The sequence below is a fragment of the Corynebacterium sp. BD556 genome (assembly GCF_038452275.1).
GTDB lineage: Bacteria > Actinomycetota > Actinomycetes > Mycobacteriales > Mycobacteriaceae > Corynebacterium > Corynebacterium mayonis.
The window spans coordinates 630,048-687,116 of record NZ_CP141643.1 but is presented as its reverse complement, the minus strand read 5'-3'; the positions used below and the strand labels follow the sequence as shown (position 1 = coordinate 687,116).

Here is a 57,069-nt window from a genome sequence, read left to right as displayed (position 1 = left end):
AAACGGGTTAACCTCGCGACATGCCGCTGACTCGCAGGCTCATTCTTCAAAAGGCACGCCATCACACACAAGAAGTGCTCTGACGGATTGTAAGCGCACGGTTTCAGGAACTATTTCACTCCCCTCCCGGGGTACTTTTCACCATTCCCTCACGGTACTACATCCACTATCGGTCACACTGAGTATTTAGGCTTACCGGGTGGTCCCGGCAGATTCACAGCAGATTCCACGAGCCCGCTGCTACTCGGGGCAACATGTCAACACAACAGCACAACGCCTTCACGTACAGGGGCTCTCACCCACTACGGCGCACCATCCCAGGCAACTTCCGCTAACGCACACTGCCATGCGCAGGCCTGACAGAACCCACACAACACATCCCCACAACCCCACATGCGCAACCCCTGTCAGGTATCACACACACATGGTTTAGCCTCATCCACTTTCGCTCGCCACTACTCACGGAATCACAATTGTTTTCTTCTCCTACGGGTACTGAGATGTTTCACTTCCCCGCGTCAACCCCCACACAGACTATGAATTCATCTGCGGGTCACACCACATAACCGGTGCGGGGTTTCCCCATTCGGACATCCTCGGATCAACGCTCAATTGGCAACTCCCCGAGGCTTAACGCAGCCTTTCACGTCCTTCATCGGCCCAGCATACCAAGGCATCCACCGTACGCCCTTACACACACAAAACACACACCCACACAAAGCAGGCATGCACACAAACAAAGAATAAAGATGCTCGCGTCCACTATACAGTTCTCACACACCACACCCACACCCACACACACAACCACAACGACCATGCACACAGACGAAGCCACAAGGAACAACACGCATGCCATCCCAGACACCCAACAGCGCACCAACCCAAACACAAAAGCCTGCATCCACAATCACGCCCACCTAGCTGCAACCACACCCACACACACCAACATGCAGGGAATGCGCATCCACCCGGACACACGCAACCATTTACACACAACGATGGCAGCACCACACACGGACACTCAACCACCAACACCCCACAACTGCGAGGCACAATAAAAAACTCCTTAGAAAGGAGGTGATCCAGCCGCACCTTCCGGTACGGCTACCTTGTTACGACTTCGTCCCAATCGCCGATCCCACCTTCGACAGCTCCCTAACAAGTTTAGGCCACTGGCTTCGGGTGTTACCAACTTTCATGACGTGACGGGCGGTGTGTACAAGGCCCGGGAACGTATTCACCGCAGCGTTGCTGATCTGCGATTACTAGCGACTCCGACTTCATGGGGTCGAGTTGCAGACCCCAATCCGAACTACGACCGGCTTTCAGCGATTAGCTCATCCTCACGAACTCGCGCACGCGCTGTACCGACCATTGTAGCATGTGTGAAGCCCTGGACATAAGGGGCATGATGATTTGACGTCGTCCCCACCTTCCTCCGAGTTAACCCCGGCAGTCTCTCATGAGTCCCCACCACAACATGCTGGCAACATAAGACAAGGGTTGCGCTCGTTGCGGGACTTAACCCAACATCTCACGACACGAGCTGACGACAACCATGCACCACCTGTACACCAGCCACAAAGGGAAAGACCATCTCTGGCCCGAACCGGTGTATGTCAAGCCCAGGTAAGGTTCTTCGCGTTGCATCGAATTAATCCACATGCTCCGCCGCTTGTGCGGGCCCCCGTCAATTCCTTTGAGTTTTAGCCTTGCGGCCGTACTCCCCAGGCGGGGCGCTTAATGCGTTAGCTACGGCACGAACCCCGTGGAAGGGACTCACACCTAGCGCCCACCGTTTACGGCATGGACTACCAGGGTATCTAATCCTGTTCGCTACCCATGCTTTCGCTCCTCAGCGTCAGTTACTGCCCAGAGACCTGCCTTCGCCATCGGTGTTCCTCCTGATATCTGCGCATTTCACCGCTACACCAGGAATTCCAGTCTCCCCTACAGCACTCAAGTTATGCCCGTATCGCCTGCAGTCCCACAGTTAAGCCATGGACTTACACAAACGACGCGACAAACCACCTACGAGCTCTTTACGCCCAGTAATTCCGGACAACGCTCGCACCCTACGTATTACCGCGGCTGCTGGCACGTAGTTAGCCGGTGCTTCTTATCCAGGTACCGTCACTTACAAAAGCTTCGTCCCTGACGAAAGGAGTTTACAACCCGAAGGCCTTCATCCCCCACGCGGCGTCGCTGCATCAGGCTTGCGCCCATTGTGCAATATTCCCCACTGCTGCCTCCCGTAGGAGTCTGGGCCGTATCTCAGTCCCAATGTGGCCGTACACCCTCTCAGGCCGGCTACCCGTCGACGCCTTGGTAGGCCATTACCCCACCAACAAGCTGATAGGCCGCGAGCTCATCCCATACCGCAAAAGCTTTCCACCAACACACCTACATGCCGGTCCTATCCAGTATTAGACCCAGTTTCCCAGGCTTATCCCGAAGTACAGGGCAGATCACCCACGTGTTACTCACCCGTTCGCCACTCGAGTACCAGCGCAAGCACTGGCCTTTCCGTTCGACTTGCATGTGTTAAGCACGCCGCCAGCGTTCATCCTGAGCCAGGATCAAACTCTCCACAAAAAAGTTTCAACACAAAAGCGAAACAGGCCGTGAAAAGCCCAAAACCCAACAAAAAACAAACCAACCACCACACACAACATGCGATGAACTGGCAATCCAAAAATTACTGCAACCAACCCCCACACCCGACGGGGCACAACAGGAGATTGGCAAAAAATAGTTCACAGCGAAACATTCATCCACCATGCACCACGCAAAAACGTCACGTGAAGCAGCATCCAATCATTGGTTCAGACACCACCCACCGGCACGCACCCCCACCACCCACAAAGAGCAGCCAGGCACACACGGCACACAACCAAACAAACACAACCATGAACACAAACAAAAAATGCTTGAATTGGCACACTATCGAGTTCTCAAACAACACACGCACACCCCCACAAAACCCCAGCTACACACCAGAGCCGCAGAAGCAGCGAATAACGAAGTTACACAAACAGTAAACAAAAGTCAAAATCCAGCCAAACCAGACCAAACTCCCGCACCACTATGAACTTCACACCACCACAACAACGCCGCAGCGGCGAAACAACACATTAACCACCCCCACACAACAAAGCAAACACGCAGGTTGATAAACAAAACCGGCTGCCGCGACAGAGCGTGGCAGCCTGTGAGAAAACCTCGAACGCTAACGCAGCTTAGCGCCAGCGAAGTTCTTCTTCCCTTTGCGCAAAACAAGCCATGTGCCGTGCAGAAGATCCGATTCTTCCGGCTCCCAGCCCTCGTTTTGGATGCGCACGTTATTGACGTAGGCACCGCCTTCCTTAATTGTCCGCCGGGCCGCGCCCTTGGAGTCGGCCAGGCCGGCTGCTACGAGAAGGTCCACGATGGTGCGAGCCTGACCGGTTGCGATCTGTGCAACGGTTGTTTCGGATAGGGCTCCTGCCAGTGTCGCTTCGTCGAGATCTCCAAGGTCGGCTTGGCCAAACAGTGCTTGTGCGGCAAGTTCGACGGCCACCCGTGCATCCCGGCCGTGGACCAAGTCAGTCATTTCTTGTGCCAGGCGTCGTTGGGCTTCCCGCTTGAAGGCGCGCTGTTCGACCTCAACTTCCAACGCGGCAATTTCTTCGCGGGAAAGGAACGTAAACCAGCGCAGGTAGTCGATGACAACGGAATCACCGGCGTTAAGGAAGTACTGGTACCAGGCGTAAGGGGAGGTCTTTTCCGCATCCAACCAGAGCTTGCCGCCGCCGGTGGACTTGCCAAACTTCTGCCCGCTAGCGTCGGTGACCAGGGGCACGGTCAACCCGTGCGTCTTGGTGCCGCTGATGCGGCGGTTGAGATCTACGCCGGAGACGATGTTGCCCCACTGGTCGCCGCCGCCGATCTGCAGCACACAATCGTATTTTTTGTTGAGCTGTACGAAGTCGTTGGCCTGCAGGAGCATGTAGGAAAACTCCGTGTAGGAGATGCCGTCGGATTCCAGGCGACGCTTGACCGTGTCGCGGTCGAGCATGGTGTTGAGTGAGAAGTTCTTCCCCACGTCGCGGAGAAAGTCAATGACCGACATTTGCATGGTCCAGTCCGCGTTGTTGACCATGATGGCGGGGTTTGCGCCGTCGAAGTCAACGAAGCGCCGCAACTGCGCTTTGATAGATTCCAGGTTCTTTTCGATCTCTCCTTGCGAAAGCATCGAGCGTTCCCCCACGTCGCGTGGATCGCCGATGAAGCCGGTTGCTCCGCCGGCCAAGGTCAGCGGGCGGTGCCCGGCGAGTTGGAAGCGACGCAGCATGATCATCGGCACGAGGTGCCCGGCGTGCAGGGAGTCCCCCGTCGGGTCGAAGCCACAGTAGAGGGTGATGGGGTTTTCAGTGGCTTCGCGCAGGGCAGCGAGGTCGGTGGACTGGTTGATCAATCCGCGCCACTCAAGCTCGTCGATGATGTTTGTGGCCTGGTTCGTGTTGGCAGACATGGAGACTTTCTAGTTTTCGCTTGGGTAGGGCTGAGCTTCGTCGATAAGCAAAACGGGGATGTCGTCGTCGATGCGGTAGGCGATGCCCAGCCGGGGGTTGACCAGGAGCTGTTCGTCCTCCTTGTAGGTCAACTCACCTTTGTCTTGTGGACAGGCGAGGACCTCAAGAAGTTGCGGATCAAGACTCATGGCCCCCATCCTACTGCGCGGATACGTCTTAGCAGCACAGGGCGCCTTATGTGTGTTGACGCACCGGCTTTTCGGCCCAGCTACGATAGTTCGCGCTCGCGGCGGCAACTCGCTGACGTTGCTCGTCGACACGAACCTTCGCGGTGCCGCCGCGGGTATCGCGCGAGGCGACGGCGCCGTCGATGGTGAGCACCTCGCGAACTTCCGGCGTTAATCGCTTATCGACGCCCGCCAGTTCCTCATCCGTCACATCCACTAGGTCCACCCCGCGGGCCTCCGCGATTTTCACGCACGCCCCGGACGCTTCGTGCGCTTCGCGGAAGGGCACACCTTGGCGAACCATCCACTCTGCCAGGTCGGTAGCCAAGGTAAAGCCGGCGGGAGCAAGCTCACGCATGCGCTCTTCGTGGAATTCAAGCGTGGAGATCAACCCAGTCATGGCAGGAAGGAGAAGACGGAGCTGGGTCACCGAGTCGATCACCGGCTCTTTGTCTTCCTGCAAGTCCCGGTTATAAGCCAAGGGCATAGCCTTGAGCGTGGCCATCAGGCCGGTGAGGTTGCCGATGAGCCTGCCTGTCTTACCGCGGGCAAGTTCGGCTACGTCGGGGTTTTTCTTCTGCGGCATGATGGACGATCCGGTCGACCAGGCGTCGTGAAGTGTAACGTAGCCGAACTCGGGCGTGGACCAGGCGATGAGCTCCTCCGACAGGCGCGAGAGATCCACCGCAATTTGGGCGAGCACGAAAGCGGTTTCGGCGGCGAAATCTCGCGCGGATGTGCCATCCAGGGAGTTGTCGGTGGCGGAGTCGAAACCTAGCTCTGCCGCGATCGCCTCCGGATCCAGGTGCAGGGAAGAACCCGCCAGCGCACCGGATCCGTACGGCGAAACGGCCAGGCGCTTGTCCACGTCCTGGATGCGCTCCAAGTCACGCAGCAGCGGATGGGTGTGCGCAAGAAGCGAGTGGGCGAGCAGGACGGGCTGCGCCGCCTGGAAATGCGTTTTGCCCGGCATGATGGCCTCCGGGTGCGCCTCGGCCTGCTGCACCAAAGCATCAATGAGGTCGACGACGTCAAGCGCCACACCGCGCAAAGCGTCGCGACACCACATGCGAAACATTGCGGCAACCTGGTCGTTGCGGGAGCGCCCGGCCCGCAGGCGCCCACCCACCTCAGCGCCGACCCGGTCGATGAGTCCACGTTCCATAGCGCCGTGGACGTCCTCATCAGTCGGAGCTGGAGTAAAGGTGCCGTCGGAAACGTCGCGGCCAAGCTGGTCGAGGCCGTCGAGCATGGTTGCCAGGTCGGCGTCGGAAAGCAGGCCCGCCTTGTTCAGCACCTTCGCGTGCGCCTTGGAGGCAAGTACGTCATAAGGCGCGAGAACCCAGTCAAAATGTGTAGAGACTGACAGGGCGAACATCGCCTCGGAAGGACCGCCAGTAAAGCGAGCGCCCCACAGGGCACCTTCGTTGGTGGCGTGTTTGTGCATTTACTTGCCGGCCTCGCGATCACGCTTGTTGGCAATCTGCGAGGACAGACCGTGCAGCCGCACGAAACCCTTGGCCAGAGTTTGGTCAAAGGTGTCGCCAGTGTCGTAGGTGGCCAAGTTGAAATCGTACAAAGAATGATTCGAGCGGCGCCCGTTGACCACAGCCTTGCCGGCATGCAACACCAGGCGAATGTCGCCGGTGACGTGCTGTTGGGTGGACTCGATGAAGGCATCCAGGGAGCGCTTCAGCGGGCCGAACCACAGGCCGTCGTAGACTTCCTCGGACCAGCGGGCGTCGATAAGCCGTTTATAGCGGGCAAGTTCACGCTCGACGGTGACGTCCTCCAGCGCCTTGTGGGCAGTAATAAGCGTAACTGCACCCGGCGCCTCGTAGACCTCACGCGACTTAATGCCCACCAAGCGGTCCTCCACCATGTCTAGGCGGCCGATACCCTGGGCGCCGGCGCGGCGGTTGAGCTCCTCGATCGCCTCAAGGACGCTAACTTGACGGCCGTCAATGGCCACCGGTTTGCCGGACTCGAAGGTGATGATGACCTCGTCAGGCGCGTTGCCCAAACCCGGATCCTCGGTGTAGGCATAAAGGTCTTTCGTCGGCGGGTTCCACAGGTCCTCCAAAAAACCCGTTTCCACCGCACGGCCCCACACATTTTGGTCGATGGAGAATGGGGATGCCGCGGACTGCTCAATCGGCAGATTCTTGCGCTCGGCGTATTCAATGGCCTTGTCGCGGGTCCAGGCGAAGTCGCGGGCCGGCGCAACGATCTCGAGAGTGGGATCCATGTTGAGAAAACCCACCTCAAAGCGCACCTGGTCGTTTCCTTTGCCGGTGCAGCCGTGCGCCACGTGTGTGCCGCCATGCTCCTGGGCGGCTTTGACCAAGTGCTTGACAATAAGGGGGCGCGAAATCGCCGAGACGAGCGGGTACTCCCCCATGTACATGCCGTTAGCCTTAATCGTGGGCAGGCAATACTCTTCCGCGAACTCGTCCTTGGCGTCGATCACGATGGATTCCACAGCCCCGCAATCAAGGGCGCGCTGACGCACAGACTCCATGTCTTCCCCACCCTGGCCGAGGTCGAGGGCCACGGCGACGACGTCACCCTCGATCATCTCGCCCAGGTACGGAATGGCCACGGAGGTGTCAAGACCTCCGGAGTAGGCGAGAACTACGCGATGAGACATGCTTTTCTCCTTCATTGTTCAACACATGTATTCACAAAAAAATATCTAGCGGTCACAATACCGGGGCCGCTAAACGGGCTGTTCTTTCCCGTCTGTATTGCTCGCGCCATTGGCATTGGCAACAACCTTGCCCCCGACCAAAAGCTCGCACAGTTCGCGGCCGTTGAGCGGGTCGCAGGCAAGCACGAAGATGGTGTCGTCGCCGGCAATACAGCCCGCGACTTGGTCAAGCCCGACGCGATCGACATAGCTGGCTAGGTACTGTGCGGCGCCGGGCGGGGTACGCAACACCGCGATGGAACCGGAGTAGTTGGTAGAGACAACCAACTCATCGAGCATCCGGCGCAGCTTCTCCCGCGGCGCGGACTGAGCCTTTTCGAAGGCGGCATCACTTTTGACGGTGTAAAAGGCCCGGCCACCGTCTGCGGGGCGAACCTTTCTCGCGCCCAGCTCGTCGAGGTCGCGCGACAAAGTCGCCTGGGTGATTTCGATTCCCTCGGCGTGCAAAAGCTTCGAAAGCTGAACCTGGGAGGACACCCGTGTTGACTCCAAGACCTCAAGGATTCGGGCTTGGCGCGCCGTGCGTGAGAGGGGCTGGGTCATGACTGGTGCTCCAAAAGCCACACAAGCAGAGCTTTTTGCGCGTGCAAACGGTTTTCCGCCTCGTCGAAAACGCGGGAGGCGGGCCCGTCAATGACCTCCGCGGTGACCTCGCTGCCGCGGTAGGCAGGCAGGCAGTGCAAAAAAATCGCGTCGCGCGCTGCCCGGCGCATCACGTCTTGGTTGACCTGGTAAGGCAAAAACGGGGTACGGCGATCCTTTCCGTCGTCTTCCATTCCCATCGACACCCACGTATCGGTTATCACCACGTCCGCCCCTTCAACTTCCGCGATATCAGAGGTGACGTTAACGGTGGCGCCGGTTTCTGCGGCTCGCTTGCGGGCGCGTGTGACGAACTCATCTGTGGGCAGGAAATCTTCAGGGCCGATAATCGAGATATCCATGCCGGCGGTGGCAAAGCCGATCATGTAGGAATTGGCCATGTTGTTATTGCCATCGCCCAGGTAGACAACTTTTTTGCCACTCAAGCCCTGTGGGCCTTGAGCTGGGCAAAGGTTTTCCACGCAGGTTTGCAAATCGGCAAGGATCTGACAGGGGTGCAGGTCGTCGGAAAGCGCATTGATAATGGGCACCGTGGAACCCTTTGCCATATCGAGGAAGTTTCGGTGGGCGTAGGTGCGCCACACAATTGCCTCGACGTAGCGAGACAGTACCGCGCCGGTGTCGTGGTACGTCTCGCCTTTGCCCATTTGGGAATTGCCAGTTTCGGTGACAATGGCGTGCCCACCAAGCTGCGCGATGCCTGCGTCGAAGGAAAAGCGGGTCCGAGTAGAGGTTTTGTCGAACAACACCGCCACGCTCAAGGGGCCCTCCAAGGGGCGCCGCGACAGCGGGGACTTTTTCAGCTCGGCGGCAAGCTGCAGTACCTCGGCCTGTTCGGCGGGGGTTAAGTCGTCATCGGCGAGAAAGTGCCGTGGTGTGCGTGTCATGGTCGTTTTCCCTTCGTGTCGTCAGTGGTCAAACCTTCCTTCAGCGCGGCGGCGATTCTTGCGGCGGCGAGGTCAATATCTTCGTCGGTGATCACCAGTGGCGGAGTCAGGCGGATGACGTTCGGGGCGGGCGCGTTGAGGATCACCCCTGTGCGGTAGCCTGCTGCAACAGTTTCTTTGGCCACGGGCTTGTCAAGGACCACGCCCAGCATCAGACCGCGCCCGCGCACCGTTTTCACACCCGGCAGTGGGCGCAGCGCGGCCGCGAGTTTCTCGCCCTTGCGGCGGACCTCGGCAAGCATGTGCTTATCGACGACACCCAACACCGCGTTCGCCGCAGCGCACGCGACGGGGTTGCCGCCGAAAGTAGTGCCGTGGGAGCCGGGGCGGAAAAGTTCAGCAGCCCGGCCGGTGGCGATGACTGCACCGATTGGCATTCCGCCGCCGAGACCTTTGGCCATGGTGATCACGTCGGGTAAGACACCGTCGTGCTCGTAGGCGAAAAAGTTTCCTGTGCGACCGACGCCAGTTTGCACTTCATCGGTGATCATGAGGATGCTGTGTGCGTCGCAAAGCTGGCGCACGTCACGCAGAAAACCTTCGGGGGCCGGGATGACCCCAGTTTCACCTTGGATAGGTTCGAGGATGATCGCGGCGACGTCTTGCGCGTCGATCTCCACGAGTCGACGCAGGTAGTTGATGTCGCCGTAGGGGTAGAACTCCACGCCGCCAGGCAGCGGTGCGAAAGGTTTGCGCTTTTCCGGCTGGCCGGTCAGGGCCAAAGAACCCATCGTCCTGCCGTGGAAACCGTGTTCGGCGGCGAGCACCCTGCCCCGCCCAGTCAAGCGCGCAAGCTTGAAAGCTGCCTCGTTGGCTTCCGCACCGGAGTTGCAAAAAAACACCCGCGCCGAATCCTCGCCCACAATCGCTTTCAGGCGAGAAGCCGCCTCCACAACCGGAGTCGAGGCAAAGAGGTTGGAGACATGGCCCAACTTTGCCACCTGCCCGCTGACCGCTGCAACGATCGCCGGATGTGCATAACCCAACGAGTTGACGGCAATACCGGCAAGCATGTCGATGTATTCAGTGCCATCCGCCCCACTTACCCGGGCACCGCGGCCTGATACTAGCTCCAAGGCCGGGGTGGCGTAGGTGTTCATCAAGACCTCGCCCCAGGTACCCACAGCGTCTGTGGTGGTCATGCTTGATCGTCCTTTCTGAAGATGGTGCCGTCGGGATAATTCGCGGCATCGTAGCCGTCCGGCAGCACCATCGTTCCGATGCCGCCCATGGTCAACAGCTCCAGCAACACGGAGTGCGCAAGGCGCCCGTCGATGACGTGGGCGGCGTTAACTCCGCCGCGCACGGCGCGCAGACAAGACCCCATCTTCGGGATCATGCCGGTATCCAGGCTGGGCATAAGCCGCTCCAACTCCCCCACCTCGATCTTCGACAACAGGGAGTCCTTGTTAGGCCAATCTGTGTAGAGGCCCTCGACATTTGTCAGAATAACGAGACGGTCAGCCCCAATAGCGCTGGCCAACGCCCCCGCTGCCTCATCGGCATTGATGTTGTAGACATTGCCGTCGTCGCCGGGCGCGATACCGGAGACAACCGGGATTCGGCCCGCCTCGATGATGTCCATTACTGCCGAGGGATTGACATCAGTAATCGTGCCGACCAATCCAATATCGAGCGTGCCCTCCTGCGTTTCTACAAAACGCCGGGTGGCGCGAAACAGCCCCGCATCCTCCCCGGAGGTTCCAACCGCGTAGGGTCCGTGGGAGTTGATCTTGTTTAAAAGGTCGCGCCCAACCTGGCCGAAAAGCACCATCCGAACGACATCGAGGATCTCCGGAGTTGTCACGCGGAACCCGCCGACGAACTCGCCGCCGTCTAAACCAAGGCGTTTGAGCATCGCGGAGATCTGCGGGCCGCCGCCGTGGACCACGACCGGTTTGGCGCCGACGGTGCGCAAAAAGACCATGTCGGCGGCGAAGGCGGCCTTGAGTGATTCGTCCACCATGGCGTTGCCGCCGTATTTGACCACCACGATTTTGTCGCGGTAGTGCTGCAACCAGGGCAACGCCTCAGCAAGGACATTGGCCCGCAGTTCGTTGTTCATGTTGAGCATCATGTGGCCACTTCCTATGTGCTGTATGCGGAGTTGATTTCAACGTAGGCGTGCGACAGATCGGTTGTGCGCACCGTTGCGCGACCCGGCCCGCCGGTGCCCAAATCCACCACAACCTCAATGTCTGCGCCGCTGAGATCCACCTCTCGTGCACCGGGCACACCTGTCGAGTCAATGCAGACCGCGTGGCCGTTGAAGCTAACGGAGATCTTCTCCGGGTCCATATCGGCCTGGGCCATGCCAACCGCAGCCAAAGTCCTGCCCCAGTTGGGGTCGGAGCCGAACATGGCGCACTTAAACAGGTTGTCTCGCCCGATCGTGCGGGCCGCATCGAGCGCCTGGCGGTCATTGGTGGTTCCGTGCACCGTAATCGACACCCGCTTAGTCACCCCTTCAGCATCTGCCTGCATCTGACGTGCGATGTCTTCGCACACCTCATAGATGGCCCTATTGAGCTCCTCTTGGCTCGGGGTGATGCCGCTGGCGCCGCTGGCCATCGCCACCACTGTGTCGTTGGTGGAGGTTGAGCCGTCGACGTCGAGGGTGTTGAAGGTGACCTCGCAAGCCGCGCGCAGCGCGGCGTCCAAAGCCGCAGAACTCACGGAGGCATCCGTGGTGATAGCCACGAGCATGGTTGCCAAAGAAGGCGCCATCATGCCGACACCTTTGCCCATTGCCGCGAGCGACCATCCTTCGCGCGTCACCAGCGCTTGCTTTTCTACCGTGTCGGTGGTCAAGATTGCCTCCGCCGCCTCAGCGCCGTAATCGCCCAAGTTGGCGGCGAGCACCGCGATGCCGGCGCGAAGTTTGTCCATCGGCAACACATCGCCGATCAAACCAGTGGAGCACACGGCAACATCCGAGGCGTCAATGCGCAGCGCTTGCGCTACGAGTCTCTGTTCCTCGGCGGCGTCCGCGTCGCCTTGGGCTCCATTGCAGGCGTTCGCATTGCCGGAGTTGAACACGACTGCGCGCAGGCGGCCGTCCGCTATCGCTTTGCGGGTAATTTTCACTGGCGAGGCCACCACGCGGTTGCGGGTAAACACCGCCGCGGCGGTGAACTCTGGACCGTTGTTGACCACGAGAGCCATGTCCGGCTTGCCGGAAGCCTTAATGCCCGCAGTGTGGGCGGCGGCTGTAAAGCCTGCGGGGGCGGTAATACCGTTCATTCTTTTCAGTCTTTCGTACTCGCGTTAGGGACTAACGCCCACAGTGGGCAGCCCGGCGGTTTCTTCCCAACCAAGCGCAATGTTCATGCACTGCACTGCCGCACCGGCGGTGCCCTTGGTCAGGTTGTCAATTGCGGAGGTGACAAGCAACGTTTCTGTGTCCTCGTTGACCTCCACCTGGATGTGGCACATATTGGAGCCGAGCACGTGCTGCGTTTCCGGTTGCTGGCCGGCAGGCAACACAACCACGAAAGGCTCGTGGGCGTAGAAGGCTTCGTAGACTTCCCGGGCGCGCTCGGCCGTCCATTTCTGGGTCAGGGGTGCGGTGACCGTGGTGAGGATGCCGCGCGGAAGCGGCGCGAGCACCGGGGTGAAGTTCACACTAACGGCGACTTTCGCGGCCTCGTGAAGATTTTGGGCTATCTCAGGGGTGTGGCGATGTCGCCCGCCTGTGTTGTACGCACGAAGCGAGCCCATCGTTTCGGCACCGAGCAGGCCGACGTTGGCCTTCTTGCCGGCGCCGGAGACGCCGGTGACAGACACGATATTGAGCTGTGGCTGCACGAGAGAGGCCGCTAACGCTGGGTAGGCGGCGAGTGTGGCACCAGTGGGAAAGCACCCGGGCACAGCGACGCGGCGCGCGAGGCGGATTTCCTCGCGGTGGCCGGGCATCTCGGGGATCCCATAAGGCCAGTGCCCGAAGTATTGACCCCCGTAGTATCTCGCCCAGTCGTGCTGGCTGCGCAGACGGAAATCGGCGGCGCAGTCGAGCACGAGCGTCTCCGGCGGCAACTGCATGCCAATCTCGGCGGAATGTCCGTGCGGCAGGGCGAGAAAGACGATGTCATGGCCGGCGAGGGTTGCCGGGCTCGTTTCTTCGATGACCCGCTCTGCTAAAGCTGGGAGGTGCGCCATGAGCGCCGCGACTGACTGGCCTGCGTTGCTGTTGCCGGTCAACGCGCCGATTTCCATCTGCCCGTTGAGCAGCTGGGGGTGGCCGAGCAGAAGCCGGAGGATCTCTCCCCCGGCATAGCCTGTGGCACCGGCGACGGCTACGCGAAGTGTCATGCGCCCCACGGTAGCATTTTATGCACTTAGATGCAATTAATGCATACTGTTGTGCTTGTGCTTGTGCTGTGCCCCCTAAGCACGCATCTGCGCATCATGCTCACGTTTGGCCGCCTCTGCTGCGGCCAAACGAGCCTGCGAAGCCTCATCCTCCGTCAACGTGCGATCCCCTGCCCTAAAGACCAAACCAAAGGCAAGAGACTTTTTGCCCGCACCGAGATGCTCGGAACGGTAGACGTCGAAAAGCGTGACACTTTCCACAAGCTCACCGGCACCCTCCTCCACTGTGCGACGCACAGCCTCAGCGGGCACCGACTCATCCACAACCAACGCAATGTCCTGGTTGACCGCCGGGAAAGAAGACAGCACCGGGGCAGGAAGCTCAGCATCGAAAGGCAACGCGGACAGGTCAATCTCCATGGCACAGGTCCGCTCCGGCAAATCAAGAGCCTCTAGAATCTGCGGGTGCAACTCGCCGGCATAGCCGACGGTGCGCCCCGCCACGCGAAGCGCCCCGCAGCGACCAGGGTGCCACGGCAGCTCAGCGGCGGCCTCCACCTCGAGCGCAACCCCGGCGGCACGGGCTACCACACGGGCAGATTCAATCGCATCCGCCCAACCATAACTGCGCCCCGCCCCCCACGGACCGTCAAGTTCCTTGCCGCCGACAGCAACCGTCGCCGCATGTAAATCCTGCTGCGGCAGGGACTCCAACAGCTCGCTTAGCGTCGCCTCATCGGGACGCGCCAGCACACTCGGCATCGGGGATCGCTCAGCGCGCTTGAAAGCCACCTGCGCCACAGAAAACAAACCCACATCATGTCTGCCGCGAGCAATGTTGCGCCCGACGGCTTCCAGCATCGCCGGCAAAAGAGTCGTAGCGAGGATGCCATAGTCGTTGTCCAACGGGTTTTGCACCACCACCGCGTTGCGGCGAGGATCATCGGCTGCAAGTCCCCACGTGTCGAATACCGTGTTGGAAGTAAAGGGCGTAGGAATGATCTCCACGTAACCGGAATACGCCAGCGCGTGAGTCACCGCGCGGCGGCGCCGCTGCTGCGGCGACAAACCACGCCCGCCACGCGGAGTGGGCAGCACGGAAGGAACCTCGTCCACGCCTTCAAGACGCACGATCTCCTCAATCAACTCAACAGGGACAGTCAAGTCGTTGCGCCACGTCGGTGGCGTCACACGCAGCACCCCACCCTCATCGGCGACAACGCAACCGACTTCCTCAAGACGAGCGACCACGCTTTCGCGCGAGTAGTCCACCCCAATCAGCTCAGCCAGGTGCCCAACACGCATCTGGATTTCTTCACGCCCGGCGACGCCACCAACAATCGTGCGCTGCGGGGCAATCCTGCCGCCGGCGCACTGAACAAGCAGGGCGCAGGCGATGTCCAGGCACACCTCGACGAGTGCGGGGTCGACGCCGCGCTCGAAACGTCGAGAAGCTTCCGAGCTCAACTTATGGTGCCGCGCGGTGCGCGCGACCGTCAGCTCGTCCCACGTCGCCGCCTCAAAGTAGACATTGGTGGTGCCCTCCGAAATCTCAGAGATGGTACCCCCCATCACACCCGCGAGCGACAAAATACCGTTGTCATCAGCGATAACCACATCAGCAGGCGTGAGAATACGCTTAGTGTGATCAAGCGTTTCAAAAGTCTCTCCCCCAGCAGCCATATAAACGCGCAGACCACCTACAATTTTGTCGGCGTCGAAGGCGTGCATCGGCTGACCAGTCAGCAACATCACGAAATTGGTGATGTCCGTTGCAGCATTGACGCTGCGGATGCCGGAGAGCATAAGGATGCGCTGCAACCAAAACGGCGCAGGCGCAGTCGGGTCAATGCCTTCAACCTTACGCAGCCCGAAGCGCTTCGCCTTGGTCGCAGCATCGACGGTGAGACCCACAAGCTCACCCGCAGGAGCCGGAACAGCACTGATGTCAATGCCAGCGATCGACGGGTCATCAGCCACGTCGCGGTAGTTAAGGTCAAAAGCCGAAGAAAGCTCACGGGTTAAACCCCGCGCCGACAGGGCGTAACCCCGGTCCGGGGTGACGTTGACGTCGAAAACCGTGTCCCCCAACCCGAGGATGCTGCGGGCGTCTTCCCCAGGCACAGCAGCACCTGGCGGCAAGGTGATAATGCCCTCAGAGCGCGCCGTCATACCAAGTTCCGCGGCCGAGGCCATCATGCCGTTAGAAATGCGGCCGTAGGTCTCGCGCGCGGAAATCTCGAACCCGCCCGGCAATACAGCACCAGGCAGGGAAACAACCACCAAGTCGCCCTCGTTGAAATTGCGGGCGCCGCAGATAATGCCCTGCAACTCACCGGTGCCGTTAGCCTGGCCTACGTCCACCTGGCAGTAACGAATCGGCTTTTTGAACTCGGTCAGCTCCTCGATCTTTGATACCTGGCCAATGACCAGCGGACCTGTGGTTTCCGGCAGCGGCTCAAAGCCTTCGGTTTCGAAACCGACGCGGACGAAGCCGGCGTCGAGTTCTTCATCGGTGACTTTCCAGCCTTCGTTGCCAGCTCCTTGCAGCAGGAGGGTGATCCAATTGTGTGAAATCAGCATTGTGTGATGTCTCCTCCTACGCCTGAACGCCGAACGGGATGGTGAAACGGACGTCGCCTTCGACCATGTCACGCATGTCAGTGAGCCCATTGCGGAACTGCAAGGTGCGCTCTAAGCCCATGCCGAAGGCGAAACCGGTGTACTCCTCGGGATCAACGCCGACGGCACGCAGCACATTGGGGTTGACCATGCCGCACCCGCCCCACTCGATCCAGCCGGCGCCACCCTTCTTATTCGCAAACCACACGTCGACTTCGGCGGACGGTTCCGTAAACGGGAAGTAATTGGTGCGCATACGCGTTTTCGTCTCCGGGCCAAACAAAACCTTGGCCAAGTGCTCAAGGGTGCCACGCAAATGGGCCATGCTCAAGCCCTTGTCCACAGCAAGGCCCTCGATCTGGTGAAAGACTGGGGTGTGCGTCGCATCGAGCTCGTCGGTGCGAAACACCCGTCCCGGACACGCAATGTAGATCGGCACGTCACGTTCAAGCATCGTCCGAACTTGCACAGGTGAAGTATGGGTACGCAGCACCTGCCGAGAATCCTCGGCGTTGACGTAGAAGGTGTCCTGCAAGGTGCGTGCCGGGTGATCCGGAATGAAGTTCAAAGCATCGAAGTTGAAGTACTCCGCTTCAATTTCCGGGCCTTCTGCGATCTCCCACCCCATCCCGAGGAAGATGTCGGCGACTTTTTCGCTCAGCGCGGTAATTGGGTGCATCGCACCGACTTGGGAACGGGTGGTGGGCAAGGTGACGTCGACAGTTTCTTCTTGCAGTTGCTGCGCGCGGTATTGCGCCTCTCGCACTTCACGTATCTGCGCGTAACGCTTCTCGACGCGCCCCCGCGCCATGTTCACCATCTGGCCGGCGTCCTTGCGCTGGTTCTTCGGCAGGCTGCCCAGGGCACGGCGGGCCTGTGGGATGAAACCGGCGTCTCCCAGGTGCTCGCGGTGCGCTTGTTCCAACGCCGGTAAATCCACTGCGCTTTCAAAGGCCGTGATGGCAGCGGTGGTTGCGTCGTCAAGCGCCTGCTGTGTGAGTTCAATGTCTGGGGTATCGGACACGCTCGTCCCTTCTACGGTCTACGTTGGAAAACGTTTCCGATCATACCTGCCGCAGTTCTACAGCCTCACCCGTGGAGTGCCTTGGACGTCTCCCACATGCACATCGCGGCGGCGGTGGCCAGATTAAGCGACTCGGCGCTGCCGTGAATTGGGATAAATACCCGCGCATCCGCCGCAGCTACGAGAGGTGCAGGAAGTCCGTGCGCTTCGTTGCCGAAGATCCAGGCAATGGGTTTTTCGGTCAAAGCTCCGGCGTTTTCCAAGGAAATCTCGCCGTCCATGGTGGTGGCGACCGTTTGGATCCCCGCCGCTTTGAGCTGCCCCATCACGCCTGAAACATCACGTTCGCGCACAACAGGAATGTGAAATAGCGATCCGGCGGAGGCGCGCACCGCCTTGTTGGATTCCGGGTCGACGCTGTCCCCGGCGAAGATCACGGCGTCAGCGCCACACACGTCCGCAATGCGGATCAAAGTACCCGCATTGCCGGGGTCGTTTGTCTCCACGCCCACCACGACGAACCGGGGTTTGCCTTTCAATGCTGCGCCCAAAGTCCACAAAACGGGCCGGCACACGGCGAAGATCCCAGTGGGCGTGACCGTGTCAGCGAGGGAGCGTGCCGCCTGCTCAGTAATGGGGTGAGTATAGACATTCATGTGTGCGGCGGCGAGGAGGATCTCGGCGAACTCCTCCGCGGCAGCTTCAGTGACAAAAAGGTCGGTCGCTGCGCCCGTGGCCACGGCGGCTTCCACTGAGTTAGCCCCCTCAACGATGAAGCAGCCTGCTTTTCTGCGCCCCGCCGCCCTATTTAACTTCGCTGCGTTGACGATCCGGGGGGTGCGTTCAGTAAAACTTGCGGAGAAATCGAGGGCCATAGACACCACTTTAATGCTGGCACAATCGGGCATAAAGAAACGCCTCGCCTGGCTCACCAGGACGAGGCGCAAACTCTTTCGCCAGACTTATGCGGCGTTGACCGGAGCGTTGACGTCCTCCGGCAGAGCTTTCTTCGCAATTTCGCAGATGGCGGAGAAAGCCGCGAAATCGTTGACGGCAAGCTCAGCGAGAATCTTGCGGTCGACCTCGACCTCAGCCAGGCGCAAGCCGTGGATAAGGCGGCTGTAGGTCAGATCGTTCATGCGGGCCGCGGCGTTGATGCGCTGGATCCACAACTTGCGGAAGTCGTTCTTGCGCTGGCGGCGATCGCGGTATGCGTAGGTCTGGGAGTGGAGCCACTGCTCCTTGGCCTTGCGGTAGAGGCGGGAGCGCTGGCCGCGGTAGCCCTTAGCGGACTTCAAAATCGCGCGGCGCTTCTTCTTGGCATTGACTGAACGCTTAACACGTGCCATGAGTCATACTTCCTTTTCTTGAAATCTTCGGTTGTTTAACTTAGGGCAGTGCTTAGGACATGCCGAGGAGGCGCTTGGTGCGCTTGACGTCAGCCTTGGCAACGTCGGTGGTACCCGACAGCTTGCGGCGACGCTTGGAGGTCATCTTCTCGTTCAGGTGGCGCTTGCCAGCCTGCTCGCGGCGCAGCTTCCCCTTGCCGGTGACCTTGATGCGCTTCGCGGTGCCCTTGTGGGTCTTCTGCTTCATGTTGAAAGCCCTTCAGAGTTGATTGTGAGAGTGAAAGCGTTTCCTTGACGATAAGGAAGACGCGTCTTACTTCTTGCCCTTGCGGGCCGGACCAAAGACCATGGTCATGTTGCGGCCGTCCTGCTTCGGACGGGACTCGACCACACCAACTTCCTGGATGTCTTCGGCGAGACGCTCCAGCAGGCGGTAGCCCAGCTCCGGACGCGACTGCTCGCGACCGCGGAACATGATGGTGACTTTGACCTTGTTACCCTTTTCCAGGAAGCGCTCGACGTTTGACTTCTTCGTCTGGTAGTCGTGCTCATCAATTTTGGGACGGAACTTCTGTTCCTTCACCACAGTTTGCTGTTGGTTTTTGCGCGCCTCACGGGCCTTCTGGTCCTGCTCGTACTTGTACTTTCCGTAGTCCATAATTTTGGCCACGGGAGGTTTTGCGGTCGGCGCCACCTCAACTAGGTCGAGATCGGCCTCATAGGCAAGTTTGCGAGCGTCGTCCGTGCGGACAATGCCAACCTGTTCGCCGGATGGTCCGACGAGACGAACTTCGGGAACGCGGATGCGTTCGTTGATCCGAGCTTCAGCGCTGATGAGAACTCCTAAAGACTAGAGAATGTCAAACATGTGTCGGTCGCTACCGAACCACTCTTGTCAAGTCGATCCCACGCAAAAACCCGCGAAACATGATCGGTTTCGCGGGAGTTCTTCCAGGCACTTCAGTCCCCGAACGGCGCCGGGCGATGTACCTTTGACCCGTATCCATCCTGTTTCCAGGCGGCTTGGGGTGGGAGTGACTCCACTTGTGTCCTGGGCACGGTAGTGCTCAGGCGGTAGTAAGCCAAAGCCTAGCAGCACTCAAGGCACAACCACAAATCGACGCCCACTTCCCCTTCTAGCCCACGATGGCACTGAGGAATTGCCCCGTGAAGGAACCCGCCACTTTCGCGACATCTTCCGGGGTTCCCTGCGCGACAACTGTGCCGCCGCCGGAGCCTCCCTCCGGACCCATGTCGATGATCCAGTCAGCGCACTTGATCACGTCGAGGTTGTGCTCGATGACCAGCACCGTGTTGCCCTTCTCCACCAAACCGTTAAGCACCAGCATGAGTTTGCGGATGTCCTCGAAGTGCAGGCCAGTTGTCGGCTCGTCAAGGATGTAGATGGTGCGCCCGTTCGAGCGCTTTTGCAGCTCCGCCGCGAGTTTGACTCGCTGCGCTTCACCGCCGGACAGAGTCGTTGCGGCCTGACCGAGTCGAACGTAGCCAAGTCCCACCTCCACCAAGGTGTTGAGGTAGCGGTGGATGGAACTAATCGGCGCGAAGAACTCTGCGGCCTCAGAGATAGGCATGTTGAGAACTTCGGCGATGTTTTTGCCCTTGTAACGCACCTCAAGCGTTTCCCGGTTGTAGCGCGCTCCCCCGCAGACTTCGCAGGGCACATACACATCGGGAAGGAAATTCATCTCAATTTTGATGGTGCCGTCACCGCGGCAGGCTTCGCAGCGGCCACCTTTGACATTGAAAGAAAACCGTCCCGCCTTGTAGCCGCGGACCTTTGCCTCCTGAGTTTCGGCAAAGAGGTTGCGCACCTTATCAAAAACGCCCGTGTACGTCGCCGGGTTAGAGCGCGGGGTGCGCCCGATCGGAGACTGATCCACCTGGACCAGTTTGTCCAAATTGTCCAGCCCATCGACCTTTTTCACCCTTCCCGGCACCTGCCGGGCTCCGTTGAGCTGGTTTTGCAAAGTTTTCGCCAAAATCTCGTTGACGAGCGTAGATTTACCGGAACCAGACACGCCGGTGACAGCAGTGAGCACGCCGAGAGGAACGTCCACCGAGACGTTATTTAGGTTGTTTTCCCGGGCTCCGTGAATGTGGATTGTCCGCCCCGGGTCCACCGGTCGGCGGGTCTGCGGAACAGCGATCTCCTTGCGCCCAGCCAGATAGTCGCCAGTCAGGGAGTTTTTCGCCTTAAGGATTCCCTTCGGCTCACCCTGATAGACGATCTCGCCGCCGTACTCGCCGGCAAAAGGCCCGACGTCGACCATGAAATCGGCGGCGTGGATGGTGTCCTCGTCGTGCTCCACGACCACCAAGGTGTTGCCCAAGTCGCGCAGCTTCTGCAAAGTCTTAATCAGCCGCTGGTTATCACGCTGGTGCAGTCCAATGGAGGGCTCGTCCAACACGTAGAGAACACCCGCTAAACCGGAGCCGATCTGGGTGGCCAGGCGGATGCGCTGCGCCTCGCCGCCAGAGAGGGTGCCCGCTGAGCGAGCCAAGGTGAGGTAATTCAGCCCGACGTCGAGAAGAAAACGCAGTCGAGCCTGAATTTCGCGCAACACGGCTCCGGCGATCATTTCCTCCCTGTAGCCTAAAACGAGGTTATCTAAGTACTCGGAAGCATCTTCGATGGAAAGCTCGGTCAGCCCGGCGATGGATTTCTCCCCGTGGGAGGTGGAGTTGAGCCGCACGGCGAGGATCTCCGGTTTGAGGCGTGTCCCTTGGCAGGTCGGGCACGGAATCTCACGAGTGTAGGCGAGGAGCCTTTCCTTTTGCGCGTCGGATTCAGCCTGCTCAAGTTTGCGTTCGAGATAGCCGATGACACCCTCGTAGGCGGCGCTGAAATTGCGCTGCCGGCCGTAGCGGTTTTTATAGCGCACTGAGACTTTGGTTTTCGATCCGGACACGAGGTGTTTTTGCTGCGTTTTTGTCAACGACGAAAAAGGTTGATTGGCGTCGAAACCTTCCTCTTTCCCCAGCGCCTCGATGAGCTTCGCAAAATATGCTTTGTTCGGGCTGGAGTTCCACGGCTGGAAAGCATCGACAGCGGGCGCGTCGGGGTCCGGGATGACCAGTTCAATGTCGATCTCCTTGCGCACACCTAAACCGTCGCAGGCCGGACAAGCACCGAAAGGAGAGTTGAAGGAAAACGCGCGCGGCTCGTACTCCTCCACGTCGAGGGTGTGGCCGTTGGGACAGGCCATTTTCTCGGAGAAGATGCGGTAGCGGGCTGGATCGTCGGTTTCCAGTTCGACGAACTCGAAGGCCACGAGGCCGTCGGCAAGCTTGAGTGCGGTCTCCACCGAATCCGTCAACCGCTGTTTTTGGCTCTCCTTGACTTGCAGGCGGTCAACGACGACATCGATGGTGTGTTTGATTTGCTTTTCCAGCTTCGGCGGTTCTGACAACTGGTACATTTCGCCGTCGACGCTCACGCGGGAGAAACCTTGGGCGGCGAGATCTGCGAAAAGGTCTGCAAATTCGCCTTTGCGCTTGCGCACCACCGGGGCGAGCACCTGGAATTTGGTGCGCTCCTTGTGTTCCATGATCTGGTCGACAATTTGCTGCGGGGTCTGCCGGTCAATGGGTGCGTCGCAGATTGGACAGTGCGCAGTTCCCGCACGGGAGAATAGAAGGCGCAGGTAGTCGTAGATTTCGGTGATGGTGCCCACGGTCGAACGCGGGTTGCGGTTGGTAGATTTTTGGTCGATCGACACTGCGGGTGACAGGCCGTCGATGTAGTCGACATCGGGTTTGTCCATCTGCCCGAGGAACATGCGGGCGTAGGAGGACAAAGACTCGACGTAGCGGCGCTGACCTTCCGCGAAGATCGTGTCGAATGCTAAGGAGGACTTCCCGGAGCCGGACAGGCCGGTGAACACAACGAGCTTGTCGCGGGGCAGCTCCACGTCGACGCCTTTGAGGTTGTGTTCGCGCGCGCCGCGCACAGTGAGCCGATCTGCCACGTCTGTCGTCCTTCGCTAAGTATTTCAGGTGGTGCGGTTTGTCCGTACCATGTCGAACCGGGTCGAGCTATATCGAATCTAGCAGCGAATCCCAACACCAAAACATTTCAGTCTCGCTACGCTGACCAACATGACGGAATTAACGCTCCACCACATCTCCGTGTCCGACATGGACAACAACTGCTACCTCATCGCCGCCGCGGGCAACGGCCTGCTGATCGACGCAGCCGACGATGCGCCGGCTTTGCTTTCCATGGCCGAAAAGGCAGGTGTGGTCATTACCGATGTGTTGACCACCCACCGCCACCATGACCATGTTCGTGCTTTGGTGGAGATTATCGAGGCCACGGGGGCGACGCACTGGGCTCCCTACCTCGATGCCCCGGCGCTGCCCGCGCAGGTGGACCGCGAGCTCAAAGATGGGGACGTGCTTGAGTTTGCGGGACACAGCTTTCCCGTCCACATATTGCGGGGCCACACTCCGGGAGGGGCGTGTCTTGTTGCCGAACTTGACGGCACCGTTCACCTTTTCGTCGGTGATTCGCTGTTTCCCGGAGGGTTGGGCAACACCGTCGGCGAGGGTGATTTTGTGCGCCTTTACCGCGATGTGACGGAGAAGCTTTTCGACGTCTACCCCGACGACACCGTCGTCCACCCCGGCCATGGCAAAAGCACCACTCTTGGTGAGCAGCGCCCTCACCTTGATCAGTGGTGGAAACGCCGTTGGTAGCACGTACCTCACCACTCGGCCTGAGTGTGAGTCCGGCCTACTGCCAACACATGTCCGCAGAAGATGGCACCACTGACGTTTCGGTGTCTACACTGGAAAGCGCAACCTTTCACAATGGTTTAGAAGAAAAGGAAACATACCTATGATCCGCAAGCTCGCACGCCCGTTGCTGGCGTCCGTTTACATCGCCGATGGTGTGGAGACGGTGCTCAACCCTGCCGCGCGCCGCGACAACGCCGAGAAAGTGCTGAAGAAGGTCCGCTCTGCCGTGCCAGCGCAGTACAAGGGTTTCCTGCCGTCCTCCCCTGAAGCGGCCGCCTTGGCCGTCGGTGGTGTCAAGGTCAGCGCGGGCAGCCTTTTTGCCTTGGGCAAGATGCCGCGCACCGCCGCCACCCTTCTTGTTGCTACTTCCCTGCCGTCGCTGCTGGGCCGCAACGCTTTCTGGGAGGCCACCGATGAGCAGGAGAAAGCCCGTCGCCGCACCGGCGCACTGACCGATTTGTCGCTGCTCGGTGGCGTTTTACTTGCCACCGTGGACACCAACGGAAAGCCGGGCCTGAGCTGGCGCGTCCAGAAAGCTCTACCGACCCAGTCTGAGGCCGAAAAGGCCATGGGCAAGGCCAGCAACTGGCTGCAGGACGCGACTGAGAAGGTCACCGAGTACGTCGACGACAACAAAGACGACTGGAAAAAGACCGCCTCGAGCGTTGCCGGCAATGCGCAAAGCTTCCTGTCAGAGGCGGCCGAACAGGCCCAGGAGACCTATCAGGAGTTGAAGCCGTCGAAGGTGCAGCAGTTCAAGGCGAAGCGCAAGGTCAATAACTTCGTCAGCGACCTGCAGGGCTCCCTGGACGACCTGCAGCCCTCCACCCTGGATAAGTTGAAAGCCAAGCGCAAGATCAACAAGACGGCTGCGAAGGTGCAAAGCCGCGCCCAAGATGCGGTTGACTCTCTCCAAAAAGCCTTCGATAACCTCGATGCTGCCCCTTCCAAGCGCCAGCGGCGCAAGTGGAAGCGCAAGGCCAACAAGGCCCAGAAGCGCGCCAACAAAGCAGTGGACAAGGCCGTGAAGAAGTACACCAAGTAAGTTTCTTTGCCCTTTTTGCAACCCCGTCTGCCCCACGTTTGGGAGGCGGGGTTTCGCTGTACCCGGCCTTGTTAGAATATGTTGCTCGGTAAAACGCTCGGTAAAACGCTCGGCGGCATCTTGCCTTTTCGGCTAAGGAGGAACACGTTTGGACCCTTCTGAGTCTTCCTCGGCGGCTGCGCACGGATCGAGCCCTGGCGCCAACTCGGAGCTGTCCGCCGAGCAGGAGTACGTGGACATGCTCTTTTCCCACCTAGATAATGAGGTACGCGCGGCGCGGGAACAACTCGCTGCGGTGCAGGCGGACGTGGATCCGGACAACCCGGATTCGGACGCGCTGGTGCGCCGCGAAACGCAGTACCACGGGCTCAACGCTCGATTGGACGCGCTAGGCATCGCTGAGGTGGGGTTGGTTTTTGGCCGCATTGATATCGCCGATGACGATCCAGAAAACCCGGTTCCGGGTGCTGCCGGATTGGACCGGCGCTATATCGGCCGGTTGGGACTGGATGAGCGTTCGGACCATTACCGCACTTTGTTACTCGACTGGCGGGCGCCCCTGGCCCGGCCTTATTACTTGGCCACCACTGCGCATCCTGAGGGTGTTCATCTGCGCCGCAACCTTCGCATGCGCGGGCGTCGGGTCACCGGCGTCGACGACGAAGTTCTCTCCGGTGACGACTCTGCGAACTTGACTTCTCATGTGGGCAATGAGGCTGCCTTGCTTCACGCCATGAACCGGGCGCGCAGCGGCCACATGCGTTCGATTGTGGAGACGATTCAGCGTGAACAAGACGAGATCATTCGCGATTCCACGCGCGGGGTGTTGGTGGTGCAGGGAGGCCCGGGGACGGGAAAGACGGCGGTCGCGTTGCACCGCGTGGCTTATTTGCTTTATACGTGGCGTGAGCAGCTTTCGCGCACCGGCGTTTTGATTGTGGGTCCGAACGCTGTTTTCTTGGACTATATCTCGCGCGTGTTGCCGGAGCTTGGTGAGACTGGTGTGGTTCTCAGTACCGTCGAAAAGCTTGTTTATGGTTTCGTCCCCTCCGATGTTCCCGAATCCGTGGCGGCCCGGGAAGTCAAAGGTTCTGCGGAGATGGTGACGGTGCTCAAACGCACGGTGCAGCATTACCAGACGGTTCCTGCCGCAGCGGTGCCCCTGTTGATTGGGTCGGTGCGCATCGAGGCGACGCCGGCGATGGTTAAGGCTGCTCGCACCCGTGCCCGTCGTTCCCGCAAAGCGCACAACGAGGCGCGCGAGGTTTTTGCCGAGCATCTCCTTGCTTCGCTCGCCCAGTCGTTGGCTGTGCGCATCGGCGAGGATCCGCTGCACGGGCAGAACCTGTTGAGTGCGGCGGACGTCGATCAGCTCCACGATGACCTCGCCGAGGAAACGCAGGTGCGCGAGCTTATCGACGCCCACTTTCCCACCCTTGAGCCCACCGCGGTACTGGAGGATTTGCTGACGGATAGAGAGTTCATCAACGCGGTCGCTGGTGACTACGACGAGTACACACAAATCGCGTTGTACCGCAAACCCGGTTCGCCTTTTACTCACGCCGACACGGCGCTTGTCGACGAACTCGCCGAACTGATCGGGCGCACTGATGCGGAGCAAAAGCGGCGCACAGAGCAGCAGCAGTGGCGCGCCCAAGTTGCCGAGGCTGAAGATGCGTTGGATATTTTGTCGTCTTCGGAATCGACGGACAATGATGACGACCAGTTTGAAGCAGAGATCCTCTCCGCGCACGACATCATCGACGCTGAAACCCTGGCGCAGCGGCAACGTGCGACCGATGTGCGCAGCACCGCACAGCGCGCTCGTGAGGATGCGACGTGGGCCTACGGCCATGTTGTGATCGACGAAGCTCAGGAGCTGTCCCCCATGCAATGGCGGATGATTTTTCGCCGCTGCCCGTCGCGGTGGATGACACTGGTGGGAGATACCGCCCAAACGTCTTCCCCGGCGGGCGCGGACGATTGGGCGACGGTCTTACAACCTTTCGTCGGCAGCCGTTTCCGCGCCCATGAACTGACAGTGAACTACCGCACTCCAGCAGAGATCATGGAGGTAGCTAACGCGGTGCTTGCAAGAATTGATCCGGAAGCCGAAGCCGCCGAATCGATCCGCTCGACCGGCCTACCCGTGCGCTTTTTGCCCTCCGGCACCGACCCGCAGGCCGTTTTGCCGCCCGAGGGTGGGCGCACCCACGCTGTCATCACCGCCGCAAACGTGGCGCAATGCAAAGGACTCGAGTTCGACCACGTCGTGTTGGTAGAACCTGAGTCCATTGTGCGGGCCTCACCGCAGGGCCTCCAGGACCTCTACGTGGCCGTAACACGGGCGACTCAGACGTTGACAATTATCGGCAACGCGGAGGCACTGCGTTGAGTTAGTTCACTGAGTTAGTTCACGGTGTGAACGATCATGACGTCACAGTCGGATTGGCGCGCCACATCAGCCGGCACGGATCCGAGCAGGCGTCCGGTCAGCGAGTTGATGCCGCGGTTGCCCACGATCAACAAATCGGCGTTGTTGTCGTTGACAATGGCCATGAGTGCCTCAACCGGGGTGCCAGGACGGGTTGCAGTCTGCACATCGGTGGCGCCTGCTGCCCGCGCGTGCTCGGCGGCAGCTTCCAAGTTGTTGCGCGCCTGCTCATCACCGAGGATCGTGACCGAGTCCTGGCGGAGAGTCTTAGACGCCTCTTCTTCCGAGGTGTAGTAGGCAGTGCCGATGACTAGGGTCGAGCCGAACGCGGCGGCAATTTTTGCTGCGCGCTCAATGGCCAGATAGGAAGACTTCGATCCGTCGCTGCCGACGACAATGGTGTTATAAGGGCTGGCCATGGGAGCTATACCGACCTTTCGTAGGGAAGCATGTGTTCGCGCACAGTTTACTCTTTTAACTCTTAGTCGTGTCCTTGTGCCCTCGTATCAACGAGCATGACGTCGACAGGCGCCTTCTTGGCCACGTTTCCGGGCACGTTGCCGAAGATGCGGCCGGCCATAGAGCGCATGCCCTTATTGCCAACCACCAGCAAGTCAACCTTGTACTCGTTGACGGCCTGAAGCAAAACATTCGCCGGTGAACCAGGCAGGGTCACCAGGTTGACGCGGGGCGCTTCTTCTTCCTTGGTGATCGCCTCCGCTGCGGCGAGGATACGTTCTGCATCACTGTCGCTGACGATCTCAATTTTGGACAGTTCAGCGTTGGTAGCGTTGAGCATGGAACCGCTGGCCGAGTAGTGGGCGCAGATGACAGTCAGATCAGCGTCAAAGGCACGAGCAAGGCTGGCTGCGGCACGCACAGCCATGTGGGAGGTGGCGGAGCCGTCGGTGCCGACCGCGATCGACTTATATGAGTGCATGGAGAAAACGCTCCTTCCTAATTTCCTGTTTCTTTCATACCACGCAGCTCCTTGCGCAAGTCCGCAATTTCGTCGCGTAGCCTGCCAGCCAGCTCGAACTTCAGCTCCCGTGCAGCGGCACCCATCTGGGCGGTGAGCTCGTTGATGAGCTTATCCACCTCCTCCGAGGCCATCGCGGAGACGTCGGGTTTGTCTACTACGGCTGCGTCCGCTGCCACCCCGGCCTCGAGCGACTCGGCGTTTTCATAGACCTGGTCGAGGATATCGGCGATCTTCTTGCGCAGCGGCTGCGGGTCAATGCCGTGTTCTTTGTTGTATGCAAGCTGCTTTTCCCGGCGCCGCTCCGTTTCCTCAATGGCTGCCTCCATAGACTCGGTGACCCTGTCGGCGTACATGATCACTTCGCCGGAGACGTTGCGCGCGGCACGCCCGATGGTTTGGATCAAGGACTTCGTCGAGCGCAAGAAGCCTTCCTTGTCGGCGTCCAAAATGGCCACGAGTGAGACTTCCGGCAAGTCGAGGCCCTCGCGCAGCAGGTTGATGCCTACAAGCACATCAAACTCACCCAGTCGTAGCTGGCGCAGCAGTTCAACGCGCTGCAACGTGTCAATGTCTGAATGCAGATAACGCACCTTAATGCCGTTGTCGACGAGGTAATCCGTCAAGTCCTCGGCCATACGTTTTGTCAACGTGGTGACCAAGACACGCTCGTTTTTCTCCACACGTCCGCGGATTTGCTCTATCAGGTCGTCGATCTGCCCCTTGGTAGGTTTGACGCTTACCTTCGGGTCCACCAGTCCAGTTGGGCGGATCACCTGCTCGACGAATTCGCCGCCGGAGGCCTCTAGTTCATAGTCACCGGGGGTGGCAGACATGTAGACCGTTTGCCCCACCCGTGCCTCAAACTCGTCGAAAGTTAGGGGGCGGTTGTCCACCGCGCTGGGAAGCCGGAAGCCAAACTCGACCAGGTTGCGTTTGCGCGACATGTCGCCTTCGAACATGCCACCAATCTGGGGCACGGTGACGTGGGACTCGTCGATAATGGTCAGGAAATCTTCCGGGAAGTAGTCAATTAACGTCGCCGGGGCAGAGCCCGCGGGCCGGCCGTCCATGTGGCGTGAGTAGTTTTCAATACCGGAGCAGAAACCAACTTGCTGGATCATCTCCAAGTCGTACTCAGTGCGCATACGCAAACGCTGCGCCTCTAAGAGTTTGCCGCGGTTTTCCAAGTCTTCCAGACGCTCAGCCAGCTCCTGCTTAATTGCTTCAATCGCCTTTTCCATCCGTTCTTCCGTAGCGACGTAGTGGGTTGCGGGAAAGATCCGCACTTGTTCCTCCTGGCTCAAAATGTCGCCGGTGAGAGGATGGATGTAGTAGAGCTCGTCTATTTCATCACCGAAGAACTCCACTCGCACCGCCACCTCCTCGTAGGCCGGGATGATGTCAACGGTGTCGCCTTTGACTCGGAAGGTGCCGCGTTTGAAATCTATGTCGTTGCGTTCGTATTGGACGTCGACAAGCAAACGCAAAAACTGGTCGCGGTCAACTTCCTCACCGACGCGCAAAACCACCGAGCGATCCAGGTAAGACTGCGGCGTGCCCAGGCCATAAATGCAGGACACTGAGGAGACCACGACCACGTCGCGGCGGCTCAAAAGGGCCGAGGTGGCGGAGTGGCGCAAGCGCTCAACATCGTCGTTGATGGAGGAATCCTTTTCAATGTAGGTGTCCGTCTGCGCGATATAAGCCTCGGGTTGGTAGTAGTCGTAGTAGGAAACGAAGTATTCGACGGCGTTGTTGGGCAGAAGCTGACGTAGCTCATTGGCCAACTGAGCCGCCAAGGTCTTATTCGGCGCCATCACTAACGTGGGGCGCTGCTGCTTTTCAATCAACCACGCGGCGGTGGCGGATTTTCCTGTCCCGGTCGCGCCCATAAGCACAACATCGCGCTCGCCGTTGTTGAGGCGCTCGTCGAGTTCTTTGATGGCGGTGGGCTGATCGCCGGAGGGCTCGAACTCGGAAATGACCTCGAAGGGCTTTTCACGACGCTCAACCTCCCCTACCGGACGAAACTCTGAATGCGCAAGGACGGGACGCTCCGCTGCAAAAGCCATGGCCCCATCCTATCGGCCGGCCTTAACGGGTGGCTCTATCCGTCTCCTCAAGCCATTTGTTGAGGTCCCCGCTGTCGTTCCACATTTGGTACAGCTCTGAGTTGTTTGGATCGAGCACTTCGCGCAGTTTCTGCTTCAGCCAATGCCTTTCCTGGAAGGTGAAGCGGTATTTAAGGGCAGCGGCGTCTTTCGGGCTCGGCACGTGCCCGTTGATGACTGCGTTGAGGGCGACAACTGCAGCTCCGTTATCCGAGTCGAGATGGCCGGCGCCGCAGTCAAAACGAAACTGATCCATGTTAAATGTGCCCTCGACTAGGTCGCTCACTGTGTCAAGTGCGCTGTCGTTGTCGAAAGGGCCACAGTTCCACGTACCCATGCGTGGCACATTAAACCCGCAATGTTAATGGGAGCTGACCAACAGTTAAACGCTGCCCGACATTTTATGGATCTGCTGAACTAGCTGCGAAATCTGCTCCTGCAGCTCCTTTTCGGAACCATTGTTGTCAATCACCACATCGGCGCGTGCGCGGCGTTGATCATCTGAAATCTGCCGAGCAATCCGGTTGCGCACATCCTCTTGTTCAAGACCTCGCTTGTCGACGAGCCTGCGCACCCGCACCTCCACATCAGTATGCACCACGACGTTGAAGTCCATCGCCTTATCCAAACCAAGTTCTACCAGAAGCGGCATGTCATACACCGCGGCCTTTGCCCCGGAAGCCTCTAAGGCTGCGAAGCGGCGCTCCGCCTCAGCCCGAATCGCCGGGTGGGTGATCTCGTTGAGGCGCGCGGTGGCTTCCTCGGTGGCGAAGGCACGCCGCGCCAACAAAGCCCGGTTAAGCGTGCCGTCCGGTTTAAGGACATCTTCACCGAACTGCTCTGCCACCTGCGCTAAAACCTCTCCACCAGGTTCCATGATGTCGCGGGCAACTTCGTCGGCGTCGACGACTGCCAAACCGTGCTTTTCCAAAGCGCGCGCCACGGTGGATTTTCCGCTGCCAATTCCTCCGGTGAGTCCGATTCGAAGCATGACCACATGCTAAACGAAAACCCACCGTTCCCGGTGCGGGAAGGTGGGTTCGTGCGAAGAACACTAAAGCTTCGCGGCTCAAGTTTTCGTCGACACCTAGCTGTCGACCAAATGTCGGCTAGTTGCCGGCGAGCTTGTCGCGCAGTGCGGCGAGCTGCTCATCGGAAGCAAGAGAGCCGATAGACTCCTCAGCCTGTTCCGCTGCCGGAGCTGCAGCGTCAGACGAGTAGTTAGAATCGGTGCTTTCCTCAGCAGCCTCAGCGGCAGCAGCACGGTGACGCTCGACCTGAGCGGAGTGAGCCTGGAAGCGGCGCTCCGCCTCAGCGTAGCGTCCCTCCCACTCCTGGCGGGCCTCGTCGTAGCCTTCCATCCACTCGTTGGTCTCCGCGTCGAAGCCCTCCGGGAAGATGTAGTTGCCCTGCTCGTCGTAGGAGTCGGCCATGCCGTAGCGAGACGGATCGAACTCCTCGCTGAAGTCCTCATCAGCCTGCTTGAGCGACAACGAGATGCGGCGACGATCCAGATCGATGTCGATGACCTTGACCATGACGTCCTGGCCGACGGTGACAACCTGGTCCGGCACCTCCACGTGGCGCTGCGCCAACTCGGAAATGTGGACGAGGCCCTCGATGCCCTCCTCGACGCGGACGAAGGCGCCGAAGGGGACAAGCTTGGTGGCCTTGCCAGGCACAATCTGGCCCACGGCGTGGGTGCGGGCAAAGACACGCCACGGATCTTCCTGGGTCGCTTTCAGCGACAGGGAGACACGCTCGCGGTCAAGGTCAACGTCGAGAACCTCGACGGTGACCTCGTCGCCCACGGCAACAACCTCAGACGGGTGGTCAATGTGCTTCCAGGACAGCTCGGAGACGTGTACCAGGCCGTCAACTCCGCCGAGGTCGACGAAGGCGCCGAAGTTGACAATGGAGGAAACAGCGCCCTTGCGGACTTGACCTTTCTGCAACTGGTGCAGGAAGTCGGAGCGAACCGCAGACTGAGTCTCCTCCAGGTAGGCGCGGCGGGACAGAACAACATTGTTGCGGTGCTTGTCCAGCTCGATGATCTTTGCTTCGAGCTCCTGGCCGATGTAGGGGTCCAGGTCGCGGACGCGGCGCATCTCAACGAGGGAGGCGGGCAGGAAGCCACGCAGGCCGATGTCGAGAATGAGGCCACCCTTGACAACTTCGATGACCGTGCCGGTAACCGGCTGGTCGTTGTTTTGCAACTCCTCGATGGTGCCCCAGGCGCGCTCGTACTGTGCGCGCTTCTTGGACAGGATCAGGCGGCCTTCCTTGTCCTCTTTGGTCAGGACAAGTGCGTCGATCTCATCGCCGACCTCAACGACCTCGTCTGGGTCTACGTCGTGCTTGATGGACAGTTCGCGGGTCGGGATGACGCCCTCGGTTTTGTAGCCGATGTCGAGGAGAACCTCGTCGTGGTCGACCTTGACTACGGTGCCGGTGACGATGTCACCATCATTGAAATACTTGATGGTTGCATCGACTGCGGCGAGAAAGTCCTCAGCGCTGCCAATGTCGTTGATGGCAACCTGGGGTGCGTTGGAAGTGGGCATAAGTTTAAAGTGCTCCGATAGAGATAGGAGATCGAAATTGGACATGAGCGAGTCTCTCAAAAACCATCTGTGACCTGGGAACTTCCAGGGTACTGGGGAGGGTTTTGATCTCACCTTAAAGTCACTCCACGGCCCTCCTACATAGCCTGGAGCGCTTCTCGGCGCAGACACGCCCCTGGTACTTTAGTTCCTTAGCGCAGCTAGGGCAAATATTTCAATGCGAAGCGGGAAGGTGTGCAACGCCCATGATTTCGCCATCTTCGGCCAACCGCGCCTACTGGGATGCAGACGCCGAGCGCTACCACGCGGCCCACGCAGCCTATCTGGAAGGTTTCCACTGGTGCCCGGAAATGCTCGCGGAAAAAGACGTGCGTTTACTCGGTGACGTTTCTTGCGCCCGCGTTCTCGAAGTGGGCTGCGGCTCAGCTGCCTGCTCCTCGTGGCTCGCCGACAACGGCGCGGGGTTCGTAGCAGCCTTCGACATCTCCCGCGGCATGCTTGACAAAGCCCGCCGCAACATCGCTTTGGCCCAGGCGGATGTGCTTGCCCTTCCCTACCGTGCAGAAAGCTTCGACGTCGCCTTTTCCGCCTTCGGTGCCCTGCCTTTCGTCGCAGACCTTCAGGGCGCACTCGCGCAGGTGCGTCGGGTTTTAGTGCCGGGCGGGCGATTTGTTTTCTCCGTGACTCACCCCATGCGATGGGTTTTCCCTGACCATCCGCAAGCGTTCACGGCGGCGATTTCCTACTTCGAGCGATCCTACGAAGAACGCGACGATAAGGGCGAGCTCACGTACGTCGAATACCACCACACCTTCGGCGATTACATACGTGCACTGCGCACGGCAGGCTTCGAGCTTGTCGACGTCCTTGAACCCGAGTGGCCCGCCACCTTAACCGAAACTTGGGGGCAGTGGTCACCTGAGCGCGGTCGGCTCTTTCCGGGCACAGCGATCTTTATCTGCCGGGCCGCGCGAGGCGACACCTAGTGAGCCGCTTCGTCCCAGTTCGCTCCGATACCGGCGGAGACTTCTAGCGGCACCAACAGCTTGATCGCCCCGTCCATTTCTCTTTCCACAATGTCGCGGACCTCGTCGAGTTCGCCGGGGAAGACTTCAACAACAAGTTCGTCGTGAACCTGAAGAAGCACACGCGACTGGTAGCCCTCCAGTGCTCGGTCAACGCGGATCATAGCCACCTTGATAATGTCAGCAGCGGTTCCCTGAATCGGGGCGTTAAGGGCCGCACGCTCAGCGTTTTCCCGGGCGAGGCGGTTGTCGGAGGTCAGCTCCGGCAGGTAGCGGCGGCGCCCGAAGACAGTTTCCGTATAACCTACGCGGCGCGCCTGCTCGACCACTTCGTCGAGGTAGCGCTTCACGCCGCCGAAACGGTTGAAGTAGTTTTCCATGATCTGTTTGGCTTCGACGGGGGTGATATTGAGCTGCTGGGACAAACCGAACGCAGACAGGCCGTAGACCAGGCCGTAACTCATCGCCTTGACCCGGCGGCGCAACTCGGGTGTGACCTGGTCAATCGGGACGTCGAAAACGCGGGAGCCAACGAAATTGTGCAAGTCTTCACCCTCGCGGTAGGCCTTGATCAGGCCTGCGTCTTGCGATAGGTGCGCCATCACCCTCATCTCAATTTGGGAATAGTCGGCGGTGAGCAGGCACTCGTATCCTGTGCCCACGACAAAGGCGGAACGGATCACCCGACCGGCGTCTGTACGCACCGGGATATTCTGCAGGTTCGGCTCGGTCGAGGACAAACGCCCCGTCGAAGCCACCGTTTGGTTCAGCGTCGTGTGGATGCGGCCGTCGGCTTGGACCGTTTTGATCAGCCCCTCAATGGTGGACTTCATTTTTTGGTACTCACGGTGGGCCAAAAGTTTGTCCAAAAACGGGTGCGGGTTCTTTGCCGCCAGCGCCTCAATTTCCTTCGCTGCAGTGGAGTAGCCGGTCTTGGTTTTCTTCGTCTTAGGCAAACTGAGCTTGTCAAAAAGAATCACTGAAAGCTGTTTGGGGCTAGACAGGTTCAGGTTGGGCTCGTCGACAAGCGCGCGAGCTTCCTGTTCAACTTGGGCAACTTTGCCGCTAAAGCGTGCCAATTCTGCTTCAAGGACGGTGAGATCGACGGCGATGCCTGCATCTTCCATTTCGGCGAGGATGCTTACCAGGGCAAGCTCCAAGTCGGCGTAGAGCTCAAAAGATTTGATTTCACCAAGCTGCTTGCTGAGCTCCTCAGCAAGTTCGAGCACAGCGGCGGCTGAATCAATCAGGGCGGTGTCGTCAAGGAGGCTCAACTGATCGGAGCTTTCGGCGAGCTGGCGCTGCAGGTGGCGCTGGTAGACGTCGGTAAGACTGTAAGTACGCTGCCCGGGCCGCAGCAGGTAGGCCGCGATAGCGGTATCGTGAGCGATTCCGCGCAAGGTGATGCCGCGCCCGCGCAGCATGTGGAAGGCGGCCTTAGCCTCATGCAGGTACTTCGGATCCTCCGACTCCAACCACTCTTTCAGCGCCGCGTCTTCTGCGGGGCTTAAGTCCACCGCCTCACGTTGGATGCCGCGGCGTTGCTTGTCGACGATCGCCAGCGCCGACACATCACCACCGTGCGGCACCCCAACACCCGTCACATACAGTGCCAAACCTTGACCTTTGCGGTTGCGAAGCCACTCATCCAACGGCTCGTCCGCCACCTCCACCGCCGGCAGGTCCGGCACCGGCGCGGCTGCAACCCCGTCGGTCGGCACCGCCGCCAGCACCCGTTCACGCAGGTTCACCCCGAACTCCAACTCGTCGAAAGCTTTGGCTACCCTCGCCACCTCCGCGGGCTTGAGCTCCAAATCACCCGGAACCACCGGCAGTTCAACATCAGTGACCATGGTGGTCAACTCCCTGTTGAGCCGCACTTGGTCAATTCGCTCCCGGAAATTATCCGCCGCCACCCCCTTGAGCTCATCGGCGTGCTCAATGAGGCCCTCAAGACCGCCGTACTCCACAATCCACTTCGTGGCGGTCTTTTCCCCCACCTTCGGAACATTCGGCAAATTATCCGAAGGATCACCACGCAACGCAGCAAAATCGGGGTAGAGCGAAGGTGTCAGACCGTACTTCCTTTCCACTTCCTCCGGGGTAAAACGAGTGAGCTCGGATACGCCCCGGGTTGGGTAAAGCACGGTCGTGGTTGCGTCGACAAGCTGCAAATAATCCCGGTCCCCGGTGACAATAATAATTTCGTAGTCTCCCTCGGCGCGCGCTTGCGTCACCAAAGTGGCCACTATGTCATCCGCCTCGAAGTTCTCCTTCGACATGGTGACGATGCCTAAGTCGTTGAGGACATCGTTAAGCAGCGGAACCTGCCCCTTAAACTCGGGGGGTGCGGCCTCGCGCTGCGCTTTATACTCGGGGAACTTCTCCGTGCGAAACGTCTTGCGCCCGACGTCGAAAGCGACAGCGACGTGGGTAGGTTCTTCCTCGGAAAGGATGTTGGCGAACATCGACAAAAACCCGTAAATCGCGTTCGTGTGCTGGCCACCCGAGGTAGAAAACTTCTCCGCCGGCAAGGCATAAAAGGCGCGAAAGGCCATGGAATGTCCGTCAATGAGCAAAAGTCGCTTAGTCACGCTTACCCAGTCTAGACATGGCCGAACCCACGACTGCCGCAAAGCTTAAGCAGGGCACTTCAGGAGGTGGAGGCCACCTTAAAAAGTGCAAAAGAGCAAAAAAGAAACAAAGGGAGATCCACCCCCATGAGGTGGTGCAGCTTTCTTTGACCTTGATTGATTGACCAAGACTCGAAGCTTAAGGCAGAAAAGGCCATGGTTGCCTTGCGCTGAGATTCACCGCGGACTTTAGTTATTCAAACCTTGAAGGAAGTGGTGTCTGACAGGATGCTTTGGTGCCCCAGGTGAGACTCGAACTCACACTGGACGGGTTTTGAATCCGTTGCCTCTGCCAATTGGGCTACTGGGGCGCAAGCAACAAGTCTAGCGCAGAAAGCGCCAATCCTAGAAATCGCCACATTGGGCGCTTGGAACTGCAGCCGGTTAATATACGTCTATGCGTAAATCTATCGTTGCAGCCACCACAGCTTTGATGGTCGCGGCTGGCACTTTCGTCGCCCCCGCCCACGCCGCTGTGCAGCCCAGCCCCCAGGAGGTAGTTCAGGCCTACTTCAACGGTTCCTCTTTTCCTGACTCCCTCAACCCGGTCGACCTGTTTCAGCGTGAGGTCAAGGGGTGGGAAAAGATGTTTTCCGGAGATATCGAGATGAGTGCTGAGGGCTCTGCCGAAAGCTCGTCAACGTGGTTGCTCATCTTCGCTGTGACGACCCTGATCGGGCAGATCATCCAGTTCGCCAGCAAATACGTGAAGTTCTAGTGTGGTGAGGTTAATCGCAAGGCTGCGTCGCCGGTTTTTTGGAACGGTGGCTTCGGTGGCGTCGATAAGCATGCTTGCCGCGTGCGTGACAAACACCGAAGGCGGCAACCCGGAAGGCTGGCAGCCAATAATTCCGGATCAGGTGCCACAGATCGCCGCTATGGTACCCGAAAGTGTCGCTGCCGACGGCAAGTTGTCTGTTGGCACCAACCCGCCTTTTGCTCCCTTCGAGTTCAAAGACTCCCAGGGCAGGTTAATTGGGCTTGAGCTTGACTTAGGGCGGGCCGTGGCGGCTGTGTTAGGGCTCGAATTTGACCCGCAGGAAATGGATTTTTCTCTCATTTTGCCCGCGGTGCAGTCGGGCGCGCTCGACGCTGGCATGTCCGGACTGACCGATAACGAGGAGCGACGCGCAAACTTTGACTTCGCCGATTTTCTCTACGCAGGTATCCAATGGGCAGCGCAACCCGGCTCCAGAGTCGACCCGGCGAACCCGTGCGGGCTCACAATCGCGGTGCAACGCACCACGGTCTCCGAAACCGATGATGTGCGCCCAAAGAGTGAAAATTGCGTAGCCAGGGGTGAAGATCCCATAACGGTGCTCTCCTTCGACAGCTCCGACAACGCCGCGCTGGCCGCTCTTGTCGGCCGCGCAGATGCGGTCAGCGCCGACTCCCCCGTTACCGCGTGGGCTGTGGAGCGTTCCAATGGCGAACTTGAACTCATCGGCGAGATGTTCGATGCTGCCCCGTACGGCTTCGCGGTGCCGAAAGACTCCACACTTGCGCCGGCGTTGGCGGCCGCACTGCAGCACCTCATCGACACCGGCGATTACGAGCGAATACTCAAGCAATGGAACGTCGAAACCGGCTACCTTGATGAAGCGCTGATCAACGAAGAACCCGTGAAAGAAAGGCTGCAGGCCGCACAATGAGCTCCACTTCTAAACCCCGAACTTCTCGCCCGGAGCGTATCCAAGCCAAACCGCTTCGCCACCCAGGCCGCTGGGTTTTGGCTGCGGTGCTAAGCGCGCTGCTCGTCTGGTTTGTGATCGGCGCAGCGCGCAATCCTGCCTACGGCTGGTCGACGTATTTTGCGTACCTGTTAGACACCCGCATCGCCGTCGCCGCCCTGCACACCCTGGCTATTACCGCTTTGGCCATGCTCATTGGCGTCGTCGGTGGGGTGGTTCTTGCTGTGATGCGCTTGAGTTCCAACCCCGTCTTTGGCACCATTAGCTGGCTGTTTCTGTGGGTCTTTCGTGGTACCCCGGTGTATGTGCAACTGATGTTTTGGGGGTTGCTCGGCGCGATCTACGACTCGGTCAACGTCGGTTTTGCCAGTATCTCTCTTGAGCCTTTTACTTCCTCCGCCTTCATGCTTGCGGTGGTGGGCCTGGGTCTTAACGAGGCCGCCTACATGGCTGAGATTGTCCGCTCTGGTGTTTCCGCCGTGCCGGAGGGCCAAATTGAGGCGTCGAAGGCTCTCGGCATGAATTGGTCGCAGACAATGAAGCGCACGGTTTTGCCGCAGGCAATGCGCATTATTATCCCGCCGACCGGCAACGAGTTTATTTCTCTGTTAAAAACCTCCTCCCTTGTGGTGGCTATCCCCTACTCGCTGGAGCTCTATGGCCGTTCCATGGACATAGCGGCGGCCCTTTTCGAACCGGTTCCTCTCCTGTTGGTCGCCGCGACGTGGTACTTGGCGGTGACCTCGGTGCTCATGGTTGGCCAGCACTACTTGGAACGCTACTTCTCCCGCGGTTCGACCCGTCAACTCACCGCCAGCCAACTGGCTAGTTTCACCGACGCCGAAGGCACCATCCCGGCCAACATCGAACTTATCGACGCCCCCGAGCAGCAAAAAGGACGCTAAGACCATGCAGCCTATGATCAACGCTATCGACGTGTGGAAGTCCTACGGCAACCTTGACGTGCTCAAAGGAGTAAACCTTCAGGTCGCCCCAGGTGAAGTCACCTGTTTGATTGGGCCGTCCGGGTCCGGAAAATCGACTTTTTTGCGTTGCTGCAATCACCTGGAAAAGGTCAACGCCGGACGTCTCTACATCGACGGTGACTTAATTGGCTACCGCGAACGAGACGGCGTGTTGTATGAAATGAGCGAGAAGGATGCGGCTAAACAACGCCGCTCCATCGGCATGGTTTTCCAAAACTTTAACCTTTTTGGCCACCGCACGGTCCTTGAAAACATCATCGAGGCCCCGGTGCAGGTGAAAGGGGAACCTGTTGCCGCGGCGAAGAAGCGGGCCTTGGAGCTACTAGACATGGTGGGGCTGGCCGACAAAGCCGATGCCTTTCCTATCCAGCTCTCCGGAGGCCAGCAGCAGCGCGTCGCCATCGCACGCGCGGTGGCGATGGATCCAAAGCTCATGCTTTTCGACGAACCCACCTCCGCCCTCGACCCCGAACTCGTCGGGGAAGTTCTTGGCGTGATGAAGCGGTTGGCCACCGACGGGATGACCATGTTGGTGGTCACCCACGAGATGGCCTTTGCTCGGGAAGTCGCAGACAAGGTGGCCTTCATGGCGCAGGGCCGCATCATTGAGTACGGCACCCCGGACGAGGTGCTAGTTAACCCGCAGGAGCAACGCACGAAAGCGTTTTTGTCCACCTTGTTCTAGGTTTTCGGCGGGCTGTGGTCACGCCCTAGCCAACAAGACCGATAATGCCCCGCACCAGGGCGGTAACCCCGCCGAGGATGGCCAGCCCAAGAGCGAGCGCTCGCGCTTGGTTGCTCGGCACGTGCGGGGTGATACGGATGCCTAAAAATATCCCCAGCACCATTGCGAAACCTCCCGCGATCCACAGCTCGTTGCCCACCGCGGAGACGTTCGCCGCCCCTGTTAATTCCTTCATGGCAAAAGATACCGCCCCGCTGACCATGAAAATGGGTTGCAAGGTTGCGGCGTAGGTGCGCTGCTCCCACCGCGCCGCCTGAGCGTAGACAGTAATGGCGGGGCCTGCGATGCCGGCGAGGGTGTTCATAAACCCTCCCAACGCGCCCGAAATCGCGGCGGGCACGGGGCCTTCAAGCACCGGCACGTAGCGCTTGCCTAAAGTAACCACGCTCAACGCCAAAAGGAGCAACACACCGACCGCGATGAGAAGCACGTTAGGTGAGGTAGCGCCGACAAGCAACGCTGCCGGTAAGGCACCCAGCACCATAAAAGGTGCGATAGCGCCGAAGTTGCGCCAGCTAATGAACTCCCGCACCGTCAGGGTTGTCAAGGCCGCGTTGACCGTCGCCAGCACGTTGATCACCAAAATGCCCTCAACCGGGCCGATCAGCAGAGAAACCACCGGCGCGGCAATCAAACCGAGCCCCATCCCTGAGACTCGTTGGAGTGTGGAGCCGAGCAAGACCGCGATGAACAAGCCGACTGCGGCTGCCGTCACGAAAGCTTCTCCTTCATCGCAGCCACTACAACATCAGGGACAAGCCCAGTGACGTCGCCTCCGTATTTGACCACTTCTTTGCACAGGGAGGAGGAGGTGTAGCCATATTTCTCGTCGGTTAACAAAAAGTATGTATCTACGCCAGATAAACGCCGGTTCATTTGCGCCATGGGCAGCTCATATTCGTAGTCCAACGCCGAGCGCAGACCTTTGACCAAAGCCGTGACATTGTGCTCGGTGGTGTAATCCACCAACAAACCGCCCCAGAAGTCAACGCTGATATTAGAAACATCCGCGGTGACCTGGCGGATGAGTTGCACACGCTCCTTCACGCTAAACATTCCCGAGGTCTTGGTAGGGTTGCCCGTGACCAGCACAATCACCTCCTCGAAGTGGGCTGCGGCACGTTTGAAAATGTCCAAATGCCCGTTTGTGACGGGGTCGAAAGACCCTGGGCAGACTGCGATGGTCATGGCGTGTGTCCTTTCTCCGGTGCCGTGTAGACCGCCATGTCCATCCGGGCGATCCCGTAGAGGCGCTTCTTCAACTTCTGCGTTGTCGGGGTGTATGCAGGCGGCCAGGCCGTCTCGGGGCTTTCGCGGTGGCGCTCGATGACGACCACGGCGCCGTCGACAAGCGTCGGCTCTAGTGCGCTAAGCATCTCAACGACACTGTCATCAGCGAGTTCGTACGGCGGGTCGGCCAGCACCATAGAGAAGTGCCGTCGCGGCGCTCCCGCCAAGTAGGTCGATGCTTTGAGCTTCTCCACCTTCACATTCGGGTGCCCCACCACACCCGCGTTGAAGGTGATTACCTCCACCGCCTTCGGGTCGATGTCTACCAACACAACCTCCGCGGCGCCGCGCGAGGCTGCCTCCAAGCCCAAAGCGCCCGATCCGGCGAACAAATCCAACACCACGTGGTCGACTATGCCAAAGCGCGCCTGCAACGAGGAAAACAAGCCTTCGCGGGCACGGTCGGACGTGGGGCGGGTGCCCTCCGGAGGGACTTTGATTTTGCGGCCGCGGGCCTCGCCCGAAATGATGCGGTTCATACACCCACCTTAACTTTTGTCCAAGTAGTCGAAACGTCCCGGTTGCACATCCTGCACGGCGCGTCGGGCCAACTCCAAGTGTTCGCCAACGAAAGCCTCGGCATCGCCGTAGGCGCGCACCACGGTGTCGTAGTCGTCGATTAAGTTGATCAACTTGAGCTGGCGGTGCGCCCCCGATTGACTGACCCCCAGCACGTCACCTTCCTGACGGACGTAAAGGTCAAATTCGGCGAGCTGGAATCCGTCTGTGGTGAACGCCACCGTGGAAATGCGCGCCAGCGCCGGACTGTCCGGCGCCGCCAAAGTGTGAAAAAGGCACAGCGAGGCGTTGCCGCCACGGCCGATGCGACCCCGAAGCTGGTGCAACTGCGAGATCCCGAAATGCTCCGACTCACGCACCATCATCACCGTCGCATTCGGCACATCCACGCCAACCTCAATCACCGTCGTGGAGACTAAAACATCAATCCCGCCAGCGGCGAAATCCGCCATGATGGCGTCTTTTTCCTCGCCCTTCATCCGCCCATGCAAAACACCTACGGTTAAGTCTTTAAATTCAGAGGCCGACAGGCAGGCGGCAACGTCTACGACTCCCCCGTCGCCGTCGATGCGGGGACACACAATGTAGGCCTGGTGTCCGGCACAGACCTCCTCCCGAATCTTCTCCCACGCCCGCTCCACCCATTTCGGGCGAAACTCCGGCACCACCGAGGACTGGATGGGTTTGCGCCCGCCGGGCAGCTCCCGCAGCGTCGAGACTTTCAAGTCGCCAAAAACCGTGATTGCGATGGTGCGCGGAATCGGCGTGGCTGTCATCACCAACAGGTGTGGCGTGTTGTGGCCTGCCTTTTCCCGCAACGAGTCGCGCTGGTGAACACCGAAGCGGTGCTGCTCGTCGACCACCACCAAACCAAGGTTGAAAAACTCCACGTTGTCTTGGATTAAGGCGTGCGTGCCCACGACAATATCGGCCTCGCCGGTCATGATCTTAAGCAGTGCCTCCTGCTTGCGCGCCGCCGGCAACGAACCGGTCAAAGCCACGACCCGGGTGGGCAGATCAGCGCTTGACACAAGCTCGCTGAGTGATCGGGCGTGCTGCATGGCAAGCACCTCCGTCGGGGCGAGCAAAGCGCACTGAACACCGTTATCGACGGCCTGCAACATAGCCAGCAGCGAGACGATAGTTTTGCCCGAGCCAACCTCGCCCTGCAACAGTCGTGTCATCGGGTGGTTGGCGCTCATGTCCTGGGAAATTTCGCGGAGAACTTCACGCTGCCCTTGGGTTAGCGGGAAAGGAAGGTTGTTAAGCAGCCGGTTTTGCGCGCGGTCATTGACCCACGGCAGCGGCAGCGCAGACGCGCGCTGACTGTCGTAGCGCCGCACCGCCATCGTCAACGCGACGCCGAAGGCCTCGTCGTACTTCAGCCGCGCCAACGCCTGCTGTGGGCCTTCGGGGCGCGGCTCGTGAATCTCCCGGATCGCCTGGTCAAGCGAGCAGAACCCGGTCGGGGTGAAACCGTAGGGTTCTTCCACGGGCGGCAAGGAACGCAAAACGGCATAGACTGCGCCCATGATTGTCCAACTGCTTACCTTGCTTGTCGACGGGTACAGCGCCAGCCAATCCCTTCCCGCCAAAATCTCCTCAAGGTCCCCGAAGTTCTGCAGTTGGCGCAGGGAACCTGTGGCTTGGGTGGGGCCGTCGAGAAGCACGAAATCGGGGTGCTGCATCTGAGGCTGGCCGTTGAAGATGGACAGCTTGCCTGTCAGCATGACGCGACGGCCCCGCGTGAGCACACGCATCGCGTAGGTGGAACCAAAAAATGTGGCGTCGATAGTTTTGCTGCCGTCATCCACCTGAATTTTGTGAATCGGCCGCTTCTTCGTCGTGATTTGTCGCACGGCGGTGACTTCGCCGACAACGGTAACAGTATCGCCTACCTCAGCTCCTTCAAGCGAGCCGCCGGAACCGTAGTGCAAATAGCGGCGCGGGTAGTGCCGGAGCAACTCCCCGCACGTCGAGATACCGAGGTGTTTTTCCAGCGCACGTGCCTGTTTCAGGGGAATGACCAGGTTGAGCGGGCGAGTGTCATTAAACCCCAGCATCGGCTCACTCCACCCCAATCTCCGCGACTGCGTTTAATCCATCAGCAGGATAAGCCATCACCTCGACGCCCAACTGCGCCGACAACGCCTCCGTATCTACAGAGGTGATCTCCTCCGGGCGGTAAAGAATAGAAATTTGTTCGCCGCCTTGCTCCAGCAGGAGTCGGCTGGCAAAGATGAGGGCGTCGACCGGATCAGCCGGGGTGTTTGTTACCTGCCCGCGTGAGACCATAATGAGGTCTCCCTCGGACACCGCACCGCCTTGGACTAAACCGGGGGACTCCACGCGCTGTAGCGCCGCGGTGCGCATCTCGCCGGCGGCCTCCGCCATGCTAAAGGCGACCGTCTGCAGGGGTTGGTTGGCGTCGTGGACAGCCAGTGCGGCGATCCCGGAGACGAGCCGCACAGTTGGAAGCACGGTGACTGTCTGGTTGAAAGCGCGCGCCGATTTTTCGATTGAACCGATCTTCGCGCTGTTTAACAACCCGTTGGGAAGCAGAATTACCTCATGCGCCGGCGAGCGGCGGATCAAGGCAAGTGTCTTGGCAACTGCCGCCTCCCCGGGAGGCACCGTCACCGCGCCGGCTTGGGTGTAGAGGTCGGCTAAAGAACCTCCCGGGGTGAGAGCGACGATGAGACGCTGCGGGTGCTGCGTGACAGGACCGGCGGGCAACACCTCCACGCTTACATCGCTAATTGTGCCGCACGCCATGGCCGTCTCGATGACCTTGCCCGCATCAAGCGAATGAATGTGGACCTTGCCTGCGTTGTCATCGGCCCGGGAAATGACAAGACTGTTGCCCAGCGGGGACAGTTGCGCCTCTAACTGCGCAACGTCGCCTGTATAGAAAAACATCACCTCAAGCTCGGCTGAGGCAGAAGAAGTGGCGGGCGCATGTCTTTCTATCGCCGCCTCATCTACAGCCACAGCTTCATCCTTGGCACGTTGCGTTTGCGGGGTGCCCGCAATTTCGCCGACGAGTTGCTCCAACAAAACCACCAAACCGGTGCCGCCGGCGTCGACGACACCAGCTTGGCGCAGAACCTCAAGCTGGGAGGGGGTTCTCGCCAGCGCGGTCTGCGCGGCCTCAAGGGCGGCATTGGCGATGGCGTCGATTGAAAGGGTGCGTGTGCGCGTCTCGTCGGCAGCAACGGCCGCCGCGCCCAAAACAGTCACGACTGTGCCTTCGACAGGCTCCGAAATTGCCCTGTCGACGAAACGCACTGCGGCGTTGAGGGCATCGGCGATGACTGCCCCGCTTTCGACTCCCTCGCCGACGCTTTGCGCAACGGCGCGAATGACCTGGGAAAGAACAACACCGGAATTGCCGCGCGCGCCTCGCATACTGCCTTTGGCCAGCGCCTCAGCAACCTCTTTCATCGTGGACTCACCCGGCAGCTTCTCCGCCTCGGCGACAGCGGCGTGCATGGTGTGGGCCATGTTGGATCCCGTGTCGGCGTCGGGCACAGGGAAAACATTGAGCTCATTGATTTCCACGCGACGACGCTCAAGCTCAGCGACTGAGCGGCGCGCCCACGACAACAGGCGGGCTCCGTCAAATGGCGCAGGCTGAGCTTGAGTGGACATGGCTTAGGAGTCTACAACGACCAGTCGACGGGCTCGGCGCCTTGGTCAACCAATGCCTGGTTCGCCCGCGAGAAAGGCTTCGAGTGAAAGAAACCATGATGCGCCGACAACGGGGAGGGGTGCGGCGAGCAAATGCGTGGGGTTTGGCCGAGGAAAGGTGCAGCGCTTTGGGCATCTTTGCCCCACAAGATGGCCACCAGGGGCGTACCACGTCCAGCCAAGGCGCGGATCGCCTGCTCAGTTACAGCTTCCCACCCTTTGCCGCGGTGCGAGCCCGGCGCTCCCGGACGCACGGTAAGCACCCTGTTGAGAAGCAAGATCCCCTGCCGTGACCAGGCCGACAAGTCCCCGTCCTCGCGGCCAGCAACACCCACATCGGAGTTCAACTCGGTGTAAATGTTGACTAGGGAACGCGGCGGGGCCACCCCAGGCTGTGTGGAAAACGCCAGGCCCATCGGGTGCCCAGGCGTGGGGTAGGGATCTTGGCCGAGGATAAGTACACGAACGTCCTCAAAGGGCTGCGCAAAAGCGCGCAGGATGTCGTGTCCACGCGGCAGGTACTCGGGTTGTGCCCGCAAAAAGTCGCCCATGGCGTGGATTTGGTCTTCCACCGGCGCCAAAGGCTGCTTCCAGGATTCATGAACCGGCACGTTCATCTCAAAAGCTTTCCCATCCGCTCCCGCTTTGCGGCTTTCGGCCCCCGAGGGTTACGCCGGAGCCTTTGCACACGGTCCCGATGCGGCGAAAACCGGCGGGGGCGTCTGCGTCGATAGTGCCCAGCAGGGTATGGTCCTCTCCCCCACCTAACACCCAGCTCCACGGGTCGACACCGAGGAAGGCGCCCGCCGCAATCTGCAGGTCGTCGGGCTCTAAAGCCTCGCGGTCTAGGTCGATCTGCACGCCGGAGCGCTCGGCCATAGTGCTCACATCCGCAACCAGGCCGTCGGAGTTGTCGGTCATGGCGCTTGCCCCAGCCGCGCGCGCCACAACGCCGCGCCCTGGGGTCAGCCGGGGGGCTTGGTGGGCGTCGACCAGCTCAGCGAACTCAAGCGGAATCTTTCGCCCCGAGCGAAGAAGGTCGAGCCCTGCCGCCGAATAACCAATGCGGCCGTGCGCGACCAAACTTTGGCCGGCTCTGGCACGGTCGAGGCTCAAGGGCGCCCGGTTGCCGCCGAGCGAACCGATGGCGGTGACCGAAATAACCAGTTGCTCACCTTTGGTTACGTCGCCACCGACAAGCTCGGCGGCGTATTCCTCCGTGGTGGAGAAGATGCCTTCGGCGAGCTGCGCAACCACCGCAACCGGCAAAGATTCAGGCGCGGAGATACCTAGAAGTGCTGCGATAGGGCGCGCCCCCATCGCCTCAATGTCCGCGAAGTTTTGCACCACTGCTTTGCGCCCGAGTTGGCGCGGCGTGGTGTAGGAGGGCAGGAAATGCTGACCCCACACGAGCATGTCCGTTGCCGCAACCACCCGCGAGTTCGGCGCGGAGGGGCGAAAAACGGCTGCATCGTCGCCGTTGAGAGAGGACGGGGCGGCGGCCACAATGGCGCGGATGATCTCTGCTTCGCCCACCTCACCAAGTGTCGGGCCCTCGGTGGGGAAACCAGTGCGAATCACGAGGGTAGACGGCCTTTCAGTAGACTTTGACGGCATGACTGAGGATTTCAGGGACACCACCGACTCTAGGAATACTACAGCCGTGGCTTTCCAGCCACCCCCCTTTAACGGCACCTTCGTCTGGATCAGTCTCGCTTTGGCCCTCGCTCTTGTCAGCGGGGTTCTCGTTGGCGCGAAGCTCATTTTCACCCGAGTGGCGCAGCAGCCGGTGGCGCTGACGCAGCTTCCCTCCCCGCTAGCAGATTCGCCGGAGTGCGCATCGCTCATCAGCTCGCTTCCTGACAACCTCGCCGGCCACCGCCGCGCAAAGCTTGCCGAGCCCGCCCCGCAGGGCGCGGCGGCCTGGCAGACATCTTCAACTCAGCGGGTGACTTTGCGTTGCGGGGTGGATGCACCCGCCCAGTACAACGAGTACTCCATCACCGAAAACGCCGCGGGGGCGCAATGGATGCGCATCGACGACTCCACCCCCGGATCCACCCTGTCCACCTGGTTTAGCGTTGATCGTTTGCCTATTGTCGCCGTGACCGCCGACAAGGAAAGCTTGGGCTCAAACAACCCGCTCGACGAGCTTAATGTGGCGATGCTGCCGCAACAGCAGCTCCCGCTGGCGCCAGCGCCTTTAAGTCAGCTAGCTTCTGGCTCCGGCGAACACTGTGATGACTTCCTCGCCGCTTTGCCGCAGCATCTTGCGGAAGGCTTCGAGCGCACCACCGCCAACGACCCGCAGACCGTTGTCTGGGTGGCGGCGGGTCGTGAGCCGCTCGTAGTGCGCTGCGCGGTGGCCGACCCTGACAACTACGAGATGGGTATTCAGCTTTACCAAGTCAATGAGGTGACCTGGTTCGAGGACACCACCCTGGCCAACGGCACGACCTCCTCTACTTGGTTCGCCCTTGGCCGGGCGACCAACATTGCGGCGAGTCTGCCGCAGGCGGAGGGCAACGAGGCGGTGACTCGCCTTTCGGAGGTTATCGCGCAGACTGTCCCACTGCGGTAGTCACGAGGGCGTCGAGAAGCTGGCCGTAGGTCAGCCCGGAGGCGATCCACAACTGCGGGTACATCGAGATGGGGGTAAAACCCGGCATGGTGTTGATCTCGTTGAGCACCGGGCCGTCCTCGGTGAGGAAAAAGTCCACCCGCGCCAGACCCTTGCAGTCAAGCGCACGGTAGGTGCGCACCGCCAGTTCACGCAGACGCTCGATGATTTCTTCGTCGTAGGGCGCCGGGATCGTCGCGGTGACGCCGTCTTCGAGGTATTTTGTTTCGAAACCGTAGAAGCCTTCCTCGCTATCGCTGGTGCCTTCAAGTTTGCCGGGCACGGAGGCGACCACGCTTCCGTCTGGGTACTCGAGGACGCCGACTTCCACTTCCTCGCCGACAAGCTCAGCTTCGACGATGATCTTGTTGTCCGTTTCGGCCGCCCTTTCAACGGCGGCGTCGAGCTCCTCCCAGGTTTCAACCTTGGACACGCCTATCGACGAACCTCCGTTGGCGGGCTTGACAAAAACTGGCAGGCCCACATAGTCGCGCTCTGCCTCCGTGAGGGTTCGCCCGCCGCTAAGCACCACTTCGCGGGTGATTGCGATGTTGGCTAAGGTGGCGAGTTTTTTGGTGTATTCCTTGTCCATCGCGCACGCGGAGGCTAGAACACCCGGGCCGACATAAGGGATGCCGGAGAGCTCGAAGATTCCTTGGATCGTGCCGTCCTCGCCGTATTTGCCGTGCAGGACGGGAAAGATCACGTCGACGTTCGTGAGGGATTCGCCGGTGAAGGCGTCGACGAACTCCCCGCGGCGGGCGGGGTTTAAAGACAGCGTGATCTCACGGCCGTCGCGTACCTCTGGCAGTTTCTCCCCTTTGACGGGGTCGACGTCTCCTTCAACCCACGCGCCGTCGCGGGTGATGCCGACGGGGTAAATCTCGTAGCGCTCGGGGTCGAGATGCGCCATGACGGAGCCCGCGGAAATGCAGGAGATGGAGTGCTCAGTGGACCGGCCACCGTAGATGACAGCTATGCGAATCACGCGCTTGATCCTACCGCCGGCCCGTCTCACTCCGACTTCCGGGAGCGCCCCATCAGCGCCCGGATGCTCTCGTCGACGGATTGCCCCTCGTGGCACACGGCGCGCACGCACTCCGTAATCGGCATGTCAACGCCGTTGGCAAGCGCCAGGTCGTGGATGCTTTGGGAGGAAATTACCCCTTCCGCGACTTGCCCCTTGGTAGCCTTTTTGGCTTCCGCCACCGTGGCGCCCTTGCCCAAGGCCGCACCGAAGGTCCGGTTGCGCGACAGCGGGGAGGCGCAGGTGGCGACCAAATCGCCCATCCCGGCCAAGCCGGCAAAGGTCTTCGGGTCGGCTCCAAGCTCCGTTCCCAACCGGGTGATTTCTGCCAATCCGCGCGTGATAAGGGTGGCCAAGGTGTTTTCCCCCAGACCTTGCCCAGCCGCCATGCCGCAGGCTAGCGCGATCACGTTTTTGCAGGCCCCGCCGATTTCGCAGCCGATGACGTCCGTGTTGGTGTAGGGCCGCAGGTACCAGCTCGCACAGGCCGCCTGCACGAGTTTTGCCCGGTTAAGGTCGCGGCAGGCGATGACGGTGGCCGCGGGTTGCTCCTCGGCGATCTCGCGCGCCAGGTTTGGCCCTGAGAGCACCGCGATGCGCTCCGCTGGCGCCAGGGTGACCTCGGCGACGATTTCACTCATCCGCATGAAGGTCCCAGTCTCGATGCCTTTGGAGATGGACAGCAAGGTGGCCTCACTTGGCAAAAACCCTGCCCAGGCTGTGAGGTTTTCGCGCACGGTTTGGCTTGGAACACCGATGACTACGATATCGGCGCCGGTGCAGGCGGCTTCGGGGTCCGCGGTGGCGGTGATGGCTTGCGGCAAAGTGATGCCGGGCAAATAGTCGGTGTTTTCCCGCGTTTTTTGGATGGCTTGTGCAAGTTCGGGGCGTCGCGCCCACAGGGTTACGGTGTTGCCGCCGTCGGCAAAGACTTTCGCCAGGGTGGTTCCCCACGAACCGGCACCCATAACGGCCACTTTCACCATCGCTCAACTCCTCTCCCTGGGGCGGCTGTGTGCCTGGCAAGTTTAGAACAGTTAGCACGCTTGCTTGAAGTAGGTCACAATAGTTTCTATGGCATCTCAGGCACAACACCACGAAGATCCGGGCTTGCACGGCTCGGAGAAGAAGTCCACTCCGCACGAGCAGGACAAAGATGCCCACGGAGAAATGTTTCTCACCGGGCGCCACCAGGAGATCCCCCGGCACCCGGCGAAGGAGTTTGAACGAACGACGCTTGCTGCTGGCGCTGTGCTGTGGCGCGGCAGCATCGGGCCCGACGGGGATACGTCCGGCGTGGAGGTCGCCTGCATCCACCGCCCGCATTACGACGATTGGTCGCTGGCCAAGGGCAAGGTTGACCCAGGCGAGTCACTTCCGACGACGGCGGTGCGTGAGATCCTGGAGGAGACGGGCTACCGGGTGCGTTTGGGCAAGCTTTTGGGCAAGACGATTTACCCGGTGAAAAGGACAACTAAGGTTGTTTACTACTGGACAGGTGAGGTTATCGGCGGCGAGTTTGAAAAAAACGGGGAGGTTGATGAGATCCGCTGGCTTCCGATAGATGCTGCCTGTGATCTGTTGACTTACGATCTTGACCGCCAGGTGCTTCGCAAGGCCCAAAAGCGCTTCAGCATGCCCGCCGATGCACGTATCCTCTACGTGCGCCACGCCCGCGCCCATGACCGGGAGAAGTGGGCGGGCAACGACGATTTGCGCCCGCTGGATAAGAAGGGCCGGCGCCAGTCCGAGATGCTCGTGCCGATGCTTTCGCCTTTTGAGCCGACGCGGATCTACTCCGCGTTGCCGGATCGTTGCCAGGCCACGGTCGCCCCGCTTGCCGACGAACTCAGCTTGGACGTCACCGTGGATAAACGCTTCGGCGACGAGGGCTGGGCCGAAAGTCAGGTGGAGGCGAAGAAGGCCTTTATGGAGGTTGTTCAGCAGGGCGGAATCAGCGTGATCTGTGGGCAGGGCACGATTATGCCCCAGATGATTGGGTGGTTGTCTGCCGAGGGTCGCCTCCCCATCGACTCCGCTATCGAGGTGAAAAAGTCCGGCGTGTGGTCGTTGTCCTTCCACGGCGGCGAGCTCACCGGCGCGGATTACATGCCCTCTCCCTTGCCGGTCCAGTAGGCGGTTGCTTCCTCGAAAGGAGCCATTGTTTCCCATGGCTTTCACCCCAGTTACTCACCAACGCATTGAGGCGCTGCTTACTGAGGCTGGCCTTAGCCACTTCCGTGGCGACGCCGACGGCGAGATTCGCACCGCTTTTCCTGGTTTGGTGTGCTTCTTCCAACTCGACAGTGTCGGCTTTAAGGTCACGACCCGGTGGTTGGCCACCGCCCGAAAGCCGAAGGACGTGCTCAATTTGCGTATTGCCGCCAACGAGTTGAATCGCACAACGCCATTGGTGCGGGTGCATGCAGTGCCGCGCGACGACGGCTCCACGCTTGCCCTTTTTGAGGCTCCTTTTTTCACCTCCGGCGGGGTCAGCGACACGCAACTGCGTGGCATGCTGAGTTTTTATTTCACTGTCATCCGCGAGCTTGGCAAGGCCCTTGAGGCGAAGCTGCCGCACATCCTCGATGCCGCAGTAACGGAGGACACCAGCGATGACGACGCGAAGGAAAAGGAGTTCTAAGGCATGAGTGAGACCTCGCCTGTGACCTTGGATCGCGCCCGGGAGCTCTTTCGCGCCAACGGGTGGAAGTTCCAGGAGTCCGACAGCCCCCACACGTTCTACACGGGTTTTTACGGTGTCACCTTGGAGGTGCACTACGCCGCGCCGAACGTGAACATGGTAACTACGGTGGCTGTCGATGTAATTGGCGTTGATCGCTTTCCCGACGTCCTTAGCTGGGCGGAGGGCTTTAACGCCAGCCATACCTTCCCCAGCGTGTTCGCTTTGAAAGACCCCGCGCGGGATAAGGCGGCGCTGGGGGTGTCTTACGCGCTGCCCGGCTACTGGGAGTACAGCGACAAGCAGTTCGCCGACCACGTCTCCACCGGTATTCAAGGCATCATCACGGCGGTGACCGAGTTTTTGGCGGAGTTCGCCCCAGCCGTGCTCCAGCAACTCGATCTGCCGGGCGGGGCTGGGGATTAAACGCGCGGCTTGTAGGCGGGGCGGGTTTTTTCGAAGTTTTCGATGGAGGGCGCCTCACGAAGCGTGATGCCGATGTCGTCGAGACCTTCCATGAGGCGGTAGCGCACGTAGTCGTCCACGTCGAAGGTGAAGGTGTTTTCCCCGACGGTGACGGTGCGATCCACCAAAGAAACCGTGACTTCAAGGCCTGGGTTTTGTTCGAGTTGCTTCCACACCAACTCGATGTCGGCTTCGCTCATCACTCCGGCCAATAGGCCTGCTTTGCCGGAGTTGCCGCGGAAGATGTCTGCAAAACGCGGGCTGAAAACGGCGCGGAAACCGTAGTCGTTGAGTGCCCACACGGCGTGTTCGCGCGATGATCCGGTGCCGAAGTCCGGCCCGGTAAACAGCACGGATCCGCCGGCGAACTCTTTGCGGTTGAGCACAAAGTCCGGCTCGTTGTTGCGCCAGTTGGAAAACAGGGCGTCTTCGAAGCCGGTGCGGGAGACGGATTTGAGAAAGTGCGCGGGGATGATTTGGTCAGTGTCCACATTCGAGCGTTTCAGTGGCACGCCGATGCCGGTGTGGGTGATGAATTTCTCCATTGCTGTGCGCTCCTTAGTTCAAATCGGCTGGGCTGGCGAGGTGGCCGGCGACGGCTGTCGCGGCGGCAACTAGGGGCGAGACGAGGTGGGTGCGCCCGCCCGGGCCTTGGCGTCCCTCGAAATTGCGGTTGGAGGTTGATGCGCAGCGCTCGCCGGGGCGAAGCTGGTCAGGGTTCATGCCGAGGCACATCGAGCAGCCGGCGGTGCGCCACTCTGCACCGAATTCTTTGAAGATGGTGTGCAGGCCTTCTTCTTCGGCCTGGTTTTTCACCATGGTTGAAGATGGCACGACCATCATGCGCACCCCTTTGGCGATGCGGCGGCCTTTGAGCACTGCGGCGGCGGCGCGCAAGTCCTCGATGCGGGCGTTGGTACACGAACCCAAAAAGACTGAGTCGATGGGGATGTCGCGCAGTGGGGTGCCAGGGGTCAAATCCATGTAACGCAAGGCTTTTTCCGCCGCCGCTTTGGATGTCTCATCTCCGAAAGATTCCGGGTTGGGGACTTTCTCGCCCAAGGGCAGTCCTTGGCCGGGGTTGGTGCCCCAGGTGACGAAGGGAGTGAGCGCGGAGCCGTCGATATCGACGACGGTGTCGAATGTGGCGCCTTCATCGGTGGGCAGTGTTGACCAGTAGGCAACCGCTTCGTCCCAATCCGCGCCGGTTGGCGCGTACTCGCGGCCCTTGAGGTAGTCGAAGGTCGTCTGGTCGGGGGCGACCATACCGGCGCGCGCTCCCGCCTCGATGGACATGTTGCAGATGGTCATGCGGGCTTCCATTGACAGTTTCCGGATCGCTTCGCCGCGGTACTCGATGATGTGGCCTTGCCCGCCGTTGGTGCCGATCTTCGCGATGATTGCCAAGATCAGGTCTTTGGCCGTCACACCTTGACGCAACTCGCCGCTGACGTTGATGGCCATTGTTTTAAAGGGGCGCAGCGGCAGGGTCTGGGTGGCCATGACGTGCTCGACTTCGGAGGTGCCAATGCCCATGGCGATGGAACCGAAGGCGCCGTGGGTGGAGGTGTGGGAATCCCCGCACACGATGGTCATGCCCGGCTGGGTGATTCCTAACTGTGGCCCCACGGTGTGGACGATGCCTTGTTTCACGTCCCCCATTTGGTGCAGTTTGACGCCGAACTCGGCGCAGTTTTTGCGCAGCGTCTCCACTTGGGTTCGAGATGTCGGGTCTTGGATTTCGAGCAGGTTGCCGGATTTGACGCCGAGGGTGGGGACGTTGTGGTCTTCGGTGGCGAGGTGTAGCTCCGGGTGGCGCAGGGTGCGCCCGGCCAGGCGCAGGCCGTCGAAAGCCTGCGGGGAGGTCACCTCGTGGAGGAGCTGGAAGTCAATGTAGATAAGGTCGGGGTCTGCGCCCTCCCCCTTGGTCACGATGTGATCGCGCCAGACTTTCTCCGCCAAGGTCATCGGTTTGTCCGACATCCGCTTCTCCTTCCAGTCTTCCCATCGTGTGAGATGGTAAGGTTCATTGTGTGAGACAGTATAGCGAAGATTCCGGGATCAAAGTATTGGACCGCGCAATCGCAATCATGCGCTCCATTTCCGCAGGCGAGAAAATGCTTGCGGAACTCAGCAGCGACACTGGGCTACCCCGAGCCACGACACACCGCATCGCGACCGCACTCGAAGTCCACCACATTCTCGCCCGCACCGAATCCGGCGCCTGGACGATCGGGCCCGCACTGGCCAGCTACGTCACGCAAACCTCCCCGCAGCTTTTATCGGCCGCCGCTTCCCTGATGCGCGACCTCGTGGCACAAACAGGTGAATCGGTGCAGCTCTACCAGCTCACCGGCAACACACGCACCTGCATCGCCGCCGAGGAACCCACCAGCGGATTGACCTACACAGTGCCGGTCGGGTCACAGCTACCGCTGACCGCAGGCTCTGCCGCGCGCGTCTTCGCCGCACACGGTCTCCTCGACGACTCCGTTTCCTTCCCCGAGGAGGAACTCGCCCCGGTCCGCGAAACAGGACTGGCCGAATCAGTCGCGGAGCGCGAAGTAGGCCTTGCAAGCGTGTCCACCGCCATTGTGGACTCCACCGGAAAGGTTGTGGCTGTCCTTTCCATCTCCGGGCCCACCGAACGCCTCCACCCAAGCCCCATTGCCAAATGGGGCAAAGTGCTGCGCGCGGCAGCCAAGAAACTCAACACGCAGCTCTAACCTTCCCTCCGGTCAATCAAATCAAGGGTGCGCTCGGGCCACACCACGTTTTTCGCCAACGGAATTTGGTGCGAAGCCGACTCCAAGATGTGCATGAAATAGCCAGCGGTGTTCGGGATCGCCACGATGTCACCAGCCGCCACCCCGCGCGGGAAACGGATCTTGCGGCGCAAAATCAACTCGTCTTCAATACAGTAAGCACCCACCAAAAACGCCTCCACCTCCGCAGAAGGCTCACTTCGTTGCACCAGGATCGGATCGATGAGGTAGTCATCCGACGTGGTACGGCACTGAGTGCGGTTCATGTGCACCCCCACCAAGGGGACACCATCGCTGCGGGTTTTAACGAAAGCGACTTGGGCGAGGATCAGCCCACAGCCGTCGAGAAGCGAGCGGCCCGGCTCAAGGTGCAAGCGCAAATTGCGGCCAATGAGACCCTCCGCGATGCCGTCATCAAGCACGTGCCGAAGCCACTGCCCGCGCGTAGGCTCTTGCCAATAAGGATAGGTAGTGCTCAGCGGATCAGCCTTCCACGTAAACGGCTCAGCGAAGCCGCTTCGCTGCGCCTCAATCGCCTCGTGGTAGGCCTCCCACTGCTCTTTGCGGGCGATGTAGCTCATCGGCACTCCCCCACCAAGGTCAATAAACGCAGGGCTATGACCTGCCTCGCGCAAAATGTCGATGAGCCCGAAACACTCCCGCAGCGCCGCACTGCGCTCCTTGGCCGCGTAACCATGCAAATGAACATGCACACCGACAACGCGCACATTGGAATCAGGCCGCGCAAGGTGGCGTGCCCAGCGGTGGGACAACTCCCCAAAACGGGTGGGCATCATGCGCGTCGGATCAGGGGCAAGGCGCGGCGCAACGACAGCGACCCGATTTCCGGCCAGCGCCCGAATCCGATCGTATTCCTCAAGGCTGTCTACGGAGATCACCACACCGTTATCAATGGCCAGCCGCAGCAGCGCATCCGGCTTCATGGCAGCAGACAGAATAATGCGCTCACCCGGCACATCACGGCCCAGCACTTGCCGCAGCTCATTTTCACTGGCCACATCCACACCGTGCCCGGCGTCTCGCACCGTGTCCACAAAGGTCAAAGCCTTGTTCGCCTTACGCGCGTAGAAGATCTTCAGCTCCACCCCCGCCTCGGCCGCAGCACCCACAAGCTCATCGACATTGCGCAACATAGGCGAAGGATCCAGCACGTTAACGGGGCTTGAGAAGTCCTCGACAAGGCTAAGGCACGCCTGCGCATCCGCCACCAGTTCTTCCGCCCACGGCTCCAAACGCGCTTGCAAAGGAGGCATCCCGTGGACCCGCTCCGCGTCATCGAGTGCCGCCCGGCTAACGCGGCGTGCCCAACCGGGAATGACCTCGTGGGCGCCGCGGCGCAGCGTATCGTGTCCCACAATCCACCCTTCACTCATCCGCCCAGCCGCCGCAATGTGTTCACACTCCACCAGAGTGCCGTCGCGGCCGACCATGATGGAGTTCGTCTCCTCATGTATCCGAGCGATGCCACTTTCAGCCAACCACCCAACAAGGGTTCCCGGCACGGCGCCAGGTGCGGCGTTGACCGCATCGATAACCACATTGGCCCCCACCTGCGCCGCCAAGGAGGAAAGGTCATCTTCGCCGCGCCCCAAAAGGTCAGTACGGATCCGGTTGGCGTCAATCATTTCCAGCACCTCCCGCGCTGTCTCGGCGGGCGGGCCGAAAGCGACACGCTCCAAACGACGAGTCAACGCACCGAAGGATGCACCGCCGAGGCTATCGCGCCCGCCGAAAGATGCACGGTCGACAATGGCGTCGTAGGCGCTGCGAAAGGCGTAGCCCACAGCCGCCGCCGGGGTCCACGGCGCGACGCGCTGCGCCACAGCCAGGGAGCGGCGCAAATCCTCCACCGGGTCGGCTCCGTCGCTGCCGTTTAGCACCGCGCGGATAGCTGCCGGGTCGGGCTCACCCTCGCCCAACAACGCCAACACCTCGGCGGCGTACACCTCCAGGGCGCTGCGCAAACCTTGGAGGTTCTCGGTGGTGCGGATCTCGCACATTGCCTGCTCCCGCGCGCCTGCCAGTTGCTCCTCCTCCTCTGCGCTGGGCAGCGCTTTGACGTCCATGAACCGGCCCGTGCGGTTGAGCGGATAAAAAACGCCCGCCTTTGCGTGGCGTACCACGTCAATGAAGGTCAAAGCAGCGCCACGCACTATCACGGTGTCTTTTTCCGTCAGCGCAGCTAACTTTTCCGCCTCATACGCAGAAATGACGCGCTCTACGCCCAAAATGTCGGTGTTGAGCGCACCCGGCCAGGTCTGGCTGTGGCCTGTGGTGATGAGCACCTCCGCGAAAAGTTGCCCAGCGATGCGTACACCGTTTGCGACAACTTCCAGCTTGTCGACGCGGTGGTTGAAAAACTCAAGCGTGCAGCCCACCGGCACGTTTTTGCTCAGCGCAGCCCAAGACGCGGCGATGAATCGGCCGACTTCGCGGCGCGGCGGGAAAGAGTCGTGTTTTCCTCGCCACTTGTTGAAGGAGCCGAGTTGCGTCTGTATCACTTCTGCGGGCACGTTGAGCAGCCACTTTTCCGGCAGGTCAGGTTGAAAGGCGCCGGTGGCGCTCGCAGTGGGAAGGGGCCCGTCGTTAAACACACTGATGTCGAGGTGGGCTCCGCGTTCGCGGGCGCGCGAGAGCAGTTCCTCGGCTGCCCACAGTCCGCGCGGTCCCGCTCCGACTATTGCTACGGCGAGGGCTGCCTTCAT

Annotated in this window: 50 protein-coding genes, 1 tRNA gene and 2 rRNA genes (2 of these 53 running past the window's edge); 13 read left to right on the top strand and 40 right to left on the bottom strand. The window is 60.2% G+C overall.

Annotated features, from left to right (window positions below):
• The 19 genes from VLL26_RS03225 to uvrA form a co-directional block, all read right to left on the bottom strand.
• A 23S ribosomal RNA gene (locus VLL26_RS03225) occupies positions 1-704 on the bottom strand; it reaches 2,390 nt to the left of the window's first position.
• A 366-nt stretch (positions 705-1,070) separates the two neighbouring features.
• Positions 1,071-2,595 (bottom strand): 16S ribosomal RNA (locus tag VLL26_RS03220).
• The 16S and 23S rRNA genes sit together here, the layout of an rRNA operon.
• Positions 2,596-3,229: 634 nt before the next feature.
• Positions 3,230-4,513 carry a tyrosine--tRNA ligase gene (gene tyrS / locus VLL26_RS03215; RefSeq protein WP_342319679.1) on the bottom strand — a complete coding sequence of 428 codons (1,284 nt, stop codon included), beginning with the start codon at positions 4,511-4,513 and terminating at the stop codon, positions 3,230-3,232.
• Positions 4,514-4,522: 9 nt separating this feature from the next.
• Complete coding sequence (locus VLL26_RS03210) at positions 4,523-4,702, bottom strand: Trm112 family protein (protein ID WP_342319678.1); 180 nt, start codon at positions 4,700-4,702, stop codon at positions 4,523-4,525.
• Positions 4,703-4,748: 46 nt separating this feature from the next.
• On the bottom strand, positions 4,749-6,188 hold the full coding sequence (argH, locus tag VLL26_RS03205) for an argininosuccinate lyase (protein WP_342319677.1): 1,440 nt from the start codon (positions 6,186-6,188) through the stop codon (positions 4,749-4,751).
• Complete coding sequence (locus tag VLL26_RS03200; RefSeq protein WP_342319676.1) at positions 6,189-7,391, bottom strand: argininosuccinate synthase; 1,203 nt, start codon at positions 7,389-7,391, stop codon at positions 6,189-6,191. It abuts the gene before it with no gap.
• A gap of 69 nt (positions 7,392-7,460) precedes the next feature.
• On the bottom strand, positions 7,461-7,994 hold the full coding sequence (locus VLL26_RS03195) for an arginine repressor (protein ID WP_342319675.1): 534 nt from the start codon (positions 7,992-7,994) through the stop codon (positions 7,461-7,463).
• On the bottom strand, positions 7,991-8,941 hold the full coding sequence (gene argF / locus VLL26_RS03190) for an ornithine carbamoyltransferase (protein WP_342319674.1): 951 nt from the start codon (positions 8,939-8,941) through the stop codon (positions 7,991-7,993). The genes VLL26_RS03195 and argF overlap by 4 nt, the downstream gene beginning before the upstream one ends.
• Positions 8,938-10,143, bottom strand: coding sequence for an acetylornithine transaminase (locus tag VLL26_RS03185; RefSeq protein ID WP_342319673.1), 1,206 nt, complete (start codon positions 10,141-10,143; stop codon positions 8,938-8,940). The genes argF and VLL26_RS03185 overlap by 4 nt, the downstream gene beginning before the upstream one ends.
• The gene (gene argB / locus VLL26_RS03180; protein WP_342319672.1) at positions 10,140-11,078 is read right to left on the bottom strand and encodes an acetylglutamate kinase; all 939 of its coding nucleotides are present in this window, start codon (positions 11,076-11,078) and stop codon (positions 10,140-10,142) included. Before argB ends, VLL26_RS03185 begins: the two co-directional genes overlap by 4 nt.
• Positions 11,079-11,089: 11 nt before the next feature.
• Entirely contained in the window at positions 11,090-12,244 is a 1,155-nt protein-coding gene (gene argJ, locus VLL26_RS03175) for a bifunctional glutamate N-acetyltransferase/amino-acid acetyltransferase ArgJ (RefSeq protein WP_342319671.1), read from the bottom strand.
• 24 nt (positions 12,245-12,268) lie between these two features.
• Positions 12,269-13,312, bottom strand: coding sequence for an N-acetyl-gamma-glutamyl-phosphate reductase (gene argC, locus VLL26_RS03170; RefSeq protein ID WP_342319670.1), 1,044 nt, complete (start codon positions 13,310-13,312; stop codon positions 12,269-12,271).
• Between the two features lie 75 nt (positions 13,313-13,387).
• The gene (pheT, locus tag VLL26_RS03165; RefSeq protein WP_342319669.1) at positions 13,388-15,895 is read right to left on the bottom strand and encodes a phenylalanine--tRNA ligase subunit beta; all 2,508 of its coding nucleotides are present in this window, start codon (positions 15,893-15,895) and stop codon (positions 13,388-13,390) included.
• Positions 15,896-15,911: 16 nt separating this feature from the next.
• Positions 15,912-16,958, bottom strand: a complete 1,047-nt coding sequence (pheS, locus tag VLL26_RS03160) for a phenylalanine--tRNA ligase subunit alpha (protein ID WP_342319668.1) — start codon at positions 16,956-16,958, stop codon at positions 15,912-15,914.
• A gap of 65 nt (positions 16,959-17,023) precedes the next feature.
• The gene (locus tag VLL26_RS03155) at positions 17,024-17,833 is read right to left on the bottom strand and encodes a TrmH family RNA methyltransferase (RefSeq protein WP_342319667.1); all 810 of its coding nucleotides are present in this window, start codon (positions 17,831-17,833) and stop codon (positions 17,024-17,026) included.
• Positions 17,834-17,920: 87 nt separating this feature from the next.
• Positions 17,921-18,307: a 50S ribosomal protein L20 gene (gene rplT / locus VLL26_RS03150; protein ID WP_342319666.1), complete on the bottom strand. Its 387-nt coding sequence runs from the start codon at positions 18,305-18,307 to the stop codon at positions 17,921-17,923.
• Between the two features lie 52 nt (positions 18,308-18,359).
• A complete protein-coding gene (gene rpmI / locus VLL26_RS03145) occupies positions 18,360-18,554 on the bottom strand; it encodes a 50S ribosomal protein L35 (protein ID WP_342319665.1) in 195 nt (64 codons plus the stop codon).
• Between the two features lie 66 nt (positions 18,555-18,620).
• On the bottom strand, positions 18,621-19,142 hold the full coding sequence (infC, locus tag VLL26_RS03140; protein ID WP_342320137.1) for a translation initiation factor IF-3: 522 nt from the start codon (positions 19,140-19,142) through the stop codon (positions 18,621-18,623).
• 301 nt (positions 19,143-19,443) lie between these two features.
• Positions 19,444-22,296 (bottom strand): excinuclease ABC subunit UvrA, encoded by a 2,853-nt coding sequence (gene uvrA / locus VLL26_RS03135; protein WP_342319664.1) that lies wholly within the window; start codon positions 22,294-22,296, stop codon positions 19,444-19,446.
• 121 nt (positions 22,297-22,417) lie between these two features.
• On the opposite strand from uvrA, the gene VLL26_RS03130 reads away from it, so the two are divergent.
• From VLL26_RS03130 to VLL26_RS03120, 3 genes are all read left to right on the top strand, one after another.
• Positions 22,418-23,026: an MBL fold metallo-hydrolase gene (locus VLL26_RS03130; RefSeq protein ID WP_342320136.1), complete on the top strand. Its 609-nt coding sequence runs from the start codon at positions 22,418-22,420 to the stop codon at positions 23,024-23,026.
• 142 nt (positions 23,027-23,168) lie between these two features.
• Positions 23,169-24,113 (top strand): DoxX family protein, encoded by a 945-nt coding sequence (locus VLL26_RS03125; RefSeq protein WP_342319663.1) that lies wholly within the window; start codon positions 23,169-23,171, stop codon positions 24,111-24,113.
• Positions 24,114-24,351: 238 nt separating this feature from the next.
• Positions 24,352-26,508: a HelD family protein gene (locus VLL26_RS03120; protein WP_342320135.1), complete on the top strand. Its 2,157-nt coding sequence runs from the start codon at positions 24,352-24,354 to the stop codon at positions 26,506-26,508.
• 14 nt (positions 26,509-26,522) lie between these two features.
• Here VLL26_RS03120 and VLL26_RS03115 read toward each other — a convergent pair whose 3' ends face one another.
• From VLL26_RS03115 to rpsA, 6 genes are all read right to left on the bottom strand, one after another.
• A complete protein-coding gene (locus tag VLL26_RS03115) occupies positions 26,523-26,966 on the bottom strand; it encodes a universal stress protein (RefSeq protein WP_342319662.1) in 444 nt (147 codons plus the stop codon).
• 62 nt (positions 26,967-27,028) lie between these two features.
• Positions 27,029-27,487: a universal stress protein gene (locus VLL26_RS03110; protein ID WP_342319661.1), complete on the bottom strand. Its 459-nt coding sequence runs from the start codon at positions 27,485-27,487 to the stop codon at positions 27,029-27,031.
• Positions 27,488-27,504: 17 nt separating this feature from the next.
• The gene (gene uvrB / locus VLL26_RS03105) at positions 27,505-29,601 is read right to left on the bottom strand and encodes an excinuclease ABC subunit UvrB (protein ID WP_342319660.1); all 2,097 of its coding nucleotides are present in this window, start codon (positions 29,599-29,601) and stop codon (positions 27,505-27,507) included.
• Between the two features lie 22 nt (positions 29,602-29,623).
• On the bottom strand, positions 29,624-29,977 hold the full coding sequence (locus tag VLL26_RS03100; protein WP_342319659.1) for a DUF4259 domain-containing protein: 354 nt from the start codon (positions 29,975-29,977) through the stop codon (positions 29,624-29,626).
• Positions 29,978-30,022: 45 nt separating this feature from the next.
• Complete coding sequence (gene coaE, locus VLL26_RS03095) at positions 30,023-30,631, bottom strand: dephospho-CoA kinase (RefSeq protein ID WP_342319658.1); 609 nt, start codon at positions 30,629-30,631, stop codon at positions 30,023-30,025.
• Between the two features lie 118 nt (positions 30,632-30,749).
• Entirely contained in the window at positions 30,750-32,204 is a 1,455-nt protein-coding gene (rpsA, locus tag VLL26_RS03090; RefSeq protein WP_342319657.1) for a 30S ribosomal protein S1, read from the bottom strand.
• Between the two features lie 245 nt (positions 32,205-32,449).
• Between rpsA and VLL26_RS03085 the strand changes: the two genes are divergently transcribed.
• Positions 32,450-33,190 (top strand): class I SAM-dependent methyltransferase, encoded by a 741-nt coding sequence (locus tag VLL26_RS03085; protein ID WP_342319656.1) that lies wholly within the window; start codon positions 32,450-32,452, stop codon positions 33,188-33,190.
• Here the strand turns inward: VLL26_RS03085 and polA are convergent.
• Together polA and VLL26_RS03075 are read right to left on the bottom strand one after the other, a co-directional pair.
• On the bottom strand, positions 33,187-35,787 hold the full coding sequence (polA, locus tag VLL26_RS03080) for a DNA polymerase I (protein ID WP_425292297.1): 2,601 nt from the start codon (positions 35,785-35,787) through the stop codon (positions 33,187-33,189). The two genes, VLL26_RS03085 and polA, sit on opposite strands and share 4 nt — an antisense overlap.
• 309 nt (positions 35,788-36,096) lie before the next feature.
• Positions 36,097-36,173: transfer RNA gene (locus tag VLL26_RS03075), tRNA-Leu, on the bottom strand.
• A gap of 86 nt (positions 36,174-36,259) precedes the next feature.
• Here VLL26_RS03075 and VLL26_RS03070 point away from each other — a divergent pair.
• The 4 genes from VLL26_RS03070 (at position 36,260) to VLL26_RS03055 (ending at position 39,224) form a co-directional block, all read left to right on the top strand.
• Positions 36,260-36,580: a hypothetical protein gene (locus VLL26_RS03070; RefSeq protein WP_342319654.1), complete on the top strand. Its 321-nt coding sequence runs from the start codon at positions 36,260-36,262 to the stop codon at positions 36,578-36,580.
• A 70-nt stretch (positions 36,581-36,650) separates the two neighbouring features.
• On the top strand, positions 36,651-37,514 hold the full coding sequence (locus tag VLL26_RS03065) for an ABC transporter substrate-binding protein (protein WP_342320134.1): 864 nt from the start codon (positions 36,651-36,653) through the stop codon (positions 37,512-37,514).
• Positions 37,511-38,458 (top strand): amino acid ABC transporter permease, encoded by a 948-nt coding sequence (locus tag VLL26_RS03060; protein ID WP_342319653.1) that lies wholly within the window; start codon positions 37,511-37,513, stop codon positions 38,456-38,458. The genes VLL26_RS03065 and VLL26_RS03060 overlap by 4 nt, the downstream gene beginning before the upstream one ends.
• Positions 38,459-38,462: 4 nt before the next feature.
• A complete protein-coding gene (locus VLL26_RS03055; RefSeq protein WP_342319652.1) occupies positions 38,463-39,224 on the top strand; it encodes an amino acid ABC transporter ATP-binding protein in 762 nt (253 codons plus the stop codon).
• A 25-nt stretch (positions 39,225-39,249) separates the two neighbouring features.
• On the opposite strand, the gene VLL26_RS03050 is transcribed toward VLL26_RS03055, so the two are convergent.
• The 7 genes from VLL26_RS03050 to VLL26_RS03020 are packed head-to-tail and all read right to left on the bottom strand — an operon-like array spanning position 39,250 to position 46,364.
• Positions 39,250-39,999 (bottom strand): sulfite exporter TauE/SafE family protein, encoded by a 750-nt coding sequence (locus VLL26_RS03050; protein ID WP_342319651.1) that lies wholly within the window; start codon positions 39,997-39,999, stop codon positions 39,250-39,252.
• Positions 39,996-40,472, bottom strand: coding sequence for a pantetheine-phosphate adenylyltransferase (coaD, locus tag VLL26_RS03045; protein ID WP_342319650.1), 477 nt, complete (start codon positions 40,470-40,472; stop codon positions 39,996-39,998). The genes VLL26_RS03050 and coaD overlap by 4 nt, the downstream gene beginning before the upstream one ends.
• Positions 40,469-41,053, bottom strand: coding sequence for an RsmD family RNA methyltransferase (locus VLL26_RS03040; protein WP_342319649.1), 585 nt, complete (start codon positions 41,051-41,053; stop codon positions 40,469-40,471). Before VLL26_RS03040 ends, coaD begins: the two co-directional genes overlap by 4 nt.
• Positions 41,054-41,062: 9 nt before the next feature.
• Positions 41,063-43,156 (bottom strand): ATP-dependent DNA helicase RecG, encoded by a 2,094-nt coding sequence (locus tag VLL26_RS03035; protein ID WP_342319648.1) that lies wholly within the window; start codon positions 43,154-43,156, stop codon positions 41,063-41,065.
• A 4-nt stretch (positions 43,157-43,160) separates the two neighbouring features.
• Complete coding sequence (locus tag VLL26_RS03030; protein ID WP_342319647.1) at positions 43,161-44,744, bottom strand: DAK2 domain-containing protein; 1,584 nt, start codon at positions 44,742-44,744, stop codon at positions 43,161-43,163.
• Positions 44,745-44,755: 11 nt separating this feature from the next.
• Complete coding sequence (locus tag VLL26_RS03025) at positions 44,756-45,400, bottom strand: uracil-DNA glycosylase (RefSeq protein ID WP_342319646.1); 645 nt, start codon at positions 45,398-45,400, stop codon at positions 44,756-44,758.
• Position 45,401: 1 nt separating this feature from the next.
• Positions 45,402-46,364 carry a thiamine-phosphate kinase gene (locus tag VLL26_RS03020; RefSeq protein WP_342319645.1) on the bottom strand — a complete coding sequence of 321 codons (963 nt, stop codon included), beginning with the start codon at positions 46,362-46,364 and terminating at the stop codon, positions 45,402-45,404.
• Positions 46,365-46,398: 34 nt separating this feature from the next.
• Between VLL26_RS03020 and VLL26_RS03015 the strand changes: the two genes are divergently transcribed.
• The gene (locus VLL26_RS03015; protein ID WP_342319644.1) at positions 46,399-47,364 is read left to right on the top strand and encodes a DUF3515 domain-containing protein; all 966 of its coding nucleotides are present in this window, start codon (positions 46,399-46,401) and stop codon (positions 47,362-47,364) included.
• On the opposite strand, the gene VLL26_RS03010 is transcribed toward VLL26_RS03015, so the two are convergent.
• Together VLL26_RS03010 and VLL26_RS03005 are read right to left on the bottom strand one after the other, a co-directional pair.
• Positions 47,336-48,391, bottom strand: a complete 1,056-nt coding sequence (locus VLL26_RS03010; protein ID WP_425292286.1) for a D-alanine--D-alanine ligase family protein — start codon at positions 48,389-48,391, stop codon at positions 47,336-47,338. The two genes, VLL26_RS03015 and VLL26_RS03010, sit on opposite strands and share 29 nt — an antisense overlap.
• A gap of 26 nt (positions 48,392-48,417) precedes the next feature.
• The gene (locus tag VLL26_RS03005; protein WP_342319643.1) at positions 48,418-49,416 is read right to left on the bottom strand and encodes an NAD(P)H-dependent glycerol-3-phosphate dehydrogenase; all 999 of its coding nucleotides are present in this window, start codon (positions 49,414-49,416) and stop codon (positions 48,418-48,420) included.
• An 88-nt stretch (positions 49,417-49,504) separates the two neighbouring features.
• Here VLL26_RS03005 and VLL26_RS03000 point away from each other — a divergent pair, with 88 nt between their 5' ends.
• Genes VLL26_RS03000 through VLL26_RS02990 form a run of 3 tightly spaced genes read left to right on the top strand, consistent with a single transcriptional unit; the run spans position 49,505 to position 51,539 of the window.
• The gene (locus tag VLL26_RS03000) at positions 49,505-50,566 is read left to right on the top strand and encodes an NUDIX hydrolase (RefSeq protein WP_342319642.1); all 1,062 of its coding nucleotides are present in this window, start codon (positions 49,505-49,507) and stop codon (positions 50,564-50,566) included.
• 34 nt (positions 50,567-50,600) lie between these two features.
• Positions 50,601-51,074: a YbjN domain-containing protein gene (locus tag VLL26_RS02995; RefSeq protein WP_342319641.1), complete on the top strand. Its 474-nt coding sequence runs from the start codon at positions 50,601-50,603 to the stop codon at positions 51,072-51,074.
• Between the two features lie 3 nt (positions 51,075-51,077).
• A complete protein-coding gene (locus VLL26_RS02990; protein ID WP_342319640.1) occupies positions 51,078-51,539 on the top strand; it encodes a hypothetical protein in 462 nt (153 codons plus the stop codon).
• Here the strand turns inward: VLL26_RS02990 and leuD are convergent.
• Both leuD and leuC read right to left on the bottom strand, forming a co-directional pair.
• On the bottom strand, positions 51,536-52,123 hold the full coding sequence (gene leuD / locus VLL26_RS02985; RefSeq protein WP_342319639.1) for a 3-isopropylmalate dehydratase small subunit: 588 nt from the start codon (positions 52,121-52,123) through the stop codon (positions 51,536-51,538). The two genes, VLL26_RS02990 and leuD, sit on opposite strands and share 4 nt — an antisense overlap.
• Before the next feature lie 13 nt (positions 52,124-52,136).
• Positions 52,137-53,561, bottom strand: coding sequence for a 3-isopropylmalate dehydratase large subunit (leuC, locus tag VLL26_RS02980; RefSeq protein ID WP_342319638.1), 1,425 nt, complete (start codon positions 53,559-53,561; stop codon positions 52,137-52,139).
• A 50-nt stretch (positions 53,562-53,611) separates the two neighbouring features.
• Between leuC and VLL26_RS02975 the strand changes: the two genes are divergently transcribed.
• A complete protein-coding gene (locus VLL26_RS02975; RefSeq protein WP_342319637.1) occupies positions 53,612-54,304 on the top strand; it encodes an IclR family transcriptional regulator in 693 nt (230 codons plus the stop codon).
• Here VLL26_RS02975 and VLL26_RS02970 read toward each other — a convergent pair.
• On the bottom strand, positions 54,301-57,069 hold the full coding sequence (locus tag VLL26_RS02970) for an FAD/NAD(P)-binding protein (RefSeq protein WP_342319636.1): 2,769 nt from the start codon (positions 57,067-57,069) through the stop codon (positions 54,301-54,303). The genes VLL26_RS02975 and VLL26_RS02970 overlap by 4 nt on opposite strands.
• Positions 57,066-57,069: the 3' end of a pyridoxal-phosphate dependent enzyme gene (locus tag VLL26_RS02965; RefSeq protein WP_342319635.1), read on the bottom strand. 953 nt of this gene lie beyond the right edge of the window; the window shows 4 of its 957 coding nt (coding positions 954-957); its start codon lies off the right edge, out of view; it ends in the stop codon at positions 57,066-57,068. The genes VLL26_RS02970 and VLL26_RS02965 overlap by 4 nt, the downstream gene beginning before the upstream one ends.

What these genes read in the sequence shown, in the direction of transcription:
- argJ (WP_342319671.1), bottom strand. Translation starts at nt 12,244, where the DNA reads ATGAACGGTATTACCGCCCCCGCAGGCTTTACAGCCGCCGCCCACACT.
- VLL26_RS03055 (WP_342319652.1), top strand. Translation starts at nt 38,463, where the DNA reads ATGCAGCCTATGATCAACGCTATCGACGTGTGGAAGTCCTACGGCAAC.
- rpsA (WP_342319657.1), bottom strand. Translation starts at nt 32,204, where the DNA reads ATGCCCACTTCCAACGCACCCCAGGTTGCCATCAACGACATTGGCAGC.
- VLL26_RS02990 (WP_342319640.1), top strand. Translation starts at nt 51,078, where the DNA reads ATGAGTGAGACCTCGCCTGTGACCTTGGATCGCGCCCGGGAGCTCTTT.
- rplT (WP_342319666.1), bottom strand. Translation starts at nt 18,307, where the DNA reads ATGGCACGTGTTAAGCGTTCAGTCAATGCCAAGAAGAAGCGCCGCGCG.
- VLL26_RS03115 (WP_342319662.1), bottom strand. Translation starts at nt 26,966, where the DNA reads ATGGCCAGCCCTTATAACACCATTGTCGTCGGCAGCGACGGATCGAAG.
- VLL26_RS03030 (WP_342319647.1), bottom strand. Translation starts at nt 44,744, where the DNA reads ATGTCCACTCAAGCTCAGCCTGCGCCATTTGACGGAGCCCGCCTGTTG.
- VLL26_RS03070 (WP_342319654.1), top strand. Translation starts at nt 36,260, where the DNA reads ATGCGTAAATCTATCGTTGCAGCCACCACAGCTTTGATGGTCGCGGCT.
- polA (WP_425292297.1), bottom strand. Translation starts at nt 35,787, where the DNA reads ATGGCCTTTCGCGCCTTTTATGCCTTGCCGGCGGAGAAGTTTTCTACC.
- tyrS (WP_342319679.1), bottom strand. Translation starts at nt 4,513, where the DNA reads ATGTCTGCCAACACGAACCAGGCCACAAACATCATCGACGAGCTTGAG.
- VLL26_RS03120 (WP_342320135.1), top strand. Translation starts at nt 24,352, where the DNA reads ATGCTCTTTTCCCACCTAGATAATGAGGTACGCGCGGCGCGGGAACAA.
- rpmI (WP_342319665.1), bottom strand. Translation starts at nt 18,554, where the DNA reads ATGAAGCAGAAGACCCACAAGGGCACCGCGAAGCGCATCAAGGTCACC.
- VLL26_RS03060 (WP_342319653.1), top strand. Translation starts at nt 37,511, where the DNA reads ATGAGCTCCACTTCTAAACCCCGAACTTCTCGCCCGGAGCGTATCCAA.
- VLL26_RS03015 (WP_342319644.1), top strand. Translation starts at nt 46,399, where the DNA reads ATGACTGAGGATTTCAGGGACACCACCGACTCTAGGAATACTACAGCC.
- VLL26_RS03035 (WP_342319648.1), bottom strand. Translation starts at nt 43,156, where the DNA reads ATGCTGGGGTTTAATGACACTCGCCCGCTCAACCTGGTCATTCCCCTG.
- leuC (WP_342319638.1), bottom strand. Translation starts at nt 53,561, where the DNA reads ATGTCGGACAAACCGATGACCTTGGCGGAGAAAGTCTGGCGCGATCAC.
- VLL26_RS03005 (WP_342319643.1), bottom strand. Translation starts at nt 49,416, where the DNA reads ATGGTGAAAGTGGCCGTTATGGGTGCCGGTTCGTGGGGAACCACCCTG.
- argC (WP_342319670.1), bottom strand. Translation starts at nt 13,312, where the DNA reads ATGACACTTCGCGTAGCCGTCGCCGGTGCCACAGGCTATGCCGGGGGA.
- VLL26_RS03040 (WP_342319649.1), bottom strand. Translation starts at nt 41,053, where the DNA reads ATGAACCGCATCATTTCGGGCGAGGCCCGCGGCCGCAAAATCAAAGTC.
- argF (WP_342319674.1), bottom strand. Translation starts at nt 8,941, where the DNA reads ATGACACGCACACCACGGCACTTTCTCGCCGATGACGACTTAACCCCC.
- argB (WP_342319672.1), bottom strand. Translation starts at nt 11,078, where the DNA reads ATGATGCTCAACATGAACAACGAACTGCGGGCCAATGTCCTTGCTGAG.
- VLL26_RS03155 (WP_342319667.1), bottom strand. Translation starts at nt 17,833, where the DNA reads ATGGCCCTCGATTTCTCCGCAAGTTTTACTGAACGCACCCCCCGGATC.
- VLL26_RS03085 (WP_342319656.1), top strand. Translation starts at nt 32,450, where the DNA reads ATGATTTCGCCATCTTCGGCCAACCGCGCCTACTGGGATGCAGACGCC.
- uvrB (WP_342319660.1), bottom strand. Translation starts at nt 29,601, where the DNA reads ATGGCTTTTGCAGCGGAGCGTCCCGTCCTTGCGCATTCAGAGTTTCGT.
- VLL26_RS03210 (WP_342319678.1), bottom strand. Translation starts at nt 4,702, where the DNA reads ATGAGTCTTGATCCGCAACTTCTTGAGGTCCTCGCCTGTCCACAAGAC.
- pheT (WP_342319669.1), bottom strand. Translation starts at nt 15,895, where the DNA reads ATGCTGATTTCACACAATTGGATCACCCTCCTGCTGCAAGGAGCTGGC.
- VLL26_RS02995 (WP_342319641.1), top strand. Translation starts at nt 50,601, where the DNA reads ATGGCTTTCACCCCAGTTACTCACCAACGCATTGAGGCGCTGCTTACT.
- VLL26_RS03125 (WP_342319663.1), top strand. Translation starts at nt 23,169, where the DNA reads ATGATCCGCAAGCTCGCACGCCCGTTGCTGGCGTCCGTTTACATCGCC.
- VLL26_RS03185 (WP_342319673.1), bottom strand. Translation starts at nt 10,143, where the DNA reads ATGACCACCACAGACGCTGTGGGTACCTGGGGCGAGGTCTTGATGAAC.
- VLL26_RS02970 (WP_342319636.1), bottom strand. Translation starts at nt 57,069, where the DNA reads ATGAAGGCAGCCCTCGCCGTAGCAATAGTCGGAGCGGGACCGCGCGGA.
- VLL26_RS03195 (WP_342319675.1), bottom strand. Translation starts at nt 7,994, where the DNA reads ATGACCCAGCCCCTCTCACGCACGGCGCGCCAAGCCCGAATCCTTGAG.
- VLL26_RS03025 (WP_342319646.1), bottom strand. Translation starts at nt 45,400, where the DNA reads ATGAACGTGCCGGTTCATGAATCCTGGAAGCAGCCTTTGGCGCCGGTG.
- VLL26_RS03200 (WP_342319676.1), bottom strand. Translation starts at nt 7,391, where the DNA reads ATGTCTCATCGCGTAGTTCTCGCCTACTCCGGAGGTCTTGACACCTCC.
- VLL26_RS03100 (WP_342319659.1), bottom strand. Translation starts at nt 29,977, where the DNA reads ATGGGTACGTGGAACTGTGGCCCTTTCGACAACGACAGCGCACTTGAC.
- coaD (WP_342319650.1), bottom strand. Translation starts at nt 40,472, where the DNA reads ATGACCATCGCAGTCTGCCCAGGGTCTTTCGACCCCGTCACAAACGGG.
- VLL26_RS03110 (WP_342319661.1), bottom strand. Translation starts at nt 27,487, where the DNA reads ATGCACTCATATAAGTCGATCGCGGTCGGCACCGACGGCTCCGCCACC.
- coaE (WP_342319658.1), bottom strand. Translation starts at nt 30,631, where the DNA reads ATGCTTCGAATCGGACTCACCGGAGGAATTGGCAGCGGAAAATCCACC.
- argH (WP_342319677.1), bottom strand. Translation starts at nt 6,188, where the DNA reads ATGCACAAACACGCCACCAACGAAGGTGCCCTGTGGGGCGCTCGCTTT.
- VLL26_RS03065 (WP_342320134.1), top strand. Translation starts at nt 36,651, where the DNA reads ATGCTTGCCGCGTGCGTGACAAACACCGAAGGCGGCAACCCGGAAGGC.
- VLL26_RS03000 (WP_342319642.1), top strand. Translation starts at nt 49,505, where the DNA reads ATGGCATCTCAGGCACAACACCACGAAGATCCGGGCTTGCACGGCTCG.
- leuD (WP_342319639.1), bottom strand. Translation starts at nt 52,123, where the DNA reads ATGGAGAAATTCATCACCCACACCGGCATCGGCGTGCCACTGAAACGC.